Annotated in this window: 49 protein-coding genes (1 of these 49 only partly in view); 21 read left to right on the top strand and 28 right to left on the bottom strand. The window is 59.2% G+C overall.

The features are described from left to right. The 8 genes from GY33_RS0103030 to argJ all read left to right on the top strand — a co-directional run. Positions 1–508, top strand: partial view of an ATP-dependent 6-phosphofructokinase gene (locus GY33_RS0103030; RefSeq protein ID WP_051822232.1) — the 3' portion only. Its footprint begins 866 nt before the window's first position; the window shows 508 of its 1374 coding nt (coding positions 867–1374); the start codon falls outside the window, past its left edge; it ends in the stop codon at positions 506–508. Further along, a complete protein-coding gene (gene cobT, locus GY33_RS0103035; protein ID WP_031385919.1) occupies positions 505–1608 on the top strand; it encodes a nicotinate-nucleotide--dimethylbenzimidazole phosphoribosyltransferase in 1104 nt (367 codons plus the stop codon). Before GY33_RS0103030 ends, cobT begins: the two co-directional genes overlap by 4 nt. Before the next feature lie 139 nt (positions 1609–1747). Continuing rightward, positions 1748–4372, top strand: a complete 2625-nt coding sequence (locus GY33_RS0103040) for a DNA internalization-related competence protein ComEC/Rec2 (protein ID WP_051822233.1) — start codon at positions 1748–1750, stop codon at positions 4370–4372. 205 nt (positions 4373–4577) lie between these two features. Continuing rightward, positions 4578–4940, top strand: coding sequence for a TusE/DsrC/DsvC family sulfur relay protein (locus GY33_RS0103045; protein WP_051822234.1), 363 nt, complete (start codon positions 4578–4580; stop codon positions 4938–4940). Positions 4941–5267: 327 nt separating this feature from the next. Then, positions 5268–7973, top strand: coding sequence for a hybrid sensor histidine kinase/response regulator (locus GY33_RS0103050; RefSeq protein WP_051822235.1), 2706 nt, complete (start codon positions 5268–5270; stop codon positions 7971–7973). A 68-nt stretch (positions 7974–8041) separates the two neighbouring features. Next, entirely contained in the window at positions 8042–9442 is a 1401-nt protein-coding gene (locus GY33_RS0103055; RefSeq protein WP_031385923.1) for a sigma-54-dependent transcriptional regulator, read from the top strand. Between the two features lie 95 nt (positions 9443–9537). Further along, on the top strand, positions 9538–11445 hold the full coding sequence (locus GY33_RS0103060) for a sensor histidine kinase (RefSeq protein ID WP_051822236.1): 1908 nt from the start codon (positions 9538–9540) through the stop codon (positions 11443–11445). After that, on the top strand, positions 11442–12650 hold the full coding sequence (argJ, locus tag GY33_RS0103065) for a bifunctional glutamate N-acetyltransferase/amino-acid acetyltransferase ArgJ (RefSeq protein ID WP_031385925.1): 1209 nt from the start codon (positions 11442–11444) through the stop codon (positions 12648–12650). The genes GY33_RS0103060 and argJ overlap by 4 nt, the downstream gene beginning before the upstream one ends. An 84-nt stretch (positions 12651–12734) precedes the next feature. Here the strand turns inward: argJ and GY33_RS0103070 are convergent, their stop codons facing one another. The 3 genes from GY33_RS0103070 to lgt all read right to left on the bottom strand — a co-directional run bounded on the left by GY33_RS0103070 (position 12735) and on the right by lgt (position 16160). Further along, complete coding sequence (locus GY33_RS0103070; RefSeq protein ID WP_031385926.1) at positions 12735–13700, bottom strand: BsuBI/PstI family type II restriction endonuclease; 966 nt, start codon at positions 13698–13700, stop codon at positions 12735–12737. After that, positions 13697–15208: an Eco57I restriction-modification methylase domain-containing protein gene (locus GY33_RS0103075; RefSeq protein ID WP_200874823.1), complete on the bottom strand. Its 1512-nt coding sequence runs from the start codon at positions 15206–15208 to the stop codon at positions 13697–13699. Before GY33_RS0103075 ends, GY33_RS0103070 begins: the two co-directional genes overlap by 4 nt. Before the next feature lie 145 nt (positions 15209–15353). After that, positions 15354–16160, bottom strand: a complete 807-nt coding sequence (lgt, locus tag GY33_RS0103085; RefSeq protein ID WP_031385928.1) for a prolipoprotein diacylglyceryl transferase — start codon at positions 16158–16160, stop codon at positions 15354–15356. 80 nt (positions 16161–16240) lie between these two features. Between lgt and GY33_RS0103090 the strand changes: the two genes are divergently transcribed. Beyond that, complete coding sequence (locus tag GY33_RS0103090) at positions 16241–16738, top strand: acyl-CoA thioesterase (protein ID WP_031385929.1); 498 nt, start codon at positions 16241–16243, stop codon at positions 16736–16738. A 26-nt stretch (positions 16739–16764) separates the two neighbouring features. On the opposite strand, the gene GY33_RS0103095 is transcribed toward GY33_RS0103090, so the two are convergent. Next, positions 16765–17508, bottom strand: coding sequence for a hypothetical protein (locus GY33_RS0103095; RefSeq protein WP_031385930.1), 744 nt, complete (start codon positions 17506–17508; stop codon positions 16765–16767). 107 nt (positions 17509–17615) lie between these two features. On the opposite strand from GY33_RS0103095, the gene yihA reads away from it, so the two are divergent. From yihA to GY33_RS0103120, 6 genes are all read left to right on the top strand, one after another. After that, entirely contained in the window at positions 17616–18260 is a 645-nt protein-coding gene (gene yihA / locus GY33_RS0103100) for a ribosome biogenesis GTP-binding protein YihA/YsxC (RefSeq protein ID WP_051822237.1), read from the top strand. A gap of 136 nt (positions 18261–18396) precedes the next feature. Then, the gene (locus GY33_RS20840) at positions 18397–18660 is read left to right on the top strand and encodes a hypothetical protein (protein WP_152555044.1); all 264 of its coding nucleotides are present in this window, start codon (positions 18397–18399) and stop codon (positions 18658–18660) included. After that, positions 18657–19469: an amino acid ABC transporter permease gene (locus tag GY33_RS0103105; RefSeq protein ID WP_235185442.1), complete on the top strand. Its 813-nt coding sequence runs from the start codon at positions 18657–18659 to the stop codon at positions 19467–19469. Before GY33_RS20840 ends, GY33_RS0103105 begins: the two co-directional genes overlap by 4 nt. A 138-nt stretch (positions 19470–19607) precedes the next feature. Further along, a complete protein-coding gene (locus GY33_RS0103110) occupies positions 19608–20447 on the top strand; it encodes an amino acid ABC transporter ATP-binding protein (RefSeq protein ID WP_051822249.1) in 840 nt (279 codons plus the stop codon). Next, positions 20444–21298 (top strand): transporter substrate-binding domain-containing protein, encoded by an 855-nt coding sequence (locus tag GY33_RS0103115; RefSeq protein ID WP_051822238.1) that lies wholly within the window; start codon positions 20444–20446, stop codon positions 21296–21298. Before GY33_RS0103110 ends, GY33_RS0103115 begins: the two co-directional genes overlap by 4 nt. Positions 21299–21364: 66 nt before the next feature. Continuing rightward, on the top strand, positions 21365–22249 hold the full coding sequence (locus GY33_RS0103120; RefSeq protein ID WP_031385935.1) for an amino acid ABC transporter permease: 885 nt from the start codon (positions 21365–21367) through the stop codon (positions 22247–22249). 65 nt (positions 22250–22314) lie between these two features. Here the strand turns inward: GY33_RS0103120 and GY33_RS20845 are convergent, their stop codons facing one another. The 6 genes from GY33_RS20845 to GY33_RS0103145 all read right to left on the bottom strand — a co-directional run bounded on the left by GY33_RS20845 (position 22315) and on the right by GY33_RS0103145 (position 27905). After that, positions 22315–23265 (bottom strand): hypothetical protein, encoded by a 951-nt coding sequence (locus tag GY33_RS20845; protein ID WP_152555045.1) that lies wholly within the window; start codon positions 23263–23265, stop codon positions 22315–22317. Between the two features lie 43 nt (positions 23266–23308). Beyond that, complete coding sequence (locus GY33_RS0103125) at positions 23309–24022, bottom strand: ABC transporter ATP-binding protein (protein ID WP_031385936.1); 714 nt, start codon at positions 24020–24022, stop codon at positions 23309–23311. Positions 24023–24024: 2 nt separating this feature from the next. Continuing rightward, positions 24025–24813 (bottom strand): ABC transporter ATP-binding protein, encoded by a 789-nt coding sequence (locus tag GY33_RS0103130; protein ID WP_031385937.1) that lies wholly within the window; start codon positions 24811–24813, stop codon positions 24025–24027. Beyond that, on the bottom strand, positions 24810–25769 hold the full coding sequence (locus GY33_RS0103135; protein ID WP_031385938.1) for a branched-chain amino acid ABC transporter permease: 960 nt from the start codon (positions 25767–25769) through the stop codon (positions 24810–24812). Before GY33_RS0103135 ends, GY33_RS0103130 begins: the two co-directional genes overlap by 4 nt. After that, complete coding sequence (locus tag GY33_RS0103140) at positions 25766–26671, bottom strand: branched-chain amino acid ABC transporter permease (RefSeq protein WP_031385939.1); 906 nt, start codon at positions 26669–26671, stop codon at positions 25766–25768. Before GY33_RS0103140 ends, GY33_RS0103135 begins: the two co-directional genes overlap by 4 nt. 106 nt (positions 26672–26777) lie before the next feature. After that, on the bottom strand, positions 26778–27905 hold the full coding sequence (locus GY33_RS0103145) for a branched-chain amino acid ABC transporter substrate-binding protein (RefSeq protein ID WP_031385940.1): 1128 nt from the start codon (positions 27903–27905) through the stop codon (positions 26778–26780). Positions 27906–28253: 348 nt separating this feature from the next. On the opposite strand from GY33_RS0103145, the gene GY33_RS0103155 reads away from it, so the two are divergent. Genes GY33_RS0103155 through GY33_RS0103170 form a run of 4 tightly spaced genes read left to right on the top strand, consistent with a single transcriptional unit; the run spans position 28254 to position 32520 of the window. After that, on the top strand, positions 28254–29669 hold the full coding sequence (locus GY33_RS0103155) for a M16 family metallopeptidase (RefSeq protein WP_051822239.1): 1416 nt from the start codon (positions 28254–28256) through the stop codon (positions 29667–29669). After that, positions 29650–31017 (top strand): M16 family metallopeptidase, encoded by a 1368-nt coding sequence (locus GY33_RS0103160; protein ID WP_084184746.1) that lies wholly within the window; start codon positions 29650–29652, stop codon positions 31015–31017. Before GY33_RS0103155 ends, GY33_RS0103160 begins: the two co-directional genes overlap by 20 nt. A gap of 29 nt (positions 31018–31046) precedes the next feature. Then, positions 31047–31655: a DUF1007 family protein gene (locus GY33_RS0103165; protein WP_031385943.1), complete on the top strand. Its 609-nt coding sequence runs from the start codon at positions 31047–31049 to the stop codon at positions 31653–31655. 37 nt (positions 31656–31692) lie between these two features. Further along, entirely contained in the window at positions 31693–32520 is an 828-nt protein-coding gene (locus GY33_RS0103170; protein ID WP_031385944.1) for an ion transporter, read from the top strand. A gap of 184 nt (positions 32521–32704) precedes the next feature. On the opposite strand, the gene mreB is transcribed toward GY33_RS0103170, so the two are convergent. The 3 genes from mreB to GY33_RS21625 all read right to left on the bottom strand — a co-directional run bounded on the left by mreB (position 32705) and on the right by GY33_RS21625 (position 35273). After that, positions 32705–33730, bottom strand: coding sequence for a rod shape-determining protein (mreB, locus tag GY33_RS0103180; protein ID WP_031385945.1), 1026 nt, complete (start codon positions 33728–33730; stop codon positions 32705–32707). Positions 33731–33903: 173 nt separating this feature from the next. Continuing rightward, a complete protein-coding gene (locus GY33_RS0103185; protein WP_051822240.1) occupies positions 33904–34965 on the bottom strand; it encodes a GAF domain-containing protein in 1062 nt (353 codons plus the stop codon). Next, positions 34962–35273 carry a DUF6485 family protein gene (locus tag GY33_RS21625; protein WP_326923838.1) on the bottom strand — a complete coding sequence of 104 codons (312 nt, stop codon included), beginning with the start codon at positions 35271–35273 and terminating at the stop codon, positions 34962–34964. Before GY33_RS21625 ends, GY33_RS0103185 begins: the two co-directional genes overlap by 4 nt. 227 nt (positions 35274–35500) lie before the next feature. Between GY33_RS21625 and GY33_RS0103190 the strand changes: the two genes are divergently transcribed. Next, positions 35501–35941 carry a Fur family transcriptional regulator gene (locus GY33_RS0103190; RefSeq protein WP_031385947.1) on the top strand — a complete coding sequence of 147 codons (441 nt, stop codon included), beginning with the start codon at positions 35501–35503 and terminating at the stop codon, positions 35939–35941. Between the two features lie 253 nt (positions 35942–36194). After that, complete coding sequence (gene msrB, locus GY33_RS0103195; RefSeq protein ID WP_035271030.1) at positions 36195–37316, top strand: peptide-methionine (R)-S-oxide reductase MsrB; 1122 nt, start codon at positions 36195–36197, stop codon at positions 37314–37316. 88 nt (positions 37317–37404) lie between these two features. On the opposite strand, the gene GY33_RS0103200 is transcribed toward msrB, so the two are convergent. From GY33_RS0103200 to GY33_RS20860, 15 genes are all read right to left on the bottom strand, one after another. Next, positions 37405–37869: a PaaI family thioesterase gene (locus GY33_RS0103200; RefSeq protein ID WP_031385949.1), complete on the bottom strand. Its 465-nt coding sequence runs from the start codon at positions 37867–37869 to the stop codon at positions 37405–37407. Between the two features lie 2 nt (positions 37870–37871). Further along, on the bottom strand, positions 37872–39515 hold the full coding sequence (gene pgi, locus GY33_RS0103205; protein ID WP_031385950.1) for a glucose-6-phosphate isomerase: 1644 nt from the start codon (positions 39513–39515) through the stop codon (positions 37872–37874). A gap of 36 nt (positions 39516–39551) precedes the next feature. Then, a complete protein-coding gene (aroC, locus tag GY33_RS0103210; RefSeq protein WP_031385951.1) occupies positions 39552–40658 on the bottom strand; it encodes a chorismate synthase in 1107 nt (368 codons plus the stop codon). Beyond that, positions 40655–42652, bottom strand: a complete 1998-nt coding sequence (locus tag GY33_RS0103215; protein ID WP_084184747.1) for a polysaccharide biosynthesis protein — start codon at positions 42650–42652, stop codon at positions 40655–40657. The genes aroC and GY33_RS0103215 overlap by 4 nt, the downstream gene beginning before the upstream one ends. A 119-nt stretch (positions 42653–42771) precedes the next feature. Further along, positions 42772–43446 carry a cytochrome c biogenesis protein CcsA gene (ccsA, locus tag GY33_RS0103220; RefSeq protein WP_031385953.1) on the bottom strand — a complete coding sequence of 225 codons (675 nt, stop codon included), beginning with the start codon at positions 43444–43446 and terminating at the stop codon, positions 42772–42774. A 7-nt stretch (positions 43447–43453) separates the two neighbouring features. Further along, positions 43454–44134, bottom strand: a complete 681-nt coding sequence (locus tag GY33_RS0103225) for a heme exporter protein CcmB (protein ID WP_031385954.1) — start codon at positions 44132–44134, stop codon at positions 43454–43456. Further along, on the bottom strand, positions 44127–44795 hold the full coding sequence (gene ccmA, locus GY33_RS0103230; RefSeq protein ID WP_031385955.1) for a heme ABC exporter ATP-binding protein CcmA: 669 nt from the start codon (positions 44793–44795) through the stop codon (positions 44127–44129). Before ccmA ends, GY33_RS0103225 begins: the two co-directional genes overlap by 8 nt. Before the next feature lie 40 nt (positions 44796–44835). Further along, complete coding sequence (locus GY33_RS0103235; RefSeq protein WP_031385956.1) at positions 44836–46752, bottom strand: heme lyase CcmF/NrfE family subunit; 1917 nt, start codon at positions 46750–46752, stop codon at positions 44836–44838. A 73-nt stretch (positions 46753–46825) separates the two neighbouring features. Beyond that, positions 46826–47245, bottom strand: a complete 420-nt coding sequence (locus GY33_RS0103240; protein WP_028571107.1) for a cytochrome c maturation protein CcmE — start codon at positions 47243–47245, stop codon at positions 46826–46828. A gap of 239 nt (positions 47246–47484) precedes the next feature. Next, positions 47485–47844 (bottom strand): N-6 DNA methylase, encoded by a 360-nt coding sequence (locus GY33_RS20850; protein ID WP_152555046.1) that lies wholly within the window; start codon positions 47842–47844, stop codon positions 47485–47487. Then, entirely contained in the window at positions 47831–48283 is a 453-nt protein-coding gene (tnpA, locus tag GY33_RS0103255) for an IS200/IS605 family transposase (protein WP_031385958.1), read from the bottom strand. The genes GY33_RS20850 and tnpA overlap by 14 nt, the downstream gene beginning before the upstream one ends. 63 nt (positions 48284–48346) lie before the next feature. Then, positions 48347–49048: a type I restriction endonuclease gene (locus GY33_RS0103260; RefSeq protein ID WP_235185443.1), complete on the bottom strand. Its 702-nt coding sequence runs from the start codon at positions 49046–49048 to the stop codon at positions 48347–48349. Positions 49049–49388: 340 nt separating this feature from the next. Further along, positions 49389–50621: a hypothetical protein gene (locus GY33_RS20855; protein ID WP_152555047.1), complete on the bottom strand. Its 1233-nt coding sequence runs from the start codon at positions 50619–50621 to the stop codon at positions 49389–49391. Positions 50622–50803: 182 nt separating this feature from the next. Further along, positions 50804–51568: a hypothetical protein gene (locus GY33_RS0103270; RefSeq protein WP_152555048.1), complete on the bottom strand. Its 765-nt coding sequence runs from the start codon at positions 51566–51568 to the stop codon at positions 50804–50806. 84 nt (positions 51569–51652) lie between these two features. Next, positions 51653–52252, bottom strand: a complete 600-nt coding sequence (locus GY33_RS20860; protein WP_152555049.1) for a hypothetical protein — start codon at positions 52250–52252, stop codon at positions 51653–51655. Positions 52253–52482: the final 230 nt, after the last annotated feature.

Raw genomic sequence — 52482 nt, forward strand, 5'->3', positions numbered from 1 at the left:
TTTGCAGGCCCTGGACGACCGCATCCGCCATCGCGGACACGCCGTGGTGGTGGTGGCCGAAGGGGCGGGACAGGACCTCCTGGCTGCTTCCAGCCAGACCGACGCCTCGGGCAATCCGGTCTTGCGTGACATCTGCGGCCTGTTACGACGGGAAATCGATACCTACTTCAAATCCAAGGACATGGAGTACACCCTGAAGTTCATTGATCCCAGCTACATTATCCGCTCGGTCCCGGCCAACGCCAACGACCGGGTGTACTGCGGGTTCCTGGGCCAGAACGCCGTGCATGCGGCCATGGCCGGCAAAACCGGGATGGTGGTCAGCAAATTGCACGGCTATTTCATCCATCTGCCGCTCAGCCTGGTTGCCGGAAAGCGCAAGAAGATCAACACGGTCAGCAACTATTGGCAGGCCGTGCTCCAATCCACCGGCCAACCGGTGCACATGAAAACGCCCCCGGCGGATTACCCCCAGGGAGCGACCTGCAAACTGGACTTCCAGTCATGAACCAGTCCGCTGCCAATAAGCTCCAGGACTGCGTCCAAGCCGTCACTCCCCTGGACCGCGCAACGACATCCGCCATCCAGGCCCGGCTGGACGACCTGACCAAGCCCCAGGGCAGCCTGGGCCGGTTGGAGGAACTGGCCCTGCAACTGGCTCTGATCAGCCGAAACGCCGGTCGCGGCCCAAGCCCCAAGGTCGACCCGGCCCGCATCTACACCTGCGCCGCGGATCACGGCGTCGCGGCCCAGGGCGTCAGTAAATTTCCCTCGGAGGTCACGGCCCAGATGGTCCGCAACTTCCTTCACGGAGGAGCGGCCGTGAACGTCTTGACCCGCTCAGCCGGAGTGGAACTACGGGTCGTGGACGTGGGCGTGGCCCACGACGACTTCACCACCGATGTTCCGGACTCCGCCATGCTGCTGCGCCACAAGGTCAAGCCCGGAACCGCGGATTTCAGCGTGGGACCGGCCATGTCCGAAGCGGAATGCGCCGAGGCGGTTGCCGTGGGTATCTCCCTGGCCGAGCAAGCCGCCGAAGAAGGGGTGCTTGCCGTGGGTACCGGCGAGATGGGCATTGCCAACACCACCGCGGCCACGGCCCTCTACTGCGCCTACCTGGGGTGCGCGCCGGAACGGATCACCGGGCCGGGCACCGGCTTGTCGGCGCAAGAAGTCCGTCACAAGGCCGAAGTCATCGCCCGGGCCCTGTCCGTCAACAGCAACGCCCTGCCCCCCGCACCTCCCTTGCGTACCCTGGCAGCCCTGGGCGGCCTGGAAATCGCCTGCCTTACCGGTCTGATCCTGGGTTGCGCCCGGCGCAAGCTGGCCATCGTGGTGGACGGCTTCATCTCCACGGCGGCCTACGTCGCGGCCTGGAAAATCCAGCCCCATGTGGCGGACTATGCCTTTTTCGCCCACGGCTCGGCCGAACCCGGCCACCGCATCATCCTGGACCAGCTCCAAGCCCGCCCGATCCTGGATTTGGGCATGCGTCTTGGCGAGGGCACCGGAGCCGCCCTGGCCATCCCCGTGCTCCGCGCCGCGGCGGCCATGCTCAACGAGATGGCCAGCTTCTCGGACGCCGGGGTCTGCTCCGCGACGTAGCCGGATTGCCCGGACGATAAGGAATACATGTGGTAACTATTCAGCACAAAGTAATGCTGTTGTCGGAGCAAGGGCGGACACAAAATATGCTGAGTAGATACGACATGTGGTGAAATGAGGAGCACCCGGAGGCCGCGCCATGAGTCGGGATCAACCTCCTTCCCCGGACGCACAGGGAACAACCGCCTCGGAGATCACGCCTCCCAAGTCCCCGGTTCACCCCATCTGGCCCGGCCTGCTCCCGTGGCAACACCTGCTTTGCGCCTGGGTTCTGGGCATGCTGGCCTGGGAATGGCCCGTGCCCGGAGCCACGGCCCTGCTCCTCTACCTGATTGCTTTGCTCGGCTCATGGAGCCGTCCACTTGTCAAGACGCAAACGGCCCTCCCTCCAGCTAAATACCCTTTCCTTCCAGGACACCTCCCTCGCCCGCAAATCTTCCGCACGGCGGTTCCTCCGCTCCTGGCCTTTGCCCTCGGCGTAGCCGCGGTTCACCACCTTCACCCCGCTCCCCCTCCAGGGGGCTTTCCCGAAATCAACCACCGAACGCCGACCACCATCACGGCCCAAGTGGCCGAAATTCGGCCCCGGCCAGGCGACCATTTCCAGATCATCCTGCGCGACGTTCAGATCCAGCCCGCCGAAAATTCCAGCGAAACTGCCCCGCGCGCCCTGGGTGGAAAACTGCTCTGGAACTGGCAGAGCCCGCCGGACGTGCCCAGTCCTGGGCAGGAGGTCCGGGTGGCATTGCGGATACGGCCCATCCAGGGCATGGCCAACCCAGGCATGAACCGCAGCGAAGACTATTGGGCGCGGCAAGGCATTTTTCACCGCGCCTATTCCCGGGAGGCCAACACGGCCCCCGACTATTCCGGCGTGAGCAGCCCGGCTTGGGAATACCGCCGTCAACTCCGGGACAAACTGCTCTCCAGCACTCCGCCCGGCCAAGGCCAAGCCATGCTCCTGGCCCTGCTCATGGGCGACCGCTCCCTGCTCGCCCCCGAGACCATGGACATGGTTCAACGGGCGTCCCTGGCCCACAGTTTGGCCTTGTCCGGGATGCACCTGGGATTCGTGGTTGGACTGGGATGGCTGGGGGCCACGGTACTGGGCTGGGTCCGGCCCCAGATATATCTGCGCCTGCCCCGCCCAAAGCTGGCCGTACTCCTGAGCGTACCGCTTGTCCTCGGGTATCTCTGGCTGGGGCAGGCCGTACCCTCCCTGCTCCGAGCGGCCCTGATGTTCGGTTCCTGGGGCTTGCTGCTGCTTCTGAACCGTCAGCGGGTGCTGCTGGACGGACTGTTCCTGGCCCTGTTGATCATCCTGGCCCTGTCCCCCCTGGCCGTTTTTGACCTGCGCCTGCAGCTCTCCGCCCTGGCCGTAGCCGGGTTGGCCCTGGCCTGGCCCCTGGGCCGGGAGGCCCTGCGGTTCACCCAGCGGCCCTGGTGGCAAAAGCCCCTGGCCGCGGGCCTGGGCATCCTGGCCGTGAGCATTGTGGCCACCCTGGCCCTGCTGCCCCTACAAGCCTGGTACTTCGGTCGGATCAGTCCGCATCTGTACCTGAACATGCTTTGGCTGCCCCTGCTCGGCCTGGCGGTCTTTCCCCTGGGACTGACCGGCCTGTTGGCCCTGCTCACCCCATGGACCGCTCCCTTGGCACCGCCGCTGCTCGGCCTGGCCAGCGGCATCCTGGAAGCGATGGTCGGCGGGTTGGCCGCCCTGGACCAAATCGGCTGGCTGGAGGCGACCATTGCGCTGCGGCCCCTCTGGCCCCAAATTCTGGGCTACTGGATGCTGCTCCTGGCCGCGGCCGCCTGGTGGCGCACCCCGCAAAGCGTCAGACCCATGGCCGTGGTCCTGGCCTTGTCCCTGCTCGTCCTGCCCGGACTGACCACCATCCTGTCCGACCAGCGCTCCCAGATCACCTTGCGCCTGCTGGACGTCAGCCAGGGCCAGGCCGTGCTGCTGGAGCTGCCTGGAGGGTCGCGCTGGCTGGTGGACGGGGGAGGGTTCTGGTCCTGGGACTACGACCTGGGCCGCAACATCATCACCCCAACCCTGACCCACGGTCGGCCGCCCCGGCTGACCGGCATCGCCCTCAGCCACGCCCATTTCGATCACTACCGGGGCCTGTTCTATCCCCTGGATCACTTTCGGGTCCGGGAATTCGCCTCCCAGGGCCGCGGCCCCGAGGGCCGAGACGGACGCATCCTGCATGAAACCTTAAACCGCCGCGCCATCCCGGAGATCGTCTGGAGCAAAGGCGACGTGATCGACCTGGGCAAAGGCGTCGTCCTGGAGGTCCTCCATCCAGACACCGACTGGCTGACCGCGGACAACCAGAACGACGCATCACTAGTCCTGCGCTTGGTCTGGAACGGCCGCCCCCTGGCCCTGCTCCCCGGTGACATCGAACAGCCGTCCATTGCCGCCCTGCTCCAGTCCTTGGCCGCCGCCCCTGACGCCTTGCGCGCCGAAGCTCTGATCATCCCGCACCACGGCAGCCGAACCAGCCACTCTCCGCAACTCTACGCCCTGGTCCGGCCGGAAGTCGCCTTGGTCAGCACCGGCTTCCTGAACCGCTTCAACCATCCCCACCCGGAAATAAAACAAACCCTGGACAACATGAACGCCCCGCTGCTGAACACCGCGGAACACGGTGCCGTCACCATCCACTGGACCGGACCGAAGGCGCCGCCCAGGGTGACATCTGAACGTGGAGGGCCGGTCGAGCTTGGAAGAAAAATGGAAATGACGGGATATTGACAACAACTCCGCAACGGACAAGCAAAGAACGCCTCCACCGAGTGCCGTCGCGCATCGCCTCGAAATAATCGCCCTTATAGGTCTTTTTATCCGACAACTTCCGTTGCTCCGGTGCTTGCCGAATCAGGGTGAATATTTTACGCAGGAGGTGCGGAGTACAAGACCAAATCCCTCTTGAACACCAAATTCTGGAAAGGAGACTCGTATGCCTCAGCTCGAATTGAACGGTAAAAGCTGTGAAGTGGACCAGGACGGCTTTTTGCTTGACCCGGAGTGTTGGAACAAAGACGTGGCCAAGGCGATTCTCAAGCACCACGGAGGCCCTGAGTTGAACGAGCAGACGCTGGCCATGCTTCAGTTCCTGCGCGACTATTTCCAGAAATTCCACGCCTTCCCGATTTTGCAGGCGGTCTGCAAAAACCTGCACCAACCCAAGGAGTGCGTCCGCGAGCAGTTCCTGGACCCCTTGTTGGCCTGGAAGGCCGCGGGCCTGCCCAAGCCGGAGAACGTCTTTTCCGAGGCCGTGGACAAGGACCACAAGTTCTACCGGCTTATTTCGGTTCAATAGCTCCCGATACGAATTCCCCGGCTTTGATGCCACGCCGCTTTCCGAGCTTTCACCCGGAACCGAAAGAATTTCCGGAGAGAAGCTTCCGAAAAAATGAAAGCCGCCAAAGCTCCGTCACGGAGCTCGGCGGCTTTTCGCTTTCACTCAAAACGTTGGGAAAAGGCTACAGAAGAATATCCGCCACTCAAATAGCGGAGATTCAGAATTGTCGCGTCGCCGCGTTTTCACCACGGATCCGCACTGTAAAGGATTGAAAAACAACGTGGCAAGCACTACCTTGACGGGAACCATGTTCGAAGCGACGCCGCTCATCAAGGAACCTGCTCCATGATCCTCAACGGATATCCCCTTCCCCGCATCCTCGCGCCCCTTGCGCTCTGCGGGCTGCTCCTGGCCGCCGCCGCGACGTCCGTTTTTTCCCAACCCGAACCGGGCCGGGAAAAAAAGCGTGTGTTTTACCTCAATTCCTATCACAACGGTTATGCGTGGTCGGACCATCTGCAGGAGGGCATCCGCCGAGGATTGGAGCAAAGCCGATATCACATCGAGTTGCAGATTGAGTACATGGACGCCAAAAAATATCCCTACGAAGTCATCGCCGACACCCTGTTCCGGCTCTATCAGGACAAATTCGTCGACGAGCACTTCGATATCGTCATCGTATCGGACAACGACGCCTACAACTTCATCCTCGAACACCGCGACCGACTTTTTCCCGGCATACCGGTGGTCTTCTGCGGCCTGAACGACGTCACCCCGGAAGAGGTCGATCAGAGCTTCGTCACCGGAATTCTGGAGAACATCGGCGTCCGGGACACCCTTGAGTTGGCTCTGGGCATCCATCCCAACAAGAACAAACTGGTAGTCATCGGCGACGAATCCATCACCGGAGTGGCCATCCGCAAACAGATCGAAGCCGTGCAACCCTATTTTGAAGACCGGCTGGAGTTCGAATTCTGGGAACGGTATTCGCTGCGCGAAATCCAGGAGCGTGTCCGCGAACTGCCGCGCAACGCCTTTTTGTTCTTCATCCCTTTTTTCCACAACGTGGGCGGCCAGTTCATGTCCGCCTCGGAGGTCCTGGAGGCCGTGGCCATGGTCACGGACCTGCCCATCTACAGCAACTGGGAATTCCTGCTGGGTCACGGCATGGTCGGCGGACGCCTGCTCAGCGGACACCTCCACGGCAGGATCACGGCGGAAATGGCTCTGCGCATCATGGCAGGCGAGTCGCCGTCGGCAATTCCGGTCGTCTCCGAAGTCGTGGATCAATACATGTTTGACTATCAGGTGCTGATGCAGCGCGACATCAGCCGTCGTCAGGTTCCTCCCGGCAGCCTGTTCATCAACGAGCCCGAGGCTTTTTACGAACTGGACAAGCAGGTCTTTCAGGTGATCATGGTCAGTCTGTTCACCCTGGTGGTGGCCCTGGGCTTTTTAGTCCGGAACATCATCCAGCGCCGGGCCGTTGAACGCAGAATCCGTCATCAACTCTCCTTTCTGGAAATCCTGATGGACGCCATCCCGCAACTGGTCTGCTGGAAGGACCGCAAGCAGCGCTACCTGGGAGCGAACCGGGCCTTTGCCGAATTCTTCGGAATCGAATCGCCCCGAAAATTGCTCCACCAAACCGACGCGGCCATGCTGCCCAACTCCGAATTCGTGGACTGGGTCGCCCGAATGGATCGCCAGGTGGTGGAGGAAGACCGTCCTCTGCGCAAGATCAAGGCCGCTGTCCAGGACGCCCAGGGTGAAAACGCATGGCTGGAAATCAACAAGGTCCCCCTGCACAACGAAAAGGGTTACGTGGTTGGGACTCTGAGCACCGCGGAAAACATCACCCACGAGATGAACCTGGAGCGTCAGCTTTTGCAATCCCAGAAAATGGAAGCCATCGGCACCCTGGCCGGTGGGATCGCCCACGACTTCAACAACATCCTGACCTCGATCATCAATTCCACGGAGCTGGCCCTGGGGGACATCGCCCCGGAGTCGGCCACGGCCGAGGATCTGGAACGGGTCCTGCGGGTTTCCAGCCGGGGCAGAAACCTGGTGGAACGCATCCTGACCTTCAGCCGCCCCTCCCAGGAAGGATTCCGCCCCACGGACCTGCCCGCCCTGGTCCGTGAATCCGTAACCCTGCTCCAGCGCTCCCTGCCCCGCAACATCGTCATTCACGACAGCATTTCCGGCAGGTCCGACCCGGTGATGTTGGACCCGACTCAGGTCACCCAGGTGCTCATGAATCTCTGCACCAACGCCTTTCAGGCCATGCAGACCACAGGAGGAGAACTGACGATCCGACTGGAGGAAACCCAGGTCGCCGACGCTGACGCCGAAGAACTGAACACCCCACCCGGAGCGTATTTTCGGCTCACTGTAAGTGACACCGGCTCCGGCATCGCCCCGGATACACTGGACAAGATCTTCGACCCCTTCTTCACCACCAAAGGCAAGACCGAGGGAACAGGGCTAGGACTAGCCATGGTCCTAGGCATAGTCAAAAACCACAAAGGCGCGGTCCGCGTCAGCAGCACTCCGGGCCAGGGAGCCGCGTTCAGCATCCTGCTGCCCATGATCGCAGCGGATCGGTCCGCGTTGACCACGCATCCCGCGCCCATCCAAAAAGGCAGCGGGGTCATCCTGTTCGTGGAGGACGACGAGGAACAGTTGGCCACCACGCCGCGGACCCTGGAACAGCTCGGCTATACGGTCCTCTCCGCGGCGGCCGGCAACGAGGCCTTGCAAATCCTCGAACAACGCCCGGACATCGACTTGGTGCTGACCGACTACGATATGCCCGGCCTGACCGGCATCGACCTGGCCCGCCAAATCGGGCTGATGCGTCCGGACCTGGCCGTAATCCTGGTCTCCGGTCGCAGCTACGTCCTGGAAATGGGCGAGGCCGCGGACAACATCCGGCTCGTTCTGCCCAAGCCCTTCAACAAAGCCGATCTGTCAGCGGCTCTTTCCAAGGTTCTGGCCAAGGTTCCGACCACGGACCAAGCATCCGGCCGGGTATCTGATCCATAATTCGGACAAGAACCTGAACAGCAACATGCCGCGTCAACCTACTTCATCCCTTTTGGAGGCGTTCTCCCGTGCCGAGAATCCTGATCGTGGACGACGACCCTGAAATCCGCGCCACTATGGCCAGCCTGCTGCGCCGACAACAAATCCCCTCGAGCCAGGCCGCCAGCCTGGACGCCGCACGCCGCGCACTGCGATCCGAATCTTTCGACCTGTTGCTTCTGGACGTAAACCTGCCCGACGGCAGCGGTCTGTCCCTGCTCCCGGAACTGAAGGCCCAGCCCAACCCTCCAGAGGTGATCATCCTCACCGGCAAGGGGGACCCCGAAGGAGCGGAACTGGCTATCGAGGGTGGTGTATGGGACTACCTGGTCAAGCCGGCGTCCATCAAGGACATTAACCTGAGCATCAACCGGGCCTTGAAGTATAAGGAACAACGCGACCGGGCCGCACCGCGAACCTTGGATCTCAGCGGGATGATCGGTTCCAGCCAGGCCATGCGGGAATGCTTCGAGGTCATCGCCCAGGCCGCGGTTTCCGACGCCAACGTGCTGATCACCGGAGAAACCGGTGTGGGCAAGGAACTGGCGGCTCGGATCATCCACGCCAACAGCCGCCGGTCGTCCTGCCCCTTCGTGGTCGTGGACTGCGCGGCCATGACCGACACGCTGTTGGAAAGCACCCTGTTCGGGCACCGTAAGGGCGCGTTCACCGGTGCGCTGGCGGACCGGGAAGGCCTGGTCCGACAAGCTCATACCGGGGTTCTGTTCCTGGACGAGTTGGGAGAACTGCCGCTGGCCATGCAGAAATCCCTGCTCCGGGTGCTTCAGGAACGCCGGTTTCGTCCATTGGGAGAGAACCGGGAACAGGAGAGCGACTTCCGGCTGATCGCCGCTACCAACCAGAATCTGGACGAACTGATCGAATCCGGCAGGTTTCGCCAGGATCTCTATTTTCGCGTCAAAACCATCAAGCTGCAACTGCCCTCTTTGCGCCAGCGCCTCGAGGACATAAAATCCCTGGCTACCCACTTCATCCAGCGGCAGTGCATCGCTTCCGGCATCAAAACCAAGGTATTCGGTTCGGACTTTTTCGCCGCCCTGGCCGATTACGACTGGCCGGGCAATGTCCGGGAATTGGGCAACGTCATGGAACGAGCCTTCGTGGCCTCGGGAGCGGAAAAATTCCTCTACGCCATGCATCTGCCCAAGGATCTGCGGATCAAGGTCACCCGGGCGAGACTGGCGGCCGGCAAACCCGAGGTCGGTGACGACGAGCCGGATTTCCAGGAAAGCGCCCCCCTTGAAGGCGATTTGCCGTCCCTCAAGGCGTTCAAGGCCGCCAGCGAACGCCGCTATCTGGAAACCCTAATCCGTAAAACCGGCGGCGACATCCCCCGAATGCTCGAAATTTCCGAGTTATCGCGCTCCCATTTCTACGCGTTGTTGAAAAAGTACGAGTTGGAAGTCTGATTCGGCGGCCCAAACGCCTTGAATTCCCAAGAGCAAGGGCGTAATCAGCCGATGGATCGGAACGGCCCCGCCCCGCCAACCTTCCCCGACCTCCCATGCGCAAACGCTTCCTGATCGGCCTCGCCATTTCCTGCATCGCCATTATTCTGGCTGTTTTCGGGTTGGCCCTGCGGGCGGACACGGAGTTGGAAAAGCTCGTCTCCAGCCAGTTCAACGAACAGCAACTCGGCCTGACCCGACAGATCGCCAAGGACATTCAGACAAACTTCCAGCTTCTGGAACAGGGCCTTCGGCTTCTCGCGGAGCGTCGCCCGGCCCTGGATCAAGCCGGACTGGACCACTACCTCTCCTTTTTCGAGGAATGGGGAGTTTTGGGAATCGGGCTGGCGACCCCGGACAAAGGCGCCCTTGAAGCTGGAAACATGCTTTTCTCACCCCGAGAAGACGTTCCGGCCTCGGAATTGTCTGACAGCATCAGCCGGGACATGGCCCGGCTTTCCACCGGCCGGGATCCGAACCAGGCCGTGCTCGGCGCTCCCCTCGCCCTCGCCTCCGGTCCATTTGCCGGACGCTTCACGGCCCCCCTGCTCCTTCCTTCGAGGCCCGAACGCCCGGATGTCTTGTTTTTTCTTTTGGATCTCCAGGCCGTGGCCGCGCGATACGCCGCGGGCGTCCGCTCCGGAAAGACCGGATACGCCTGGGTCATCGACCACCAGGGCGACTTCCTGTTCCATGTGGAAAGCGACTTTCGCGGCCAAAGCTCCTATACGATCCGCCAAGCTCGAAACCCGGACATTTCCTACGAACGAATCAACCAGTTGGTACGAACCCGTCTGCTGCGCGGCGAGGAAGGCACGGACTGGTATATTTCGGGCTGGCACTGGGATGTGAGCGGGGAAATGCGCAAGCTCCTGGCCTTCAGCCCCGTGGTCCTGCCCCCCGGGCCCGACGGGGAGCGCCGCTTCTGGTCCGTTGGACTGGCCGCTCCGGACACCGAGGTCTATGGTTTGATGCAGCCGGTGGTGGCGCGGCAGTGGTTGATGGTCGGACTGTTTTTACTGGCCGTGTTCTTTGCCGCCGCCGCGTTCCTGTTCATCGCCCTGCGCTGGTCCGAAACCTTGAAACGGGAAGTGGACGCCAAAACCGAGCACCTCCGATGCTCGGAAGCGGATTTGCGCCGGGAACGGGACAAGGTCCGCCAAAGCATGGACCAGCTGCTGCAAACCCAGGAAAAACTGATGCTTTCGGAACGCTTCGCCGCCATTGGCGAAGCCGCGGCCCACCTCTCCCATGAAATCAAAAATCCCTTACTGCTCATGGGCGGATTCGCCCAACAGGTTCGACGCACCCTGTCCGAAGACGATCCGCGCGCCGAAAAGCTGGAGATCATCGCCGGAGAGGCTAAACGGCTGGAGCATCTGCTCGTGGAGGTACGCGACTTCACCCGCCCGCCCCGTCCTTCCTTGGTTGAAACCGAGCTCAACGAACTGGTTCGGCAGGTGGCCGACCTGTTCCAGGAGCAAGCCGAATCCCAGGTCGTGGTCTCCCGGCTGGTCTTGGACCCGAAGCTGCCGGTCTGCATACTGGATCCCGACCAGATCAAACAGGTCCTGATCAACCTGACCAAAAACGCCCTGGAAGCCATGCCCGAAGGCGGCGAACTGTCCATCAGCACGGTCCGGGACGCCGATTTCGTCCGGATCGAAATCAAGGACACCGGTCGAGGCATCCCGGAAGAGGTCATGAAAAAACTCTTCCATCCCTTCTTCAGCACCAAGGCCAAAGGTACCGGCCTGGGGCTGGCCGTGAGCTACAAACTGGTCCAGGACCACGGCGGTGAAATCACGGCCTGGTCCGCCCCGGGCCAAGGAGCGCGATTCACCGTCCGCCTGCCTTTGAACGGACCAGCCCAGTCGCAAGCGGACCAGATATCGCCGGACCGTTCACCGACGACCGCCCCCGATCCATCCACTTCAACCCCGCCATCAGGAGAACCCGCATGATTCTCGTCCCCCAAGGATTTGACTTCGCCGTGGCCGCAGCCGGTTTCAAATATTCCCAGCGCAACGACTTGGCAGTAATCCACAGCGACGCTCCCTGCGTCTGGGCCGCCACGCTGACCCGCAACCTGTTCCAGGCCGCGCCGGTGTTGGTGATCAAGGAGATGCTGGCCTCCGATCCGTCGGGGCGCTCGGGCCACGCAAACCGTCCGGTCCGGGCAGTCGCGGTCAACGCCGGACAGGCCAACGCCTGCACCGGGGAACAAGGGCTGGTGGACTGTCACGATACCCTGGCCATGACCGCCGAGGCCCTCGGCCTGTCACCGGAGGAAATCCTCCCCGCATCCACGGGGGTGATCGGCGACCGGATCAAGCTGGAACGTTGGAAGCAGGCCCTGCCGGCCCTGGGCGAAAGCCTGGGACGGACCACGGCCTTGGACGCGGCCCGGGCGATCATGACCACGGACAAATACCCTAAAATGGCTTGGCGCTCTCTATCCTTGGAGACTGGAGAAGTCCGGGTTCTGGGCATGGCCAAGGGCGCGGGCATGATCTGCCCGAACATGGCCACCATGCTCGGCTTCATCATCTGCGACGCGGGAGTGGATCAAGACTGGTGGCGGGAAACCGTGTCCACGGCCGTGGACCGCAGCTTCAACCGGATCACCGTGGACGGCGACACCAGCACCAACGACTGCGTCCTGGCCCTGGCCAACGGACGGGCCGGGGAGGTGCGGGAAAAGAAGGAACTGACCGCGCTGGCCAAGGCCCTGGCTGAAGTGTGCGCGGAACTGGCTGGCCTGATCGTCCAGGACGCCGAAGGCGGAACCAAGGTGATCCACATCCGGGTCAACGGGGCCAAAAGCACTCGCCAGGCCGACCTGGCCGCCCGGGCCGTTGGCCATTCTCCGCTGGTCAAAACCGCGATGTACGGCCAGGACCCCAACTGGGGCCGGATCGTGGCCGCCCTGGGCCGTAGCGGCGCCGAGTTCGACCCCGACCACGTCAGCGTGGCCCTGGCCGGACACACCATCTTCCATCAGGGCGTCCCGGTGCCCATGGACTGGGACAACCTCCTGGCCGCGGCCCTTTGCCGTCAGGACGTGCACCTGGACATTACCCTGGGCCACGGCCAGGGCCGCTACACCCTCCAGGCCTCGGACCTGACCGAGGAATATATCCGGATCAACGCGAAATATCGGACCTGACACGCCCTTCTTGTAAACGGCACGTCCAAGAGAATCCAAAAACCGCCATCCGGGCAAAACGAGTTAAGGGTGCGTCTTGCACCCTTACTCGTTTTGCCCGGATGGCCCATGAGGGCCCAAATAGCGTTCTCCGTTGAAATGGATCAAGTGTGATGGGGCTTCCGCGACCCAAACCTCGGTTTCCCATGCGATTTCCACAAGGTAGCGCGCCATGACCTGGCGACTGGGAAACGCTGTCACAAAAACCAGCCCAGCCGACGCGTCGGCAAAGAGGCGGGCCAACTCCGCATGTCGTTTTCCGTCCACAGGCCCATGACTGGTCACCGACTCGACCAGCAGCAACCAATTGCGCTCGACGTCCAAAAGGACGACGTCTGGCATCTTGCCGTGCGCATCAATCTCGATACCGAGGCGGGCCAGCAATTCGGGGTCAAAATACCCCCATTTCTCCTCAGTATCTCCGGCATAAACAAGAACGCACCCCGGCGCGAACCTAGGAGCGAACTCTTCGATGACAGCCCGAATCAGTTCACTGTGCTCTCCCGGGCTCAATGAAATCGTTTTCCCATGCTCGATTTTCACTGGAATGCGACGTTGCAGCCGCTCTCTGGCATACTTGGCGGTCAGGGTCTCCCGTTGAGAAAGATAATTCACCAATAAGTCCGACCAGTTTGTTGAGCCAAAATTTCGTAATAGTTCCAAAGTCGACCGGGTGATCTGATATACCGCTTTCGGACTGTTCACGGGCCGATCCGGCTTATCGGGATTATAGGCCGCTATCCCCGCTGCGACAAACTGGTGCATGGTCTGACGGCGCACGGTTTCCCGCGTATTGGGCGCATAGTCCTTCTTGTAGTGTCTCCGGATCCAGTCCATTATAGGCGTAATGCCCATAAACGGTTCTTCAGCATTGGCCCACTTCTTACGCGGGCCGAGGTTCAGCAAGGCCAGCAGACAAAGCGCGGAACGTTCATTTTGCTGAGCACGCGGCATTCCCAAGTCCACAAGCACCTGCAATGCTTCAGCTACACGCTTGTGAACGGCTGTCATGCTCCGATCCTCGACAGTTTTGCGTCCAACTCTTCTTGAGTGGGTGTTCCATTTTGAAGAACCCACTTCCCAAGTGCCTCAAGCGCCTCTCGCTGAGGATACTTCATCAAACGCAGATCCGTGACGTTCACCTGAGTATGACCACTAAAGCGCCTGAAAGACTCGTCGAAAGCCGTGGTATTCAAAAAGGCACAGAGACCGTGGGCTATTTCTCTGGTCAATCCTTTCCGCTCCGAGTGAAAAACATTCAGATGATTTTCAAAACCCAACAACCGCGAGCCCGGAAAGTCCTTCGGCTCGACAACGCCGGCAACGACTCTGCGGCGTTCTTCCTTGGAGGAAAAACGCCGCACGATGCAATAATAACCGTTGGGATAAAGCCACTTTTCCGTGGCGGAAGTATGGAGAATAGCATTCGGCTTTCGTCCGTTCGGTTGAGGCCAGTCCACACGGTGATCAGCAAGGTGACAGGGGTAAAGCAAAGGGGCGCTTCCCGGCTCAGGAGCATCGCGCAAATATTCCCTCAACCGAAAATCAACCACCGGCCCCGTGGACACGCTGACGCCAATATCGGCCAGCGCATGCTTGATCTCTGGAGATTGTTCGATGATTCCTTGTTTGGTGGACGTAGGGATATGAATAAAGCACTCGGGGTCATCGGGAAAAACAATCCGTTCGAAGGGATGCGCATATTCCGTTAAATCCGCCAAACTGTCGTCCGTTGACGTCGAAATGAGTATCTCCCGTTGAATTCCATGCCGCTCCAGCATGATGATCACGTTCTCTTGAAGGACGTCGTCGTCTTTGAAGGCTTTCGACCGGGAGACGAACAGGTGCAAACGCCGGATTGCGGCCTTGGCGAGCAGAAATTTCCGAAACGGACGATAATAGGTTCCGCTGCAAAAACTGCGAGGGATGATGGCCACGAGCTGTCCGTAAGGGCTGAGCAGCGAGAGGGCCAAAGCCACGAAGGCCGTGTACATGTTTACGGTCTGAATACCTACTCGCCGCAATGCCGTACTGTGGGGTGAAAGGTTTCGGATTTTTTTGTACGGAGGGTTGAGAATGGCATGGCTGTACTCGGGAAGCTTCCTGGAAAAAAAACCTCCGCGCAACGTATCGGCGGCGACGGAAATAAAGTCGTCTCCATAAATCGTTGCCCGAACGGCTCCTTTTTCTTTGAAAGCATTCAGATTTCGGGACAATGCGGAATGCAACGCCGTGTCGACCTCGAACGCATCCACGTCAACATGGCGAAAAAAGGGATTCGCAAGGAGCCATTGTTCAATAAAGGCGACGGAGAGTGTCCCGATCCCGGCCCCCGCATCCAGCAGGCGACAATGGTCCCTCCCGGTGGGCGTAAACATGCCAGCCATGAACTTGGCGGTTCGAGCCGGCGTCAAATATTGCCCCAACAGCGCCTTCTTTTCCGCGTTAGTCTCCCTGGACAGCCGTTGCCGGGATCGTTCAACACCTTCCAACACACTCCACCTCTCTTCATCCTTCAAAGCTTGATCGTTTCCTCGTCAGGCCCCAGATGAAGCCTTCCATATCGCATCCTTCGGGGCGTTGCGGGGCCATTTCCCATTGTCGACATCGCCCCCCTGAACGAACAGATATTTTTCCATCCCGCAAAAAACCATCGCCACGAGCTCAACGGATCGGACGAGCCTCATTTTCTCGCTTCCGATGCGCCAGCCAAAGCAACACCACCCCCAGCGCAATCATAGGCAGGGAAAGCACCTGTCCCATGCTCATCCAGTCAAAAGCGACGAAGCCGAGGTGGGCGTCCGGTTCGCGGAAGAATTCCACGCTGAAGCGGAACACGCCGTAGAGCAGGGCGAACAAGCCGGAAACGGCCATGGTCGGGCGGGGTTTGGCCGAGAAGGACCAGAGCAGGACGAACAGGACGAGGCCTTCCAGAAAGGCCTGGTACAACTGGGAGGGATGCCGGGGAATGAATCCGGCGGTGGAGTCGGCGAAAATCATGCCCCACGGCGCATCCGTGGCCCGGCCCCAGAGTTCGCCATTGATGAAGTTGCCGATCCTCCCGGCGCAGATCCCGATGGGTGCCAGCGGGGCCACGAAATCGGCCACCTGGAAAAAACTCCGTCGGCTGCGCAGGGCGTAGAGCCAGATGGCCAGCATCACGCCCAACAGACCGCCGTGAAAGGACATCCCGCCCTTCCATATCTTCAGGATTTCCAGGGGATGGTCGATGAATGTTGCGAAGTCGTAGAACAGCACGTACCCTAGCCGAGCACCCAGAAGAAGCCCCAAGGCGCAGTAGGTGATCAGGTCCGGCAGTTCCTGGGGGTTCCAGCCGGACCCCGGCCGCTTGGCCCGCAGATGCCCCAGCAGCCAGGCCGCCAGAAATCCGATCAGATACATCAGGCCGTACCATCGGACCTCCAACGGTCCAAGGGCGAAGGCCACGGGATCAATAATTGGGTGGTACACGCGACAAAACCTTTTGTTGATACGTTTTAAGGCAACTGGAAAAATCCATCTCGAACTCACATCGGCGACACGGAGCCACCATGCAAACCACCTGCACTTCAGACACGTCCCTGACCATGGCCGTACAGATGCTGCCTCAGGACGCGAACCCGTACGGCAGCATCCACGGCGGAATCATCATGAAGCATATCGACACCGCCGCGGGCATCGTGGCCATCCGGCACGTCCGGGGCAACGCCGTGACCGCGTCCATCGACCGACTGGACTTTCACCATCCGGCCTATGTCGGCGATTTGCTCATGCTCAAGGCCAGCGTCAACCTGGTGGGCCGGACGTCCATCGAAGTTGGGGTTCGGGTGGAGGCGGAAAACCTCCTGACCGGAGAAATCCGGCACACCGCCTCGGCCTATCTGACTTTCGTGGCCCTGGACAAAAAAGGCCGCCCCACCCCGGCCCGCCCCTACCACCCCACCACGCCGGATGAGATTCACCGCTCCGAAGAGGCCAAGGTTCGCCGGGCAATGCGCCTAGCTGAAAAGAACAGGGAACGGGCCGTCGACTCCTCGTTGCGAGAATAGCTGGAAAGAGCCGGATACATACGCACCTACTCTTCCATTTCAGGTCCCAGCGGCAGCAGGTCGCCCTCCATGGGCAGCACCTCGGCCCGCACTTGAAGCTGGAAGAACAGATCGCCCGGAAATATTTCACGGGTGGACTCCAGAATGCGCATCTGGCTCGTTGTGTCCGTGATCTGCGTGATCAGTCCGGCCCCGATGACCTGGGCCATACCTTGCTCCAGACCGCTGGAACGCTGGACGATGAGCACCGGGATCGGCTCTTGGCCCTGGGCCGGCCCCCAGAGAGAAACGTAGGCCCTGGAAAGCATCCCCCCCATGGTTTGGTCTTCCTGCAGAGCGTCGATCACTCCTCCCAATCGCCGCTCCGGAACCAGGGTGGAAAAGAAGACCGTTCGCTGCAAAACCATTCCCGTAACGCCGTCCAGCCAAGGGTCGCATCGTGGCTCGCGACTTGAAACAACGGCCTCTGTTTCATGATCACCCTTCAGCCCTCCGTCGCTTCCGTTTCCTTCCGATGGGCGCAGCAATGTCGCCTGGGTGACATACTTGTGCAACAGTTCCTCCACCCCTTGCTCCCGGGACGCGGTTCGCAACTGCTCGCACATCCCGTCGTATTCCATGACCGGGTCCGGAACAACGGCCACCGTGACCTCCGTCTCCTGGTACAACGGGACCGAGACTTCTTCGGCGAACTTCCAGCCATGGTCGACGCCCTGGGGCGCGCAGGCGCAAAGCAGGGCTCCAAGGAACAACACGATAATCGGTTTCACGGGACTTCTCCTTGCAGAGTTGATCTTCCACGGGTAGGGGAGACAGGAGACGACGAACCGTCGTCGCTTATCACCTCAACCCCGCATCATGGTACAGGAATCGCCCGATGACAAGCCCGGAACTGCCTCAAGCGCCACAACCCTCCAGCGTCAGCCTGGAAAAAACCATTTACACACTGGACCAGATGGAGCGGATAACCGTTCCGCAAATAGCCCTGGCCGGACGCTCCAACGTGGGCAAGTCTTCCCTGCTGAATTGCCTGGCCAATCGCAAGAATCTGGCCAAGACCAGCTCGGTTCCAGGGAAAACCCGCAGCCTGAATTACTATCTGGTCCACCCGGAGCACTACTACCTGGTGGACCTGCCCGGATACGGCTACGCCAAACGCCCGAAAAGCGAGCGCAACGCCTGGGGCAATTTGATGCGGCGCTTTTTAACCAGCAACAAGGGCCTGGTGGGGCTGATCCTGGTTCTGGACAGCCGCCTGCCGCCCCAAGCCCCGGACAAGGAAATGGCGGGCATGGCCCTGGAGCAGGGCCTGCCTCTCCTGCCCGTACTCACCAAGGCAGACAAATGCTCCCAGCGCGACATCGCCGCCGCCAAGCGAGCCTGGATGGAACTGCTGGGTCCGGAAGCCGCCCCTGTCTTCTTTTCCGCCAAGACCCGCCTGGGCCGGGAAACGCTCTGGGAACAAATCCGGCTGCTGATTTCTTCCCAAGACCACCCTTTACCCGATTCCGAGGCGCAATGACGGAGATTGGTCGGCTGCGACTTTTTTTTGCAAGTACGGGTGCTTTTCCAATATCTTGGAGTTATGTCCGCCGATTATCTTGAACCGAACAGACGTATTTGACAACGCCACTTCCGAAACCTACGGTATGAGCGTCATGCATAGTGTCGCTCGCCAGCCCCGCGCCCAGGCCCGCGCCTTGGGCGACTCCAACCCAATCCGACGGCCCTCCGGGTCGCGCCGACTTTCCAAGGTGTTCTTCGGCCCCGGAGGTTGTCCGGTGGAAACGTGCTTCGCCCCGCTCCGTCCACCCTCGCCGCCCGTTCTTTTCTTTGCTTCCCCCGCTCCCCGCCGCCTCTCTTCACCACGCCTCAGCACATTCTTCCCCGTTTCGACCACGTTCACCGAGGTCGCGCCGTGACCGTCCAAGCCAAGGCCGCCAAACTACCTGGATTTCTGGCCGCCCACTACCGGGACTTCCTGCTCTACGGCCTGTTCCTGGGCGCGATAGCCTGGTTCATCGCCAGCGGCGAACAGGGCATGGGCTACCACTGGAAGTGGTACCGCATGCCCCGCTACCTGATCCAGATCACAGAGGACGGCTGGATGCTCGGGCCCCTGCTGCGAGGGCTGATAGTGACCTTCAAAATTTCCGGGCTGAGCCTGATCCTGGCCATGATCTTCGGACTGACCGCGGCGATCTTCCGGCTTTCCGACTCGTTCACGGCCCGGCTCGTGGCCAAGGGCTACGTGGAATTCATCCGCAACACCCCTCTGCTTACCCAGATTTTCTTCATCTACTACGTCATCGGCCCGGTCTTCGGCCTGGACGCCTTCGGCTCCGCCGTCCTGGCCCTGTCCCTGTTCGAAGGGGCCTATGCCTCGGAAATCTTCCGGGCCGGAATTGTTTCCATCCACAAGGGCCAGTGGGAGGCCGCTCATAGCTTGGGGCTCTCCAAGTGGGACACGTATCGCAAGGTGATCGTCCCCCAGGCCGTCCGACGCATCCTCCCCCCCCTGACCGGGGTAGGCGTGACCCTGATCAAGGACTCCTCCCTGGCCAGCACCATCGCCATCTATGAGCTGACCCAGCAAGGCAACATCGTTTCCTCGGATACCTTCATGGTCTTCGAGGTCTGGTTCACCGTTGCGGCCATCTACCTAGCCGTCACTTTCCCCCTGTCCATGCTCGTGGCGGAGTTGGGCAAACGGATGCGCACGGCGGAGTGAGGGGAAGGGGTGAAGGGGTGAAGGGGTGAAGGGGTGAAGGGGTGAAAAAAACTGAAACCGTCCGCAAACACAATCATTGAACCATGAACCATGAACCATGAACCATGAACCATGAACCACAAATCCCAGAGCAGCCGCATGACCGCAAACGCCGACCAACAGGAAACGATACGGAAAAACACGCGCCTCGGCCCGGAGATCATCTCCGTCCGGGACATCGTCAAGACATATCCTGGAGGGTTGCGCGCCCTGGATCATGTTTCACTGTCCGTACGGCAAAAGGAGGTGGTGGTGATCATCGGGCCGTCCGGCTCGGGCAAGTCCACCCTGCTGCGCTGCCTGAACGGGCTGGAGGAGATCGATTCCGGAGAAATCGTCATCGACGGCGTGCCCCTGGACGACGATCCCCGAAACCGGCTGACCATCCGAACCGAGGTGGGCATGGTCTTTCAATCCTTCAACCTGTTTCCGCACATGACCGTGCTCCAAAACATCAACCTGGCCCAGGAGCAGGTTCGGGGCAAAACCCGGAAGGAGGCCGGGGAAGCCACCATGGCCCTGCTCGCCCGGGTCGGCCTGACGGACAAGGCCCGGGCCTATCCGGCCCAGCTTTCCGGCGGTCAGCAACAGCGCGTGGCCATTGCCCGGGCTCTGGCCATGCACCCCAAAGTGATGCTCTTTGACGAGGCCACCAGCGCCCTGGACCCGGAAACCATCGGCGAAGTCCTGGAGGTGATGAAGAGCCTGGCCCGGGACGGCATGACCATGGTCGTGGTCACCCATGAAATGGGCTTTGCCCGGGAAGCCGGGGATCGGGTGATCTTCATGGAGGACGGGCGACTCCTGGAGCAAGCCTCCAGCGACGACTTTTTCAGCAACCCGAGACAAGAGCGCACCCGCGACTTTCTCGGCCAAATTCTGTGCGGACCGGTTCCCGGCCCAGCGGAGTCAACCCCTAACGCGAAGGAGCAATTATGAACACAAAAACACGCAAACTCGCCTTTACTACTCAGGCGGCCCTGGTGGCCCTGGCGGCCGGCTTGATCCTGCTGATCGCCGCCCTGGCCCAGGCCCAGAACATCAGCCAACAGATCACCAGGGAAAGCACCCTGACCGGAATCATGGAGCGCGGGGCGTTGCGGGTGGGCTTCGATACCTTCGTGCCCTGGGCCATGCAGGACAAGACCGGAGAATTCATCGGCTTCGAGATCGACGTGGCCAAGCGTTTTGCCGAGGATCTGGGCGTGCGCGTCGAACTCGTGCCCACGGCGTGGCGGGGGATCATCCCGGCCCTGCTCACGGGGAAGTTCGACCTGCTCATCGGCGGAATGAGCATCCGGGCGGATCGGGCCCAGCAGGTCTACTTCAGCATGCCCTACTACTTCACCGGCCAGGCCCTCGTGGCCCACAAGGAAAAGGCCGCGGGCTTCACCGCGCTGGAGGACTTCAACAAGCCGGAAGTGACCATCGTTGCCCGCACCGGAACCACGGCCCAAAGAGCCGCGGAAAACCTCTTTCCCAAGGCCCAGCGCAAATACTTCGACAAGGAGCCCCAGGCCGTCCAGGAACTGCTCATGGGCCGGGCCCACGCCCTGATCGGCAACGCCCCCCTGCCCTCTCAGGAGGCCATCAAGAACCCGGACCGGTTGTTCCTGCCCGTTGAAGGCAACCTGACCAACGAGCCCATCGGCATCGCCATGCGCAAGGGCGATCCGGACCTGCTCAACTACGTGAACAGTTGGATCCTCCAGGTCACCGGCGAAGGTTGGATCCAGGATCGCTATACCTACTGGTTCACGACCATGGACTGGAAGGACCAGGTGGAATAACCGACCACGAAACACACTTCGGCTGGGCAACGGTTGTTGCCCAGCCCCTCTCTCTAAAAAAGCTCCATGACTTCCAAGCGGACCCGCTTCACCCCCCTGGACGCCGTCCTGATCCTGGCCATCGTCGCCTTTGCCGCAGTCTTCATCTGGCGCGTCCACGCCACCCTGGACTACCAGTGGCGCTGGCACCTGCTGGCCAATTACCTGCTACGCTGGGATGAAACGGCCGGCCGCTGGGTGCCCGGCCTGATCACCCAGGGGTTGCTGACCACGATCCGACTCAGCATCTGGACCATGCTCCTGGCCACGGTAATCGGCGTAATCATGGGTCTGGCCCGGTGCGGCAAGTCCCTGTTCCCTCGGATGGTCGGCTGGACCTACGTGGAGGTGGTCCGGAACATCCCGCCCCTGGTTCTGATCTTCATTTTCTATTTTTTCCTGGCGGACCAGCTGATGACCCTGCTGGGCGTGGAAGCCATGCTCCGCAACCTCCCGGACTGGGGCAAGGAACTGTTGGCCTGGGTGGCCGTGCCCGTGGAAAGGATGCCCAACTTCCTGGCCGCCCTGCTCACCCTGGCCGTGTACCAAGGGGCCTACATCACCGAGCACGTCCGATCCGGAATCCAGTCCATCGAACGGGGCCAGCGCGAGGCCGCCTACGCCCTGGGCCTTTCTCCCTGGCAGCAGATGCGCCACGTAATCCTGCCCCAGGCGGTCTCCCGAATCGTCCCCCCGCTGTCCGGCCAGTTCATCGCCACCATCAAGGACACGGCCATCGTCTCGGTGATCAGCGTCCAGGAACTGACCTTCCAAGGCCTGGAACTGATGGCCTCCACCTACATGACCTTCGAGATCATGATCACCATCACCGCACTCTACCTCCTCCTGACCCTCACCTTCTCCACCCTCGCCGGCCGCGTGGAACGCCGCCTGCGCCGGGCGTATGGGTGACGGACGGATGAGTGAGAAAACACCGGAGTCAAAAACGTCCGGCATTCTACAAAAATTTTTGAAATTCAATTGTACTGTTTAATTATAGATGCGAAAATGAAACGACTAAGTTCATAGCACCCCTGATCAATAATTGGATTCCAGATAAACCTTCCTTCACTATTTCGAGATGCTTCGGATAAAAATTGGAGCCCAAGCCTTAAATCATCCGGGGTCTGTCGTATATTTGTTAATCGAAAAGACAATACAACATTAATATAATGCTGTGCTGTCGTAAAATAACGAAGATGTAACAGACCAGAAAAAGAATTACCGGATATGCGATATTCTTCGACCTTTTTTCTCAAGTCAACATTACAGACGACGATACACGCTCCACCAGCTGAGATATTTTCGAGCCAAATTGGAGCAGGAGGCTTTAAAGCAACAGGCTTTCCTATTTTCAAATTATTACGCAGGTCTTGTGAAAGATCAAAAAAATCTTGCAAAAATTTTGTAGCCTCAATTGGTAAAAGATTGACAAAATCAATAAGTAAACGGTCAGCAGTAATTCGTGGATATTTTCTATCTAAAACAACAACTTCTCCAACAGGTTCAACAAGCAAAGCTGCAATACTTTCCGAGATCGTTTTGATTCGCCGCAATTTGCATGAACATGCGTAAAAGCGAGGCCCTGAGTTATCAGATGAGATAGAGAAACGAAAAATCAAGTCCGTCTCTAAAGCAGCCTCATAACGACTTATTTCCTCATTCTTTACTACAAGCACCAACAAGTCATCCTTAAAGCCTTTCACGCGACAAACAAGGGGCTTTAATGCAATAACATAAATAAAAAATTCAAGAGAGGCTTCGACATTATGTGGAATCCGCTCCAGAATTAATCTGCTATGATAACTTTGTTGATACTTTCCGGTTTGCTCGTCATTTTTGCTATTAAGTTTCCATCCTCGTTTTTCGAGTTGTTTGGACAGATTGCCAATAAAACGTTCAGAAGGGATATCCGGATCGGAAGTCATCAATATTCCATTTTCCAGCCTGAAGTCTCACCGCTTAACCAACCTAGCCCGCTCCCCCCAGATATGCATTCTGCACTTCCGGGTTGGCAAGCAGGGCATTGGCCGAGTCTTCGAGAACGATTTTGCCCAATTCCAGGACGTAACCCCGGTCGGCCAGTTTCAGGGCCAAGCGGGCGTTCTGCTCCACCAGGACGATGGTCACACCGGACTTGTTGATTTCCCTTACCGTGGCAAAGATGGATTTAACCAGGATCGGAGCCAGCCCCAGACTGGGTTCGTCCAAGAGCAGGATCTTAGGGTTGGCCATCAGGCCGCGACCGATGGCCAGCATCTGCTGTTCCCCGCCGCTGAGGGTCCCGGCAAGCTGGCTGCGACGTTTGTGCAAGATGGGAAACATCTCATAGACCCAGTCCAGGTTCTTGCGGATCTGGGCTTGGTCCGTGGCGGTAAAGGCCCCTAGATGCAGATTCTCCCTCACGCTCAGGGTGCCGAAGACCCGTCGACCTTCCGGAACCTGGGCCAGGCCCAGCTTGACGATGTCGTGGGCCTCCAGCTTGTGCAGGGGCTTGTCCTCCAGGAAAATCCCGCCGCCGGACGGCTTGACCAGGCCGCTGATGGTCATAAGGGTGGTGGACTTGCCCGCGCCGTTGGCCCCGAGGATGGTCACGATCTCGCCTTGGGCCACGTTCAGGTTGAGCCCGTGCAGCACCTGCACGTTGCCGTATTTCACTTCCAGGTTTTCAATTCGCAGCAGCATGATCAAAAGTCCTCATCATCTTCGTCCGGGGCCCCCAGATAGGCGTCGATGACCCGTTGATCCCTTTGGATTTCCGCCGGAGTGCCCTGGGCGATCATGATGCCGTACTCCAACACCACCAGTTTTTCGCAGATCTTCATCACCAGATTCATATCATGCTCAATGAGCAGCACCGTGACCCCGCGCTCCCGGATCTGCGTGATCAAATCCACCAGAACCTGGGTCTCGTAGTCGTTCATGCCCCCGGCCGGTTCGTCCAGAATCAGGAAGCGCGGCTTGGTGGCCAGGGCCCGGGCGATTTCCAGGAGGCGTTGGTTGCCGTAGGACAGGTTCCGGGCCGCCAGATCCAGATGAGGCCGCAGGCCGACGAAATCCAACTCGCTCACCGCGATCTCCAGGGCCTCGCGCTCCTCCCGCTTCTGCCAGGGCAGCCGAAGCATGGCTCCGATCACGCCGGAACGCATCCGGCAATGGCACCCCGCCAGGACGTTTTCCAGGGCGCTCATGTTCTGGAACAGGCGGATGGTCTGGAAAGTCCGGGCGATACCCAGGGTGACGATCCGGTTGGTGCGCATGTTCACGATGTTCCGTCCGTCGAAAAGGATTTCACCCGAATCCGGACGGTAGTTACCGGTGATCAGGTTGAACACCGTGGTCTTGCCCGCGCCGTTGGGACCGATCAAGCCGACGATGGCCCCGTGGTCCACGTCAAAACTGACCTGATTCACGGCCATGACCCCCCCGAAGGACTTGGTCAGGCTGGTCAGCCGCAAAAGCGGAGAAGCACTCATTTCCCACCTCCCCGGCCCGAGGACAGAAAATCTAGATTGAAGGTTCTTGGCGGCGGCGGGAGGATGCCCTTGGGCCGAAAGATCATCATCAGGATCATGGCCGCGCCGAAAATGAGCATCCGCGCCCCGGCGAACTCCCGAAAGACCTCGGGCAAGCCGACGATTAGAAAAGCGCCCAGGATCACGCCGCGAATGTTCCCGGACCCGCCCAGGATGACGATGGTGAACATGACCACGGATTCCCAGAAGGTGAAGGACTGGGGCGAGACGATGGTCATCTTGGCCGCGAAGATGGTCCCGGCCATCCCGGCCCAGAACGCGCCCAGTACAAAGGCCACCAGCTTGTAGTGCGCAGCGTCGATCCCGCTGCCCTCCGCGGCCACGTCGTCCTCGCGGATGTAGTTCAGGGCCCGGCCAAAACGGGAGTTCTCCAGGCGCAAAAAGAAAAATACCGTGATCGCGGCAAAAGCGAAGATCAGGTAATAAAAATCATGAGGCGTACGAATCACATGGCCGAACAAAACCGGACGACTGATCCCGAAAATCCCGTTGGACCCGCCGGTGATCCCGAAAACGTTGTTCACCAGGGCAATGCGGACGATCTCCACGATGCCGATGGTCACAATGAGCAGATAGTCCCCGCGCAAATGGATGATCGGCCGGGCCACCAGCAGGGCGAAGAATCCGGCCACCATCCCGGAAAGAGGCATCAGCCAGAGCACCGGAATCCCGAATTGGGTGTTCAGGATGGCCGTGGTGTAGGTGCCCATGGCAAAGAACGCCGCGTGCCCCATGTGGAAAAGGCCGGCGTAGCCCAGAATGATGTTCAGGCTCAGGGCCAATACGGCATAAATGCCGATGGAATTGAGCACGTCCACCCAATAGGCGTTCAGCCAATACGGGGCCACGAGCAGGGCCGCCACGACGAGAATGTTGATGATGGTCGCCGGTTTCATACTTTATCCGCCACGCGTTCGCCCAGGATGCCCGTGGGCCGGAAGATCAGGATCAGGATCAGAACCATGAAGGAAATGGCGTCCTTCCAGGCCAGGGAAATGTAGGTCGCGCCCATGGCCTCGATCACTCCCAAAAGCAGACCGCCGAGCATGGCCCCGGGAATGTTCCCGATCCCCCCGAGGATGGCCGCGGTAAAGGCCTTCAGGCCGTAGACCCAACCCATGGTGAAGTTGATCTGGCCGTAGTACAGACCGACCATCATCCCGGCGGCTCCGCCCAGTGCCGGACCGATCAGGAAGACGTACATAATCACCCGGTTCACGTCGATGCCCATCAACTTCGCCGCGCCCTGATCAATGGCCGCGGCCCGGATGGCCGTGCCGGTTTTGGTCCGCTGCACGAAATAATAGAGCCCGGCCATCATCACCAGGGAGGCGGCGAAAAGCACGATGCGCATCACCGGGATGTCCACCCCAAACAGGGAAATCGACGTGGTGGGCAGCAGGTCGTGGGGATAGACCCGGAACCGGGCCCCGTAGATGAGCATAATCGCGTTTTGGAAAAAGATGGACGCGCCCAACGCGGAAACCACCGCGGACAACCTGGGCGAAGTGCGCAGCGGACGATAAGCCGTCCGCTCCAGCAACGCGCCGATCACGGCCACCAGCCCCATGACCATCAACGCCAGCACGATAATCCCGGCCACCGGCCCGATATGGTCGGTCAGGCCCAGGGACAATAGCAGGGTCAGACCCAGAAAAGCGCCGATGGTGAACAGGTCGCCGTGAGCGAAGTTGATCAGCTTGAGCACGCCGTAAACCATGGTGTAGCCCAGGGCGATCAGGGCGTAGATCCCGCCCACGGCCAGCCCGTTGGTCAGTTGTTCGAGAAAAAGTTGCATGGCATGTCCTTCGGATGGTGGTCGGTGATGGGGACGACGGATCGTCGTCGGACATCCATCATGTAGTAGGGGCGGGTTTTACACCCGCCCCTGGAATCGTCGATGTTTACGGTTGCAGAATGAACCGGCCTTCGCCGTCCACCTTGTACACGCGGTACAGTTCGCCGACCCGGTCGCCCTTGTCGTCAAAGGCGATTGTGCCGGTCAGGCCTTCGAAATCGGTCAAGCCGGTGCGCAGATACTCGGCGATCTTGTCCGGTTCGGTGGAGCCGGAACCCTTGATGGCGGCCACGATGACGTTGAACGCGTCGCCGGCCAGCACGGCCCAGACCGAAGCGGGGTCGTCATTGTACTTGGCCCGATAAGCGGCCATGAACGAGGTGGCTTCGGGAGAGTCCAGGTCCTGGGGCACGGGCGGGCTGAGGAACATGAAACTCTCGGCGGCCTCCTTCCCGGCGATGCTCACCAGGTCCGGATTGTTGGTGGCGTCGCCGCCGATGAAGGGCACGTCCCAGCCCATGCCTTTCTTTTGACGCAGCAACAGTCCGGCTTCAGGGAAGTAGCCGGTAAAGAGCACGACTTCGGGAGCGCGGGCGCGCAATTGGGAAAGGATGGCGCTGTAATCCCGCTCGCCGGGGGTCAGGGCGTCGAAGAAGACGATCTCCACATCACTATCCTTGAGCAAGGCCTGAGCCTCGTCGGCCAAGCCCTTGGCATAGGTGGTGTTGTCATGCAGGATGGCTACCTTGCCGAAGCCCATGTCCTTCAGGGTGGTGGCCGCCACCAACCCCTGCTCGTCGTCCCGGGGGGAGGTCCGGAAGAAGTACCGCAGGCCCTTTTCACTCAACCGAATGGCCGTGGAGCCCGTGGCCACCTGGACGATCTTGTTTTCATCGTAGATGTTCTGGCTGGCCTCGGTGATGGAGGAGCCGTAGGTTCCGATGACCGCGACGATGCCCCGGGTGGACAGTCGCTGAGCAGCCAAAGCCGCCGTACGCGGATCCCCGGCGTCGTCCTCGGCCACGATCTCCACCTTCTGCCCCAACACGCCCCCGGCGTTGTTCAATTCTTCGGCCAACAGATCCACGATCTGCTTCATAGCCTGCCCTTCACTGGCCCAGGAGCCGGTCAAGGGCGCCATCAGACCGATCCGGATCTGCGCGTGGGCCTGGCCGATCAACAGGGGCAACGCCAGCAGTCCCGCCAATACAGTCAACAACAGTCGTTTTTTCATGCAAGTGCCTCCTTGCGGGGAAAAGGGTTAACCACACCTCGTTCGCGTAAAATCTTCCTCATACGCTCTGAACCATCGATCGTTCCAGGCGAGGGACCGAAAACATCCACTGCCCAGACTGAAACCGATCGGGATTTATACGGTGAAAAACGTGGAAAATCAACAACCTTGCAAGATAAACAGGCCTGCGATAATTTGTCGAACCAAGCATGAACTAACTCTTCGTCATTGCAGCACAATCAAACCCGGTCTTTTCACGCCCCCTTGCCAAGCCCGCCCCGAGTGTTCATTTTATGAAATTGATCCATCGTCCCACCCATTTCAACAACCTGGAATAAAATTCTCATCATGCTTAAATTCAAAACTTTGATTCTGATTTGCTGGTTCGTGGTCCTGTCGCTTCCGGGCCAGGCCCAGACCCAGGCACGGGCCGACGTCGTGGAACACCGCCTGGAGAACGGGTTGACCATCCTGGTGCTGCCGGATCCCCGCGCTCCGGTGGTCATCAACCAAATCTGGTACGACGTCGGCTCCAGGCACGAGCACAGCGGCATCACCGGAATCTCCCACATGCTCGAACACATGATGTTCCGGGGCAGCGAAGCCTATCCGCCCGGCGAGTTCACCCGGATCATCGCCCGCCTCGGCGGCAATCAGAACGCCTTCACCGGCCAGGACTTCACGGCCTACTACCAGGTTCTGGGCAGCGCGCATTGGGAAACGGCCATGGCCATGGAGGCCGAGCGGATGCACGCCCTGCGCCTGACCGAGGAGCAGTTCCAACCGGAGAGGGACGTGGTTGTCGAGGAGCGTCGATTGACCCGGGACGACCGTCCCACTGCCCTGCTGCACGAACAATTCATGGCCGCGGCCTTTCTGAACAGCCCTTACGGCCACGGGGTGATCGGCTGGATGACCGACATCGAGAACTATACCTTGGAGGACGTCCAGGCCTGGTACGACGTCTGGTATGCTCCCAACAACGCCGTGGTCGTGGTGGTGGGCGACGTGGACCCGGACGCGGTGATCGAGGCGGCCCAGCGCCATTACGGACCTATTCCCGCCCGCCCCTTGCCGGAAATCAAACCTCGGACCGAGGTCCCCCAACGGGGCGAACGAAGAGTCGTCCTGCGGGTTTCAGCGGAGTTGCCCCACCTGACCATGGGTTGGAAAACTCCGAGCATTCCAACGCTTCTGGCCGCCGACGCCGCCCCAGACGACGCCTACGCTCTGATGGTCGCGGCCGGCGTCCTCGGCTCCGGACGCTCCTCCCGCCTGGATCGTGAACTGGTTCGCGGACAGGAACTGGCCCTGGGAGCCGGCGCCGGATACAGCGGATACAGTCGTTTGGAAACCTTGTTCACCCTTTCCGCGACCCCGTCATCCCAGTCCGACATCGAAACCCTGGAACAGGCCCTGCTGGACCAAGTTCGGCGTCTGATCGAAATCCCCGTGGACCAAGCCGAACTGCAGCGGGTCAAGGCTCAGGTCATCGCGTCGGAAGTCTATCGCCAGGACTCCCTGAACGCACGGGCCTTCGAACTGGGCATGCTGGAAACCATCGGCCTGGGATGGCGGATCGGCGAGGAGTACGCCGAGCGCATCCGGGCCGTGACCGCCGAGGACGTCCAACGCGTCGCCGGGACCTACCTGATCCCGGACACCCGCACCGTGGCCATCCTGGACCCATTGCCCATGCCCGGAATGAACGGCTCCGCCTCCCCAAACCGCCAAGGACCCCATCATGACCCGTCCGACAACTAACCCGGTTCTTCATCCTTCCATCAGCCCGGCAGCCTTTGCCCTGCTGTTGCTGCTCGGCCTTTTTTGCGGGCCAACGACCTCGGCCCGGGCCGCTGACTTTGAAACCTGGACCACGTCCAACGGGCTGCGTGTGCTTTTCGCTCCGACCCCGGCTCTGCCCATGCTGGACATCCGGCTGGTCTTCGACGCCGGTTCGGCACGGGATGACCAGCATGGCGGACTGGCCCGGATGACCAACCTGGCCCTGGCCTTCGGCACATCGGAGTTGGACGCGGACACCGTGGCCGAACGCTTTGAGTCCGTGGGGGCTCAGTTCAGCACCAGCGCGGCTCGGGACATGGCCATCGTCCGCTTGCGCACCCTGACCGAGCCGGACTGGATGGAAGCCGCCGTGGCGGCCTTTGTTTCCCTGCTCGCTAACCCGGCCTTTCCCGAGGACGATCTGGCCAGGGCCCGCCGCCAGACCCTGCAAGCCCTGCAGCGGGAGCGCCAGGAGCCCGGGGCCATGGCTTCCAGGAAATTCTACCGTATGGCCTACGGCGACCATCCCTACGCCGCCCACCCAGTTGGAACGGAGCAGAGCGTTCCCACTTTGAAGGGGCCGCTGGTTCGGGATTTTTTTCAACGCCACTACACCGCGCAAAACGCCGTCCTGGCCCTGACCGGCGACCTGTCCATGAACGCCGCACAGGCATTGAGCCAACGCATCGGCGAGGCGCTGCCCCAGGGCGAACGACCAGCGGCCCTGCCCTCACCGGAAATGCCGTCCAAACCGATCCTGGAGCACATTCCCTTTCCCTCGGAGCAGGCCCATATATTCATGGGCACACCGCTCCTGCGCCTGGACGACCCGGACCGTTTTTCCCTGAGCGTGGCCAATCACGTTTTCGGAGGCGGCGGGTTCACCTCCCGACTCTTTCAGGACGTGCGCACCGAGCGCGGACTGGCCTACTCCGTTTCCAGCCACATTCAACCCATGGCAGCGGAAGGTCCGTTCCTGATCACCATGCAGACCGGGGTCCATCAGGCCGCAAACGCTTTGAACGTGCTGCGCGACGCCCTGGCCGCCTTCATCAACGATGGAGTGACCGAGGAGGAACTGGCCGCGTCCAAGGATAACATCATTGGCCGCTTTCCCTTGGGCCTGGCCTCCAACAGCGACATCGCGGCGACTTTGGGGATGATCGGATTCTACAACCTTGCGCCGGACTACCTGACCACGTACACCGACCACGTCGCGCGGGTCACTCGGGAAGACGCCGGAGACGCCCTGGCCCGTCGACTGGCGATGGACCGGGTGGTCACGGTGGTCGTGGGTGGGCCGGATGGTCTTTTTCAAGAGGATTAACCTCATCGGTACAGCCAAGGAACAACGCCATGCACCGGCTCCGTTGGATCAGCCTCTTTCTGGCCGTGACCACGCTGCTCTTTATGACCGCTCAACCAGCCCGGGCCCATCCCCACGTATGGGTGGATTACGGCATTGAGGCCCGGTTCGACGCCGCGGGGCTGGTTGGCTTTCAGCACCGCTGGACATTTGACGAAATGTTCAGCAGCCAAATCATGGAAATGTTCGACGCGGACGGAGACGGCGTCTTTTCCGCCGAGGAAATCGAAGAGGTCCGCCAGGGAGCGTTCGAGTATCTGAGCGAATACGACTACTTCATTCAGATCAAGGTCAACGGCTCCCCCTTCCACGTGGCCTCGGTCACGGACTTCCGGGCCTCCATCCAGGGCCACCAGGTGGTCTACGACTTTTTCGTCCCCTGTCCCATCCCGGCCGGAGCGGAGCCGAAAACCGTGCACCTGCTGGTCGCGGACATGGAATATTTCGTGGACCTCGGTCTGAAAAAGGACGGCCTGTCCATCAGCGGCCAGGAGCATGTCACGGTACGTTCCGCGTTTCACAGCAGCGAGGCCTTTTCCTTCTGGGGCGGAGCTTGGGAACCCAGGCATCTCACCATAGAGTTCCAGAAATCGTCCTGACCTTACTTCCTCAACCATCACCCAACGAACCAACCGCATGACCATCACACCCAGCACCACCACCCGCGATCGAATCCTGAACCTCGTTCAGAACAGCCGATTTCAGAATGCTATTATTTTCGTGATTATCATCAACGGCATCGTTCTCGGCCTGGAAACCTCGGCTTGGGCCATGGAACTGGCCGGCCCGTTGCTTCTGGGCATCGACCGGATATGCCTGACCATTTTCATCGTAGAGATCGGACTGAAGCTGTACGCCCAGCGCCGAAACTTCTTCCGGGAAGGATGGAACGTGTTCGATTTCCTGGTGGTGGCCATCTCCCTGGTACCCAGCCATGGAGGATTGGCAGTGCTGCGATCGCTGCGCGTGCTGCGGGTGATGCGGATGATCTCCGCCCTGCCCAACATGCGCCGGGTCATCGCGGCCATGCTCCACGCCCTGCCCGGAGTCAGTTCCGTGGCCGGCATCGTGGGCATCATCTTCTACGTCGGCGCTGTGATCTCCACCAAACTCTTCTCGGCAGCCTTCCCCGAGTGGTTCGGCTCCATCGGCGGCTCGTTATACACCTTGTTCCAGATCATGACTCTGGAAAGCTGGTCCATGGGCATCGTCCGACCGGTGATGGAAGTCTACCCGTACGCCTGGATGTTCTTCGTGCCGTTCATCATCGTGACCACGTACACGGTCATCAATCTGGTGGTGGGAATCATCGTCGGGGCGATGGAGGAAAAGGCCATTGAGGAAGGGACAAAAGAGGACCCGGCCAAGGTCTGGCTGAAACTTGAAAGTCGCCTGGAGGCGATGGACGCCAAACTTGCGGAATTACTGAAGGAAAAAGAAGGGCGGACCAACGGTCCGCGCTAATTGGTTTCCATCCGGAAATTCTTTTGTTTCCGGATGCTGAAACTGCCGGTTTTTAATTCGGAAACGAGCATTTTTTTTGCCAAGGAAGTCAATCAATTATGATGAGGCGTATAGCAATACGTTGACGAAATAATTGTGAAGACTGACGCAGCCAAAAGGAAAAAGGGCCGTTTTCGGATGAATACTAATTGATGAACACAGAAGCGTACCGCTTCTGGTCCTCAAGCACCTTCCCCACGCCACGCACCACGGTGGTCAGCGGATCGTCGTCCTTGATCACCTGGATATGGGAACTTTCGGAAATACGATCGTCCAGTCCCTTGAGCAGCGCTCCGCCTCCGGCCAGGTACAGGCCGTTGGTGGCCACGTCGGCCACCAGTTCCGGCGGGGTCTTTTCCAGAGCCCTGCGAACCGCCAGGACGATGGCGTTGACCGGCTCCTGGATCGCCTCTCGGATTTCAGCGTCATGCAAGGTCAGGGTGCGGGGATTGCCGTCCACCATGTTTTTCCCCCCGACTTCGATGGAAAGCGGTGTCTTCAACGGATAAGCCGAGCCGATGAAAATTTTGACCCTTTCAGACATGTTTTCACCGATCAGCATCTGGTACTTGTCCTGAACGTACCGCTGAATCGCCTCGTTCATCTCGTCCCCGGCAATACGCACGGACTCGGAGTAGGCCACGGAAGAAAGCGAAAGCACGGCCACCTCGGTGGTGCCGCCGCCTATGTCCACGACCATGTTCCCGATGGGCTGATCAATGGGCAACCCCGCGCCGATGGCCGCGGCCATCGGCTCCTCGATCAACCGGACTTCCCGGGCTCCGGCCTGGGTCCCGGACTCGATGACCGCCCGCTTTTCCACCTGCGTAATGCCCGCCGGCACGCCGATGATGATCATCGGCTTGACCAGCCGCATCCCTCGGATCACCTTGCGCACGAAGTAGGCGATCATCTCCTTGGTGACCTCGAAGTCCGCGATGACTCCGTCCTTCAGCGGACGAATGGCCCGGATGCTTTTCGGGGTCCGCCCCAGAAACTCCTTGGCCTCTCTGCCCACCGCAAGCACGTTTCCACTTCGGTTGTCCAGGGCTACGACGGACGGCTCGTTCAGGACAATCCCGTCTTTGGGCGTATAGACCAGGGTGTTGGCCGTACCCAGGTCCATGGCCAGGTCCTTGCTCATGAACGAAAAAAAACGTTGAAAAAACATCGTGGCAGTCCACCTTGTGGATTACGGATAGTGTGCGGCGAAAGCCGGAAGCAACCGAAACGAGGCACGAAAACCAAGTCGGGCCGGATGGCCTGCGGAACGCGAAAATATATCGCAAGCCCTGAAGATCGCCCGCGACTCACGACAAGGCCGTCAGAACTGATACAGCCGCCTCAGCTTGGTGGCAAGTCCTGGCCGTCGATATTTCGAAAGATCGGGGACGTTTTAGGGGAGAGTTGGGATTGCAGCTTGCTCACCTGGTTTTTGAGATAGAGATTTTCCAGAAAAAACTCCAGATATTCCGTTACCAGACGCAAAAAGAACCGCATTTCATCGGCGATATCTCGAGGGGCCTCGTCGGCGAGAATGAGTACCGCCCTGGTCCGCTTGTGCACGCTCAGCGGGAGGCAGATCACGGTGTGCAAGGCCAGTCCCCCGATGACGTCCTTGGCGAAAAGGGTCGCCCCGGTATGCCCGGACTCGGCATCCGCGGAAAAGACCGGTTTTTCGTTTTTGAACACCCAGCCCACAAGTCCGCTGCCGAAGGGATATTTCTCGCTTTTCGAACGCTGAGCGATGGGAAAGTCGTCCGTCCAGCCCTCGATGAAAAAATTTTGACCGTACTCGTCTCGCGCGGCCAGGGCCACGTGTTTGATCTGCGTGGTGCGGGCCAGGATATGGAGGAATTGATGCAGATAGGCGGACCAAAGCGGATACCGTTGGCGAAGCTCCTGAAGTTCCCGCAAGGCTTGGTAATAGACGAAATCCTGCCTATTGGTCTCCTGGCGGCAGGAGTCCAACTGCAATTTGGAAATGAATTCCGCGAACTGATGCAGGATTTTTTGGTCCTTGGTGCTGAAGGAGTAGCTTTTCTTGCTGTCCACGCAGACGATCCCCTGCCCGTCGCGCAAGGGGCATCCCATGAACGACTTGACCGCGGATTCGCTTCGCCCGGAGTAGTATCCCAAAGATTCGGTCTGCAACTCGAAGTTGTTGACCAGGAGCGGCTGATCGTTGCGTAAAATCCAGCCCACCAACCCCTTGCCAGGCACGACCTCCGCTCCCTCGGCCAGGTCGTCCCCGAGGCTGAAATGCGCCGCCATCCTCAGAACCCCTTCCTCGTCGGGCAGGAACAGCACCGCCGAGTAAGCGTCAAAGGTGTTGGCCACGATGCCGAGAAGATGTTTCAGGCACCCCATGTTCAAGGAGTCCATGGGGTTCAGGCGAAGTGTCATTTGGGCGTACGTCTTTGCACGAAAAATTCGATGCTTCGATTGTAGGAACGTTCTTCATCCTCGGTGAAATAACATGCCGGCAGTTCGCGACGCTGGCGATGGTAGTGCAGGCACTCACAGCATAGCCCATGCTTCGGGCAGCCCTGGTGCGTACATGTACAAAATTTGGTATTGATTCGGATTCGCGGGCATTGACTGTTCTTGGTCATGAAACGCTCCAAAAGTCGAGGAATCAGAGGGACTGGGGGCCTCGGCCCTTCATTTTTCCATCCGCTGTCGAACGCAAGTCTTCCTTTCTTTCGCGCCATCCGATATGCAACCACTTAGTACATTCCATTCTTGGCCGACTTTAGAAGCTGGAACCCCACTTAACTAACTGGCGCGTCATGGCCATACACCCATAAATTCTCTTGGCCTCAATGTCAATACATTGAAATTACTTATTTTTTACCCGCACCCGCACTATAGGGCATACATTGACAGAGGATGTGATGCGCTGTAGAGCAAAATCAATCTTTCCTTGGAGATGCCTACCATGCACGATGCGCGCAATCAGTTTTTCCACTTCCTGAGCAAGAAAAAGCTCAAGTTCACCGCCCAGCGTGGCCTGATTTTCGATGTTTTCTGGAACACGAAGGACCACGTCTCCCCCGAGGAACTCTACAATCTGGTCAAGCAGATCGATCCGCGTGTCGGGCAAGCCACCGTCTACCGGACCCTGAAGCTGCTCTCCGACTCCGGGATCGCCCGGGAGGTCAACTTCGGGGACGGCGTCTCCCGCTACGAGCCGACCTTCGGGCAAGCCCATCACGACCACCTGATCTGCACCAGTTGCGGACGCAGCGAAGAAGTCGTGGACCACCAGATTGAAAGCCTCCAGGAACAACTGGCCAAGGATCACGACTTTACCTTGACCGGCCACAAAATGTACCTGTTCGGACTGTGCCCGCACTGCCGGGGAAGCGGCAGAAAGTAGCAGCACCGCCTCCCCTCCGACGACGCCCTCCCTCAGGGCCCCGACCACCCCGCACGACGCTTCACGTGCGCATACATGAATGCGTCTTGTCCATGCCTTTGAGTCATTTCCCGACTCCACCGCCCCACAATCTCCTTGCCTAAAAAGGCTTCCGGCACTGTTTTTCTCCACCCAGTCGCACACACCTTCTTGCCATATCGGTTCCCGATCTTATTTGATCGACTCCGACAAACTTTCCACGCAAGAGACAAGAATGAGCAAACACACAGGCACATACACATCCACTATCATGGCACTGATTACGATTCTGAACCTGATGATCGCGACAACCATGGCTGAAGCCAAGGAGAGAACCATGCAGCACGCCCCTGAAACCATCCAGACTGCCACCCTGGCCGGCGGGTGCTTCTGGTGTCTGGAATCCGACCTCCGCAACCTGGACGGCGTCCTGGAAGCGATTTCCGGCTACACCGGAGGAACCGTGGAACACCCCACCTATGAGCAGGTGGTCGGCGGCGGTACCGGCCATGTCGAGGCGGTCCAGGTCCGTTTTGATCCCACTAAGACGTCCTACTCCGAAATCCTGGACGCCTTTTGGCGCTCCATCGATCCCACGGATCCCGGCGGTCAGTTCGCGGATCGCGGATCGCAGTACAAGACCGCCGTCTTCTACAACGACGAGTCCCAGCGCATCGCAGCCGAAGCCTCCAAGCAGGCCCTTGATGCCTCCGGCCGGTTCTCCAAGCCCGCGGCCACGTTGATCCTTCCGGCCCAAGCCTTCTATCCCGCCGAGGACTACCACCAGAATTACTCCGAAACCAACCCGGCCCACTATCAGCGATACCGGGTGCTATCCGGTCGTCAACCCTTCCTGGACGCGCATTGGAGCGACACCGTGGTCCAGCCGCGCTCCACGGCCAAGGGATTTGCCGCCCCGTTCGTCAAGCCTTCCCGTGACGCGCTGCAAGCCAAGCTAACCCCGCTCCAGTTCCAGGTCACCCAGGAGAATGGTACGGAACCGCCTTTCAAGAACGCCTACTGGGACAACAAACGTCCGGGAATTTATGTGGACGTGGTCTCCGGAGAGCCGCTGTTCAGCACCCTGGACAAGTTTGATTCCGGCACGGGATGGCCCAGCTTCTCCAAGCCCTTGGTCGCTGAGAACATTACCGAGCACGTGGACCGCAAGTTGTTCATGCGCCGCACCGAGGTCCGCAGCAAACACGCCGACTCCCACCTGGGCCACGTCTTCCCCGACGGTCCGGAGCCCACCGGCCTGCGCTACTGCATCAATTCCGCAGCCCTGCGCTTCATCCCCCAGGAAGATTTGGAGCAGGAGGGCTACGGGCAATTCACAACGCTGTTCCGGAAATAGTTCCGGAAATAGCTGCTCTCGGATGTTTCCCGTAATGCAAAAAGGCGGCCTTTTGGGCCGCCTTTTTGCGTTACGTCATCCAAGGAGATCAACCTTGCGATTCCATATTCGCGGGCATGGGCGCGGCCACCACTTCACCACGGACCGTGACCACGCCATTTGCCAGAACTTCCACCTCCACCACCAGCTTGCGTCGCTTGCGCTCCCGGACCCGTCCGCGCAGCTCCAGTTCCGCGCCCAACGGGGTGGGCTTGAGAAAATCCACGTGCAATGAGGCGGTGACATATCGCCCCAGAGGCTCGCCTGCGGCGCGGTCAGCTCCCGCCGCGGCGGCCGTCCCCACGCCGTGGCAGTCCACCAGCGAAGCCAGCAGTCCGCCATACACAAACCCCGGCACGGCGATATGCTCCGGTTTGGGCGTAAACATGGCCACGGACGTTTGCCCGTCCCAGAAGCTTTTCACGTGCAGCCCGTCCGGATTGTTCCGACCGCAACCGTAGCAATGGCTGAGTTCGTCGGCGTACTGATGTTGGATAGGGATTAGTGATTTCATGATCACCCACGCATCTGTTTATACGCAGCGATCAGCCCGTTGGTGGACGCGTCATGTCCGGATACAGGACCGTTCCCGGACAGTTCCGGCAGGATGGCCTTGGCCAGTTCCTTGCCCAGCTCCACGCCCCATTGATCAAAAGAGTTGATCCGCCAGATGACGCCCTGGACGAAAATCTTGTGCTCGTACAGCGCGATCAGGCTGCCCAGGACGTGGGGCGTCAGCTTTGGAAAGAGGATCGAGTTGGTGGGCCGATTGCCCGGAAACACCTTGTGCGGCAGGATCTTTTCGATCCGCGACCGGTCCATGCCCGAGGCCTCCAGTTCCCGGCGCGCCTCGGCCTCGGTCTTGCCGCGCATCAGGGCCTCGGTCTGGGCGAAGAAATTGGAGAGCAGGATTTCGTGATGGTCGCCCAGGGGGTTGTGGCTCTGAGCCGGAGCCAGAAAGTCCGCCGGGATCAGCTTGGTGCCCTGGTGAATGAGCTGATAAAAGGCGTGCTGCCCGTTGGTTCCGGGCTCGCCCCAGATCACCGGACCTGTGGAATGATCCGTCGTCTCGCCGTCCCGAGTGACCCGCTTGCCGTTGCTTTCCATGTCGCCCTGCTGAAAATAGGCCGGAAAACGGTGCAGGTACTGGTCATAGGGCAAAATAGCATGGCTCTGGGCGCCCAGAAAATTATTGTACCAGATACCCAGCAAGGCCAGAATCACCGGCACGTTGCGTTCCAGCGGAGCGCTCCGGAAATGCTCGTCCATGGCAAAGGCCCCGTCCAGCAGTTCCTCGAAACGGTCCATGCCGATGAACACGGCTATGGGCAGCCCGATGGCCGACCACAGGGAGTAGCGCCCACCGACCCAGTCCCAGAACTCGAACATGTTCGCCGGGTCGATGCCGAATTCGCGAACTTTCTCCGTGTTCGTGGACATGGCCGCGAAGTGTTTGGCCACGGCCGCCGGGTCGGTCAGAGCGCGCAGCAGCCAATCTTTGGCCGTGTGTGCGTTGGTCAGGGTTTCCTGGGTGGTGAAGGTCTTGGAGGCCACCAGGAACAGCGTGGTTTCCGGATCGCACAGCTTCAGGGTTTCGGCGATGTGCGTGCCGTCCACATTGGACACGAAATGCATCCGCAGGTCCGGATGGCCGTAGGGCTTCAGCGCTTCGCTGACCATGTACGGCCCCAGGTCCGATCCGCCGATGCCGATGTTGACCACGTCTCGAACCCGCTTGCCGGTAAACCCCAGCCATAGTCCATCCCGGACTGCGTCGCTGAAGGTGCGCATCTTGGCCAACACAGCCCGGACATCCGCCATCACGTCCCGCCCGTCAACCTTGATCGCCCGCTCGGACCGATTGCGCAGCGCCACATGCAAAACAGCCCGGTTTTCCGTAAAATTGATCCGTTCCCCGCCGAACATCCTGCCCCGCCACGTCTCCACCTCGGCTTCCCGAGCCAAGTCCAGCAAGCGGTTCATGGTTTCTTCAACGATGAGATTCTTGGAGTAATCCACGAGAATATCATTCACCGTGGCCGAGAATCGCTCGAACCGACCGGCGTCCTCAGCAAAAAGATCTCGCATGTGCCGACGCTTCATGACCTCGGCCTGGCTGGCCAGGGTCTTCCAGGCGGATGTTGCCGTCAAGGTGCTCATGAGACTACCTCCAGGGGAGAGTATTATTGGGAAAACTTACGACCGCGAATGCCTCGCCGTGCGGTGCAGCAGGAGCATGTCAGCAAGGGTCAGGCAGACCATGGCCTTGAGCACCGGAACGATCCGGGGGATGGCGCAGATGTCGTGGCGACCGCCGATATGCAGCTCGTGCTCCCGGCCGTGCCGGTCCACGGTGGTCTGAGGCTTGGCAATGGAGGGGATGGGCTTGACCGCGACCCGGATCACCAGGGGCTGACCAGAGCTGATCCCGCCGAGAACGCCTCCGGCGTTGTTGGAAGCGAATCCCCCTGCGAGGATCGGGTCGTTGTTCGCGCTGCCCAGCATCCGGGTCGCCGCGAACCCGGCCCCGATTTCCACGCCCTTGACCGCGCCCACGCCCATCAGGGCATACGCGAGACGGGCGTCCAGCTTGTCCAATACGGGCTCGCCCAAGCCCGCCGGAACCCCCAGGGCCTGAATCTCAACGATCCCGCCAAGGGTGTCGCCCTGGCCGCGAACCTCTTTAATTCGCTCCTCCCAGGGTCCGACCAGCCCGGCATGGGCCGCAAAAAACGAACGATTTGCCACGCCGTCCAGATTCACTCTCCGGCTTGTTCCGGAATCCGCCTCACTATTATGGTTCACGCTCTCCAGCCCGATACCGCCCAGTTCCACCGTGTACGCGGTCACGGTGACGCCCTGCGCGGCCAGGACCTCCTGGGCAATGCCTCCGCCCACCACCCGGCAAACGGTCTCCCGGCCCGAGGACCGTCCACCGCCGCGGTAATCCCGAATTCCGTACTTGGCCTGATACGTGATGTCCGCGTGTCCCGGGCGGTGTAGGAACTCCAGCGGTCCGTAATCCCGAGAACGTTGGTCCTCGTTGGCAATGAAGAAGCCGATGGCCGTGCCCGTTGTCCTGCCCTCAAACACTCCGGAGAGCAGCCGGACCCTGTCGGCCTCCTTGCGGCTGGTGGTCCCCAGCCCCTGGCCCGGCTTGCGGCGGTCCAGTTCCCGCTGGATCACGGCCTCGTCCAGGGCGATCCCCGCCGGACAGCCGTCCACCACGCCGCCCAGGCCGGGACCATGGGACTCGCCAAAGGTGGTCAGGCAAAAGACGCGCCCGATGGTGTTTCCACTCATGCCCTCTCCTTCAGGCTTTCGGTTGGGTTTCCCCCGGCGCTCTCCATCACCGACTCCAAGGCGGCCTTTTCCTCCACATCAGTGGAGACAAACAGCGGATGCCCGCACTGCGCCTTGTACTCCGGGACGACTCGACCGAGGATGTCCTTGATCGCGACGGCGTCGTGCCGCCCGGCCGCTTCCTGGAGCTGGCCCAGCAATCCGTAAAGAGCCGCCAACCGAACGTTCCAGTCCTCGGTCTCGCCGTTTTGGCCGTCCTCGCGCAGGACCATGATTTTCTCATGACTGGTGCTGTCCACGCCCTCGGTTTCGGTGATCAATTCCTCAAAGAGCTTCTCTCCCTCCCGGGGCCCGGTAATCACGATGGGGATGTCCACATCCGGCACTTTCCCGGAAAGTCGGATCAGGTCACGGGCCATGTCCAGGATGCGTACCGGCGTGCCCATGTCCAGAACGAAAATTTCCCCGCCCTTGCCCAGGGTCGCGCTTTGCAGGATCAACTGCACGGATTCGGGAATGGTCATGAAGTAGCGGATCATTTCCGGATGGGTCACGGTCACCGGCCCGCCCAGTTCGATCTGGCGGCGAAAGAGGGGGATCACCGAGCCGGACGACCCCACCACGTTCCCGAAGCGCACGGCCATGAACCGGGTCCGGCCGTTCTGGATGCCCCGCAACAGCAGCTCGGCCACCCGCTTGCTGGCGCCCATTACGTTGGTGGGCCGCACCGCCTTGTCCGTGGAGACCAGCACGAAGCGCTGCACCCCGTGGGCCAGAGACTTCTCCATGACCACCTTGCTGCCGACGATATTCGTTGACACCGCCTGCCAGGGATTGTTCTCCAGCATGGGAACGTGTTTGTAGGCAGCCGCGTGGAAGACCACCTCCGGGGCATAGGCGGTGAACACGTCCTCCATCAGGGCCTCGTCTTGCACCTGCCCCAATACCGGGACATAGGCCGTGAAACGATGCTCATGCTCCAGTTCCATCTGAATGGCGTAGAGGTTGGTCTCACCGGAGTCCAGGAGGATCAGCCTCCTGGGCGCGTAGCGGATAATCTGGCGACACAGTTCCGAGCCGATGGATCCGCCGCATCCCGTGACCAGGATGGTCCTGTCGGCCAGGATCCCCCGGATGCCTTCATTATCAAGGATTACGGCCGGTCGGCCCAGCAAATCCTGAAAATTGACCTCCCGCAGGGAGCGGACGCTGACCTTGCCGTCGATGATCTCTCCGATCACCGGCAACGTCTTGAAAGGGATGCCCACCTGTTTGCACAACTCGACGATGGAACGCATCCGGGTGCCGCTGACCGAGGGCAGAGCGATCAGCAGTTCATCCGGCACCAACTTTTCCACCACGTACGGCAGCATGGAGATTTCTTCCAGTACCGGAACCCCGTGCAGAGTTCGTCCCCGCTTGCCCGGATCGTCGTCCAGAAAGCCCAGCACGTGATGATCCAGGTCCGGATTTTCCTGGATCTCCCGCAGAATCTTCTCCCCGGCGTCCCCGGCCCCCAGGATCAGCACTCGCTTGCCCTTGGGCGTGCGCCGCAGGGGAACGCACCAGGGGAAATTGCGAATACTGCCCTGCATGGTGTAACCGGACCGGATCACCATCCGCAGCCCTCCGGCAAAAAGCATGGTAAAGGCCGCGTCCAGCACGAACACCGTGCGCGGATACCCTTCCAGGCGGTTCCAGGTGAACATCAGGGCCACCAGAAGCAGGCTGCTGATCAACGCCGCCTGGACCACATGCCACAAATCGCCCAACCCCGTGTACCGCCACATGCCGCGGTACAGCCCGAAAACGGTGAACACCACCAGTTTCAGCGGGAGGGCGATCATCACCAAGTGAATCATCTGCGCCTGGTAGAGGTCATCCACATGGAAATCAAAGCGAATCAGATAGCTCAGGACCATGGCCAGGGCGAACAGCAGGCCGTCGGTCAGGAACATGACGTAGAGTTTGGGATTTTTGAACTGGTGAAACATGGTCGGCGAGAATCGAGAAAAAAAGAGAAGGCTCAATGTCGACGGAGAACCGTTGACGATACGAATACGCGTGGGCTTTCGACGCCCGGAGACTCAGGGTTCGTCGCTCCCGGAACGACTTAAAGTCGGGCGGCCCAAAGGCCGTCCAGACGGTCCTGAGCCAGAATCTGTCTGACGCGCAGGCCAACCAAGACAACCCAAAGCAGGCCAACTCCCGCCAGGGAAACGCCCATGGCCTGCCACATTTCGGGTTCCATGCCCCCTCCGGAAGAGGACATCACGGACGGATGAATGCTGCGCCACAACCGGGTGGAGAAAAAGACCAGCGGGATGTCCACGAAGGCCACGATGCCCAGCACCGCGCAGAGGGTCCGGCGTTTGACCTCGGGGATCGGGGAGGTGCGCAGCACCAGGTAGCCCATGTACACGAACCACATGATCAGGGCCGTGGTCAGCCGGGGGTCCCAGGTCCACCAGACGTTCCAGATGGGCCTGGCCCACAGGGAACCGGTGATCAGGGCCAGACCGCTGAACAAAACGCCCAGCTCCGCGGCCGCGCCGGCCAGGGCGTCCCAGACCGGGGTTTTGCGCACCAGCACGCCCACGCTGCCCACGAAGACCAGAAAAAAACTGAGCAGGGCCCACCAGGCCAGGGGCAGATGGAGGTAGAATATCTTTTGCACCAGCCCCATGGTCGCCTCCACCGGGGCATGCAGCCAGATGGCCAGATGCGCGGCCACCAGGGTCAGCGCGGCTACCACGGCCAGGGTCGAAAGCAAGGCGGAATTTTTCATGAGCGGCTCATCCCTCCCGGAAGACCAGGGGAAACAGAATCAACGCCACCGCGGCGAACAGGGCGTCGAAGGCCAGAATCAAGGTCAGCCATTGGGAATCGTCCTGGAACCCGACCCCGGACAACAGCCCCCCACCCAGCTTGACGCCGCCCAAGAGCAGGGGCACCAACAGCGGGAAGAGAATCACGCTGAGAAGGGACTCTCTGGCCGCCTGACCCTGGCTGAGCGCACCCAGCAGGGAACCCAGAACAACCAGGCCCAGGTCCACGGCCAGTACCAGGCCAAGGGCCAATGCCCACTGGCCATACAGGGATTGGCCGAGAAAAACCACCAGCCCGAGCACAAAAAAAACCTGGGCCAGCAGCAGCAGCGCGGCCCCGGCCAAGGCCTTGCCCAGGAACACGGTCCCCGGACTGACGGGTGCCAAAAGCAGCCCCAGACGGACGCCGTTGGCCTCCTCCAGGTGATACAAAGCGTTGAACAGCAGGACCAGGCCGAAGACCGAGGCCAGCCAGAAAATTGCCGCGGCGGCCTGGCCGGTCATGGTCTCGCCCACGGGCAGGGAAAGACTGAAGACGAAGATGATCAGCAGCCCCAGCAGGACCGTCTGGGCCAAACCCAGACCCAGGCCGAGCATCAGCCCCAGATCCTTGCGCGCCAGAACCAGAAACCTGGGAAGCCTAGGCATCACCGGACCACTCCAAGTAGTCGTTCGCGCTCCCCAGAAAGGCCTGCCGCTTGCCTTGCAGTACCAGTACCCGGTCCGCCAGGTGGGCATCCCGCCGGGCATCGTGGCTGACCCAGATGACCGCGGCCCCGCGATCCCTGGCCTGGCCGATCTCCCGGTCCAATATGGTCCGGGACGCCGTGTCCAGACCCGTGGCCGGTTCATCCAGGAGCAGCATCCGGGAGTTGAGCAGAAGGACGCGGGCCAAGCTGAGCCGCTGGGCCATGCCCCGGGAAAAGGTGCCGGCCCGCTCCAGGGCCGCGGCTTTCAGTTCCACCCGGTCCAGGACCGCGGAGATATCCGGGATGGAGGGCGTCATGCCGTGCATCCTGGCCCAGAAAAAAAGATTCTCCGAGGCGCTCAAAAACGGATACACGCAGGTACCGTGGCCGAGATAGCCGATTTCGCCGTGTTCAAGATTCCAGGCCATGTCCCCGCTTCCAGGGGTCAGCAGCCCGGCGATGATCTGCAGCAACGTAGACTTCCCGGCCCCGTTGGGCCCCAGAACCAGCAGCACCTCGCCCGGCGCGACGCCCAGGGTGACCTGGCGAAAAACCAGGCGTTGGCCGAAAAAATGGCCAACCCCGTTCAGGCTGACGAGTGCTGGTTCACTTTGGGTCATTCAGGGCCACTGCTTACGAAGCCACGGCGCATCACCGCCTTCAGGCGGTGGCCGCATCAGCTCCGGCGTTGGTTTCCCGGTCCTTGCCCTTGGACGTGCGCAATGCGGCAAACCCCACCAGACACAGAAGGACGCAACCGATCCAGATCCAGTTCACCAAAGGCTGGGTGCTCATTTTCAGGCTGATGATCTCGTCCTCGGTAAAGCCCAGCAGTGTGGCGTAGAGTTCCACGCCCAGGCTGAAGCGCGTGTCGATTTTGGCATGGGGCCGATCCCAGGTCCGGTAGGAGCGTCTCTGCGGGGCCAACTCGCCGATGACCTTGCCGTCCCGGGAAACCTCCAGCCGGGAGGCATAGACCATCATGGCCGGGGTGCTCCAGGTTTCCATGCCCACATAGGTGATGGTGTAATCCTGGATGGTCATGGATTCGCCGGGAGCGAGCACGGCCTCGGCCTCCACCTTGTACGGGCCGGAAATGGCCACGCCCAGAAACATCAGGGCCACGCCCAGATGCACCCCGTAGGCCCCCCAGGCCGTACGCCGCTTCCGCAGGGACGGGTCCACAATAAACAGCATCACGATACTGACCACCATGGCCAACCCCGCGCTGGCCCCGACCAGGGCCAGAGGGATGCGAATCCCGTTGAGCCAGAGCACCACGCCCAGGGCCAGCCAGATCCCGGCCAGGACCGCGAGCCATTTGCCGTGGCGCACGCCCTCCTTCCACTGGATCCAGGGGCAGATCACCAGGATCGCGCCGATCACCGCGAAGAGCGGCAAGCAAACCCGGTTGTAGAACCCGGCGTCCAGACCCATGGGATTCGGAGTCCAGAGCTTGCTGATCACCGGCCAGAAGGTGCCCATGAGGACCACCAGGCCCAAGGTCAGAAAAACCCAGGCCGTGACCACCAGCAACCCTTGCCGGCTGGCCAGCCCGCTCAAGGGGCGATCATCCCGGGCCGGGCCGAAAAACAGGACCAGAGCCGTGACCGCCATGCTGAACATCATGAACAGCATCAGCGGATTGCCGACCCCGCCGTCGCCAAAGGCGTGCAGGGAGTCGATCACCCCGCTGCGCACCAGGTAGGTGGCCATGAAGCACAGCACCAGAGTCAGAACCATCAGCAGCACGTTGGTCTTGCCCAGGGCCTTGCGGCCCTGGCCGACAATGGCCGTATGCAGGAAGGCCGTGGCGCTGAGCCAGGGGATCAGGGAGGCGTTTTCCACCGGGTCCCAGGCCCAGTAACCGCCCCATCCCAGCTCCAGGTAGGCCCACCATCCGCCGATGATGATCCCGGCGGAGAGGAAAATCCACGCGGTCAGGGTCCAGTTGTGGGCGATCTGGATCCAGGACTGCTTTTCCCCGGTGATCCAGCAGGCCAAAGCCAGACAGGCCGGAATAGTGAACCCGGCGTACCCGATGAACAGGGTGGGCGGATGGATGATCATCCCCGGGTGCTGGAGCAGCGGGTTCAACCCCTGGCCGTCCAACGGCGCGGGGGAGATTTCCATGAAGGGATTCTGATGCCCGGTGAGCAGGTACATAAAAAAGGCCTGGATTCCCAAAAAGAAAATCCAGAAAAAGATCCGGGTCTGGCCGCTGAGCAGCCGATATCGTCTGGTGAAGAGAATGATCGTCCCGCAAATCACCACCAGCCACGCCCAAAACAACATGGACCCGGCCTGCCCGGCCCAGAAGGCGGTCAGCCGGTAGAACAGCGGCAGGGTCAAATCGGAGTAGCGACTGACGTAGAGCAGGGAGAAGTCCTTGACGTAAAACGCCCAGAGCAGGAAGAACGAGCTGATGGTCACCAGAGTGCAGATCACGATCTGGGCGTTCTCCACCCAGGGCAGCACCTTGGACCGGCCCTCCCAGGCTTGATGGACGCAGGCCGCGGCCGCCAGCAACGAAAGCAACAGGGCGGCCAGAAGACTGTAATACGGAATAATGTGCATGAATGCGCTCCAAAAAAAACGGCCCGCTCACGTCACTCGCGGACCGCTTCTGCAGAAGGAATAGGGGGAAAACTCATCCGGGCCGGTTCTCGGCCTCGTACTTCGAAGGACACTTGGTCATCAGGGTCTTGGCGTTGAAGACCCCTTCCTGGATCAAGTACCCGCCTTCCAGAATCACCTCGGCCCCGGGCTCGAACAGATCCGGGACCACGCCCCGATACTGAACCGGGATGCGCTGCGACGCATCGTCGCTGTCCGCCAGCATAAACCGGACCCCCATATGCTGGGGATCAAAAACCAAGCCGTCCCCGGCCACGGTCCCGAACAGACGAATCTGCTGAATATCCTCCGCAGGCATGGCCAATGCCTCGGAAACATTCAAAAAATAAATGCTGTTCTGTTTCAGCCCGGCCATCAGCAACGTCCCGAAGCCGACCAGAAAGAGCGCCAAGGCCACGATGTACACGGTGCGCGAATTTTTCTTCTTTTGCATGAACGTGCTCACCTCGTGTCAGTTGATAAAGGAGACGAAACTGTAATGGTTTTGGAGTGGACTGACAAGGGTTGAAAAGCAAGCCGGCAGGACGGATTTGTTCTCGAGCCGCGAGCGTTTTGAATCGGTATCGAAATCGGAAAGTTGCCGGAAATCGATTTCGATTTCGATCACGATCGCGATTTCGATTTCGATGTTTGCAGGCCCTTACCGGGAAATCCCCCTGGACACGCCGCAGCCTAATAACCTGAAAACTTTACTTGGATTCGTGAACGGACGACAATGGGGCAAGTCCCAGTTCCTTCAGGGACTCGTTGTGTTTTGCCGCTGACTCCTGGATATCCTTCCCGATGGACGTCATCCAGGTCGATGGCGGATTCCGGCTCGGCCTTGCCGACATAGCGCGAGATGTCCAGGTTGTAGTCGTTCTCTTTGATCTCCTCCATTGAAACCCGCCGGGCGTACCGCTCGATATTCTCCGGCCGTTGCCATTCCGCCCCAACGGGGCGAAATCCATATAGCCAGGGGCAACGCCCCTGGGCTTGGGTAAAAAATCCAACCAGCCCTGAAAGGGCGGCATACGCATCAATCCCAGACATATTTCTCGTCCCATTCGACGCGGTATTTTTTCAACAACGCTCGATACTCGTCTTCAAAACTCACCTGTTGATGGTGCGTCTTTTGCCGTGCGATGTATTGCTCCAACGCTTCCACATTGGACATGCCGATAGAAAAGGCACCATACCCGGTCTGCCAGGCAAAACCCGCCAGGCGATCATCTATATTTTTGATCCATTTCGAGGAACTCTTTTTCACTTCTTCCAATAGTTTACTCACCGCAACAACGCGTTCCAACCGGCAAAGAATGTGCAGATGGTTTTCCGTCCCGCCGATTTTCAGCAAAGGGCAGGCCAGTTTTTTGTGGATGGCCGCGATGTAGGCGTAGAGTTCGGGTTCCAGTTCGGGAAGGATCAGCGGTTCCCGGTTCTTGGTGCTGAATACGAGGTGGAGCAGGATATTGGATAGGGATTGCGGCATAGGTAACCGTTTCTATTTGGTTTATGTCGCCCCTTCAGGGCTCAATGTTTTCTTCCGCCATATTTATCCAGGGGCGTTGCCCCTGGCTATACGGATGTCGCCCCCTTGGGGCTGATTGGGGATGCTAGCTGGCCTTGCGCGGGCGTTGTCTTCGGCGGCGTGCTGGTAGATGGGCAGGAAGTTTTCATCGGCGTCGAAGGCGAAATGGCGGTCGTTGTTATTGGCGAAGTAGTAGGTCTCGGTCTGGTTGGAGACGATGAAGAGCTGGACGAAGCAGAGCAGGGTCTTGGTATAGCCGTTGCCGGGGTCTTTTTTGTAGTCGACGATCTGCTGCATGGCCCGGCGGGGGCTGATGCCGAGGGTCTTGAGTTCGATCTGCACGGCGGGGATGCCGTTGATCAGGAGCATCACGTCGTAGCGCTGGAAACTGTAGTCGGTGTTGATGCGGAGCTGGTTGACGACCTCGAAGGTGTTTTTGCACCAGTCCTTGATGTTGACCAGTGTGTAGTTGAGCGGGGTGCCGTCGTCGCGGATGAAGCTGTTGATCTCGCGAAGCAGGGTCGCGGAGGTGAAGACGTCGGGGGTGATGATCTCGTCAAGGAGGCGCTTGAATTCGCCGTCGGTGAGCTGGACGCGATTGAGGGCCTGAAAGTGGTTGCGGAAGTTCCCTTCGAGAGCGGCGCGGTCGCGGATGTCGGGGCGGCGGGTGTATTTAAGATCGGTCAGTTTGCCGATCAGTGCTTGTTCAAGTTCTTGTTCGGTCATGATCATCGACTCTCCAGAGTCTCATTTTTTTTCCTGGTACCTGCTGAAAGCTTCTGTTTGCGCAGCATTAGCCTGCGGAGGGCATCGGCCACCTTCCATCGGCCAACTTCCAAAGGAACGCGGTAAGGGCATAGTCGGTGCTGGGTGTCTCAGTAATCGCCATCTGGTCTCCATCTTTGTTCTTTGGTGGCGATGCATTTGCCGGGGTTGCTTGGGCACTGCCCGTTCCTGCGATGCGGAAGTGTCGCGGGAACGTGAAGCTAACCTGCCGCCCCATCAGAATTGCCGCGTCAGCGCCGCAGACGTTCTCGAGGTCAGGTTAAGCGTCTGGTCAGAACATCTAGTCTGTTTCAATTAAACCTGGTATCCACTGTAAGCAGAATCTGAAATAGGGATCGAGGAGATACAAACGAGACTTTTCTTCATCATATTCTAACACTGGCGGGTTAATATGTCGTTTTTGCTGGAGTTTATTCATATATTGAAGACCTTGGGTTACAGATGTTTGGGAAATATCCGTATGCCCAAGTTCAACTATCATTTTATAGACTTCAGTGTTTAATAACCCTGAAGTTGGAATTAATCTGTCACGAACAAGTTTTAGAAACCATTTATATTTTTCTGTAGAGCCATCACTCCTTCCACCCTTAACAATATCGTCGCAGAATTTTGAATAGACTTGGGCACAAGAAGAAGCGATTTCCTTACATGCTCTAGAGACAAGATTCACATCTGATATTTCTGTCAACGTGTCTTGCTTGCTGAATATTTCCAACAATAAGCATATGTTTTTCGCAATATCCTGAACAAGAGCAGCATTACCACCTGATTCTTCAAAGATGCTTCTACGGATATCATCGGAAAATTTGATTCTTAATTTTTCCTCACCAAGCTTTAGTATTTCAGATACTTGGGGCAACGAAAAAAGACCTGATTGAATTTCCCTAAGTCTCCCAACGAGGTCACGATTCTCAATAAATACTTGATCGGCCTGATGCTGAACGCCTACGATAATCCACTTGCAGTCGTAATCCGAAAAGTTGTGCAAATCCTTTGACAATTCTCGACGAAATTCAGGTGTACAATAATGAATATTCTCTAAGACAACGTGTTTATCGGCTGCCTTGAGATATTTTGATATATTTCTTGCTCCTATTGTTGGCGGAGTTATTCGTTGGATGTCTTTTTGCTCACCTCTTTCTGTCCCATAACTCCCCCCAGCCTTCCCATCAATTAATCCATATATTTTTGCTTTAATTTCTGCCTTGAAACCAGCTTTGACTTTTTCGTCAGTACTTGTGGAGTTTGTAAAAAATATATCTAATTCATCTGCGATATCACGGTATGTGCTTTCGAGTGTAGTTGATTCATTGCATGGAATTTTTATTGCGTATTTCTCCCCAACCTGTGAGATCCACAAGGTAGACTTGCCAGTTTTAGAGGGGCCATGAATAATTAAATGCTCGCCTGGTGTTGAGAGGAAGCTCAATATTCTTGTGTTATGCTCCGGAACTTCAATTCTTGTATGCTGAGGCACACCAGACGACTGAAATACTTCAAAAACATTGCACATCATTACTCCTTTTTATGTTCTAACGGGCCGAGGCTGACCGGCTTCGGCCTGTGCTGGAGCAAGCTCGCTTGCGCAAGGACAGGCCGAAGTCCGGTCCAGTCGGTTGTTCTCGACGCGGCTTCCGCGGCGAGGGCAACCGACTGGACGCAGTCAGCCCCGGCCAGTGGTTGGGCGCTGATGACTCATGCTTCAAGCTCTTCAGGAAACGCGGCCTTCATTGATGACTCCTGATAGGGGTGCACCGCCGGCTCAACTTTGTCTAAGAAATTCAGTTTTAGCGGTGGAACTTCTGTCGACTTGAGTTGCGCAGGCCCAGGAACTACATCTTTTTTCCGTGGCACCGCGTATATTGCTTTCACGATCCTCCAATCGCCCGTTGTATTAATCCATAAATCCTCAACAGACCGCACTCGAGAATCAAACCAAAACCGTATCCACTCTTTCCGCAACCACTTCCCCTTACTTTTGATGGGAGGAAAATCCTTGAGCACCAAGAAAATGAAGGGAACCTCAAGCTCCTGGATATTTCTGTACTGCCAGAGACGCTGTTGATCCGCGTGCCGAATGAGCGCAATGAACTCCTTGATATCTGCGAACGGTGCATAATCTCGGATCAGCTTCCAGTGGTGCTTCCAGTGCAAGAAAAAAGCACTTCTTAGCCGTTCTGCTTTACCGAGATCTGGATTTGTCGGGGGAAGTATCTGATAAGGTCGAGCTGCTGATTCCTTGAGGGGGCAGTAAGCGGTCGATTTCGGTTTGTGGGCAAAAACACCATCCACCTCTGGATCCGCCTCCCCTCTAGGATGCATGGCCTCATTGCATGCGGGACATCGAGCTAATGGTCTGTTACGTCGTTTGCCCAAAGGATCAAGTTTAGGGCCGAATAACTGGATGTATTGGACCACCGTGATCGGGCGTTTTTCGGTCGGATGTAGTGCTTTCTTCATTCGGTGTACCCTGGATTTGACGCCCAACGACCAAGCTCACCTGACAAAAACTGCGAGGCAGTTTTTGTCAGGTGTAGCGCATTGTTAGCGTCTTGGCAGTGCCGTCGCTTTCTCTCCGGGGGCTGGCATCATCAAACCCATCTGCACTGACGTGACCCATTCCTTGGTTTTGGCATCGTCATATAGCAACCGATGATGCTGGCCATCCACTTCCAAAACGATCTCGAACTGCCCGAAACGTTCCAGGAAGCTTTGAAAGGTTATTCCACTGATTGTGTTGTTTGTTAACCTTCCATCTTCGTTGGGAAATCGAAATGCAATTGAAAATGTACCATTATTTATTATTTCAACTTCTTCAGCTTCTAGATTGTTGACTTCACCTTTTATAGTTTCGCCTGTGACCAACGATCTAAGATAAAAGTTATTAAGTGTTATGGCTCTATTTCTCTTATTTCGACCTTTTAGCCGAACACCTTCAACCAGAGCTTGGTTGTGCGGTCTACTTATTACGTATGAAAACGAATGTATTGAGTGAGTTCCATCAATCCATTCAATGTCAGAGAATGCGTTATGTAAAGAGGTCCTTGCCAAGTTCCAAATAATGATCGGATATTTCCACGCCAAGGTAGCAAGAACCACCCCCCCTAAAGCTATAAATGCATACTGGGCAACACTGGGGGTCACCCACCTAGGAAGGCCATCAATTACTCAACTTTCGGGGATGCTGTTACAGTCTGACTACATGTCAATATGTTGAAAATTAAGAGGGTTTTTGCTTGAAAGATCCTTTCTCACTGTTTAGGATGTAACTTCTTCACGGTAACAATACAAAACAGGAGAAAGGATCAAATGCAAATTAACTATTTTCAATTCGACGGTCAAGACGAAACACAGTATTCAAATCGGCTCAAAAA

Origin of the sequence: Desulfonatronum thiodismutans, assembly GCF_000717475.1 — a bacterium.
GTDB classification, from domain to species: Bacteria; Desulfobacterota; Desulfovibrionia; order Desulfovibrionales; family Desulfonatronaceae; genus Desulfonatronum; species Desulfonatronum thiodismutans.

What these genes read in the sequence shown, in the direction of transcription:
- GY33_RS0103215 (WP_084184747.1), bottom strand. Translation starts at nt 42,652, where the DNA reads ATGTTTCACCAGTTCAAAAATCCCAAACTCTACGTCATGTTCCTGACC.
- GY33_RS0103050 (WP_051822235.1), top strand. Translation starts at nt 5,268, where the DNA reads ATGATCCTCAACGGATATCCCCTTCCCCGCATCCTCGCGCCCCTTGCG.
- argJ (WP_031385925.1), top strand. Translation starts at nt 11,442, where the DNA reads ATGATTCTCGTCCCCCAAGGATTTGACTTCGCCGTGGCCGCAGCCGGT.
- ccmA (WP_031385955.1), bottom strand. Translation starts at nt 44,795, where the DNA reads ATGACCCAAAGTGAACCAGCACTCGTCAGCCTGAACGGGGTTGGCCAT.
- GY33_RS21625 (WP_326923838.1), bottom strand. Translation starts at nt 35,273, where the DNA reads ATGGCGCGAAAGAAAGGAAGACTTGCGTTCGACAGCGGATGGAAAAAT.
- GY33_RS0103270 (WP_152555048.1), bottom strand. Translation starts at nt 51,568, where the DNA reads ATGAAGAAAGCACTACATCCGACCGAAAAACGCCCGATCACGGTGGTC.
- GY33_RS0103145 (WP_031385940.1), bottom strand. Translation starts at nt 27,905, where the DNA reads ATGAAAAAACGACTGTTGTTGACTGTATTGGCGGGACTGCTGGCGTTG.
- GY33_RS0103165 (WP_031385943.1), top strand. Translation starts at nt 31,047, where the DNA reads ATGCACCGGCTCCGTTGGATCAGCCTCTTTCTGGCCGTGACCACGCTG.
- GY33_RS20845 (WP_152555045.1), bottom strand. Translation starts at nt 23,265, where the DNA reads ATGACTTCCGATCCGGATATCCCTTCTGAACGTTTTATTGGCAATCTG.
- GY33_RS0103190 (WP_031385947.1), top strand. Translation starts at nt 35,501, where the DNA reads ATGCACGATGCGCGCAATCAGTTTTTCCACTTCCTGAGCAAGAAAAAG.
- GY33_RS0103140 (WP_031385939.1), bottom strand. Translation starts at nt 26,671, where the DNA reads ATGCAACTTTTTCTCGAACAACTGACCAACGGGCTGGCCGTGGGCGGG.
- aroC (WP_031385951.1), bottom strand. Translation starts at nt 40,658, where the DNA reads ATGAGTGGAAACACCATCGGGCGCGTCTTTTGCCTGACCACCTTTGGC.
- GY33_RS0103225 (WP_031385954.1), bottom strand. Translation starts at nt 44,134, where the DNA reads ATGCCTAGGCTTCCCAGGTTTCTGGTTCTGGCGCGCAAGGATCTGGGG.
- tnpA (WP_031385958.1), bottom strand. Translation starts at nt 48,283, where the DNA reads ATGCCGCAATCCCTATCCAATATCCTGCTCCACCTCGTATTCAGCACC.
- GY33_RS0103070 (WP_031385926.1), bottom strand. Translation starts at nt 13,700, where the DNA reads ATGACAGCCGTTCACAAGCGTGTAGCTGAAGCATTGCAGGTGCTTGTG.
- GY33_RS0103235 (WP_031385956.1), bottom strand. Translation starts at nt 46,752, where the DNA reads ATGCACATTATTCCGTATTACAGTCTTCTGGCCGCCCTGTTGCTTTCG.
- GY33_RS0103130 (WP_031385937.1), bottom strand. Translation starts at nt 24,813, where the DNA reads ATGAGTGCTTCTCCGCTTTTGCGGCTGACCAGCCTGACCAAGTCCTTC.
- GY33_RS20850 (WP_152555046.1), bottom strand. Translation starts at nt 47,844, where the DNA reads ATGTCTGGGATTGATGCGTATGCCGCCCTTTCAGGGCTGGTTGGATTT.
- GY33_RS0103135 (WP_031385938.1), bottom strand. Translation starts at nt 25,769, where the DNA reads ATGAAACCGGCGACCATCATCAACATTCTCGTCGTGGCGGCCCTGCTC.
- GY33_RS0103045 (WP_051822234.1), top strand. Translation starts at nt 4,578, where the DNA reads ATGCCTCAGCTCGAATTGAACGGTAAAAGCTGTGAAGTGGACCAGGAC.
- cobT (WP_031385919.1), top strand. Translation starts at nt 505, where the DNA reads ATGAACCAGTCCGCTGCCAATAAGCTCCAGGACTGCGTCCAAGCCGTC.
- GY33_RS0103160 (WP_084184746.1), top strand. Translation starts at nt 29,650, where the DNA reads ATGACCCGTCCGACAACTAACCCGGTTCTTCATCCTTCCATCAGCCCG.
- GY33_RS0103110 (WP_051822249.1), top strand. Translation starts at nt 19,608, where the DNA reads ATGACCGCAAACGCCGACCAACAGGAAACGATACGGAAAAACACGCGC.
- GY33_RS0103170 (WP_031385944.1), top strand. Translation starts at nt 31,693, where the DNA reads ATGACCATCACACCCAGCACCACCACCCGCGATCGAATCCTGAACCTC.
- yihA (WP_051822237.1), top strand. Translation starts at nt 17,616, where the DNA reads ATGACAAGCCCGGAACTGCCTCAAGCGCCACAACCCTCCAGCGTCAGC.
- GY33_RS0103115 (WP_051822238.1), top strand. Translation starts at nt 20,444, where the DNA reads ATGAACACAAAAACACGCAAACTCGCCTTTACTACTCAGGCGGCCCTG.
- pgi (WP_031385950.1), bottom strand. Translation starts at nt 39,515, where the DNA reads ATGAGCACCTTGACGGCAACATCCGCCTGGAAGACCCTGGCCAGCCAG.
- mreB (WP_031385945.1), bottom strand. Translation starts at nt 33,730, where the DNA reads ATGTTTTTTCAACGTTTTTTTTCGTTCATGAGCAAGGACCTGGCCATG.
- GY33_RS0103185 (WP_051822240.1), bottom strand. Translation starts at nt 34,965, where the DNA reads ATGACACTTCGCCTGAACCCCATGGACTCCTTGAACATGGGGTGCCTG.
- GY33_RS20855 (WP_152555047.1), bottom strand. Translation starts at nt 50,621, where the DNA reads ATGTGCAATGTTTTTGAAGTATTTCAGTCGTCTGGTGTGCCTCAGCAT.
- GY33_RS0103260 (WP_235185443.1), bottom strand. Translation starts at nt 49,048, where the DNA reads ATGACCGAACAAGAACTTGAACAAGCACTGATCGGCAAACTGACCGAT.
- msrB (WP_035271030.1), top strand. Translation starts at nt 36,195, where the DNA reads ATGAGCAAACACACAGGCACATACACATCCACTATCATGGCACTGATT.
- GY33_RS0103120 (WP_031385935.1), top strand. Translation starts at nt 21,365, where the DNA reads ATGACTTCCAAGCGGACCCGCTTCACCCCCCTGGACGCCGTCCTGATC.
- GY33_RS0103125 (WP_031385936.1), bottom strand. Translation starts at nt 24,022, where the DNA reads ATGCTGCTGCGAATTGAAAACCTGGAAGTGAAATACGGCAACGTGCAG.
- GY33_RS0103240 (WP_028571107.1), bottom strand. Translation starts at nt 47,245, where the DNA reads ATGCAAAAGAAGAAAAATTCGCGCACCGTGTACATCGTGGCCTTGGCG.
- GY33_RS20840 (WP_152555044.1), top strand. Translation starts at nt 18,397, where the DNA reads ATGCATAGTGTCGCTCGCCAGCCCCGCGCCCAGGCCCGCGCCTTGGGC.
- GY33_RS0103040 (WP_051822233.1), top strand. Translation starts at nt 1,748, where the DNA reads ATGAGTCGGGATCAACCTCCTTCCCCGGACGCACAGGGAACAACCGCC.
- GY33_RS0103155 (WP_051822239.1), top strand. Translation starts at nt 28,254, where the DNA reads ATGCTTAAATTCAAAACTTTGATTCTGATTTGCTGGTTCGTGGTCCTG.
- GY33_RS0103060 (WP_051822236.1), top strand. Translation starts at nt 9,538, where the DNA reads ATGCGCAAACGCTTCCTGATCGGCCTCGCCATTTCCTGCATCGCCATT.
- ccsA (WP_031385953.1), bottom strand. Translation starts at nt 43,446, where the DNA reads ATGAAAAATTCCGCCTTGCTTTCGACCCTGGCCGTGGTAGCCGCGCTG.
- GY33_RS0103200 (WP_031385949.1), bottom strand. Translation starts at nt 37,869, where the DNA reads ATGAAATCACTAATCCCTATCCAACATCAGTACGCCGACGAACTCAGC.
- GY33_RS0103090 (WP_031385929.1), top strand. Translation starts at nt 16,241, where the DNA reads ATGCAAACCACCTGCACTTCAGACACGTCCCTGACCATGGCCGTACAG.